We start from the raw sequence: 56506 nt of genomic DNA, 5'->3' as shown, positions 1-56506 counted from the left end.
GCTTCTCCTGGTACTCCACCGTGAGGGGGAGGAAGTCCACGTCCTTCTTCTCGCGCGCGCTCACCGCGGTGACGAGCAGCATGGTGTCGCCGTAGCGAACCACCACGGCGCCATCCGCCTGCTTGGCCATGTGGCCGGTCTCGATGGACAGCTCGGTCTCGCCAATCTTGACGCTCTTCTTCAGATGCATATCGGTCTTGCCTCGTACTTCCTGGTGGCCCCGCGGACGCGTGCCCTGCCTTTGGACAAAAGAAAGGTGAGGGCCCACGCGCCTCGGTGCGAGGCCTGTGGGGTGGATGCGGTCGCCTGGCCTGGAACAGGCGGATACGGGCAACCGCGGCTGGACTGCGTGGGGGCGCCTCGGAAGCGCCAGAGGGATCGCCGGAGCTTTGATCCCTGATCGCGCGGGCCGACCCGTCTGCTGCACGGGTCGGCCCGTCCGAACGGAAACCAAAACCTCCGTCCAACCACTCCGTTGCTTCTTGCTTCGCCCCGCTCTCTTCCTCGAACTGCGACTCTGAACCGCGACTCCGTAACGACTCGGGGCGCTGACGGATGCCAGCGCCCCGATTCACTGCCGTGGGCCTACTTGCGGATGCCGAGGCCCTCGATGAGCTTCTTGTAGCGGTTGGCGTCCTTGCTCTTCAGGTAGTCGAGCAGGCGGCGACGCTGACCCACCAGCTTCAGCAGACCGCGGCGGGAGTGGTGGTCCTTCTTGTGCGTCTTGAAGTGCTCCGTGAGCATGGTGATGCGCTCGGAGAGCAGGGCCACCTGCACCTCGGGAGAGCCCGTGTCGCTCTCGTGGGTGCGGTACTTCGCGACAACCTCTGCCTTGCGATCCTGATGCAGTGCCGACATGTGCTTCCTTCTTCTTCCCGCTCCGGGGGGTGGGTACTGCGGTCGCCGCGGTCCGCGGAGGGGTACAGACCGGGCTTCCTTCTACTGACGAACCGGGGGCTTATAAGCACCGCCCGTGCGGGCGGTCAACCTGAAGCGCCCGGGCAACTGACTGGAAACGGGCCAGTGGACAGTCCAATGCCCCCGGGACGAGGGGCTCCAGGACGCTCTCCAGGGCTGCAGGGGGTCAGACGAGCACCCGCAGGTACCGCAGCCGGCCGCGCACCACCTCGGCCACGGCGAGCAGCGCGTCCGAGGGGTCCACCACCCGCACCCGGCCGGGATGGGCGGGCGCCTCCACGGGCACGCCATGGGCCACCCGGGCCGCGTCCGCCGCGCTCACCCGCACCGCGGGCAGGTCCGTGAGGGCCTCGGAGATGGGCAGCAGCCGCTTCGCCAGGGCCTCGGGCTCCCGGGCCAGCTCGGCCAGGTCCGCCAGCGGCAGGGCATGCGCCAGGGCGAAGGGACCGCTGTGGGTGCGCCGCAGCGCCTCCAGGTGGGCCCCGCAGCCCAGCGCCCGGCCGATGTCATAGGCCAGCGTGCGCACGAAGAAGCCCTTGGAGCAGCGCACCGACAGGCGGAGCTGGTTGGCGCTGAAGTCGCGCAGCACCAGCTCGTACACCGTCACGTGGCGGCTGGCGCGCTCCACCTCCTCGCCGGCGCGGGCGAGCTCGTACAGCCGCTTCCCACCCACCTTCACCGCCGAGTACATGGGCGGCACCTGCTCGAAGGAGCCGCGGAAGCGGCCCAGCACGTCCTCCAGCAGCGCGGACGTCAGGGCGGGCACCGGAGCCTCGGCCACCACCTTGCCCTCGGCGTCCTGGGTGTCCGTCTCCGCGCCCAGACGCACCACGGCGTCGTAGGCCTTGTCGCCCTCGGTGATGAAGCCGGCCACCTTGGTCGCCTCGCCCAGGCACAGGGGCAGCACCCCCGTGGCCATCGGGTCCAGCGTGCCGGTGTGGCCCACCTTCTTCACCTTGAGCAGACCCCGGACCTGCCGCACCACGTCGAACGAGGTGGGCCCCTTGGGCTTATCGATGACCAGGACGCCGTCCATGCTTCCAATCCTCACCGGCAACCGCACCGTGCGCGGCTACCAGCCTTCCTTGTCCTTCACCTCGCGCAGCAACCGCTCGATGCGGTCACCCCGCTCCAGCGACTCGTCGAAGGTGAAGAACACCTCGGGCGAGACGCGCAGGTTCACCGCCTCGGTGATTTCCCGGCGGATGTAACCCTTGGCCGCCTCGAGACCTTTCTGGGTCTCCTTGCGCTCCTGCTCGCTCCCCATCATCGAGTAGTAGACGCGCGCCGTCTTCAGGTCCGGCGACACCTTCACGCCGGTGATGGTGATGAAGCCGATGCGGGGATCCTTCAGCTCACCCCGGGTGAGCATCCTCCCGAGCGCCGCCTGGATCTCCTGCCCCACCCGCTCCGGCCGATTGCTGGTACTCATTTCTTCTCCCAATCCCTCGGGTTGCGCAGGCTCCGGGCGCGCGCCCGGGCATCATCCAGGGACAGCGGCCCCTGCTGCCGCTCCGTGCCCCGGGCCGGCCGCCCGCTCTCCTGCCCCTGGTGCCGGCGCTCCCAGTCCGCCATCCCCTCGGCCTCGGCCATGGAGCGATCTCCACGGCCCATGCCGGCGATGAGCTCCTCCAGGTCCGCTTCCGGACCCGCCTCATCGTCCGACGCCTCCTCCTCGTCCGATTCCTCGTCGTCCCCGGCCTCGGCCCGTCCAGCGGACCGCGGCGGTCCGGGGGTGTACAGCGTGTCCCCGAAGGCCATGATCTCCGTCTGCCGGGTCAGCAGGGGCGCGACGTACATCTCCTCCACGAAGTGGATGATCTTCTCCATCTGCTCGTCGACGTGGCGGCGCTCGTTGCCCACCACCGCCAGCGCGAGCGTGGCCTTCTGCCAGAGATCCTGGTCATCCACCTCGGCCACCGCCACGTTGAACCGGGCCTTCACCCGTTCCGTTACCCGGCGGAGCACCTGCCGCTTGGCCTTGAGGGAACCGCTCTCCGGAATCTGCAGGGTCAGACGTGCGACGCAGACGAACATGACACTCAGGACCTCGGCCCGGTGACCTCGCCTGGACGGCGGGCCACCGGGTGCATTCCGGTGGTGACGGACAGCGGCCAGAGCGAACTAGCTCAGGCTCGGCCGCGTCTCCTCGATCTCATAGGCCTCGATGATGTCGCCGGGCTTGAGATCGCTGTAGTTCTCGATGCCGATACCGCACTCGAAGCCCTGGGCGACTTCCTTCACGTCGTCCTTGAAGCGGCGGAGCGAGGCCATCTTGCCGGAGAACAACTGCTTGCTGTCGCGCAGCAGGCGGACGAAGGCACCACGCTTCATCACACCGTCGAGCACCGCCGCACCGGCGATGGTGCCCAGCTTCGGCACGTTGAAGGTGTTGCGCACCTCGGCACGGCCCAGCTTGCGCTCGGTGCGGATGGGCTCCAGGAGGTCTTCCATGGCCTTGCGCACACCGTCGATGAGCTCGTAGATGATGCTGTAGGTCTGCAGCGTCACCTCCTGAGCCTTGGCGGCGGCCTCGGTGCCGGACTCGGGCTTGACGTTGAAGCCCACCACGAGGCCCTTGGAAGCGGCCGCGCGCATCACGTCGCCCTCGGTCATCGCGCCCACACCCGAGTGGACGATCTCCACGCGGACCTTGTGGGTGGACAGCTTCTGGACGGCCTCCTTGACGGCCTCGGCCGAGCCCTGCACGTCCGCCTTGATGACGAGGCGCAGCTCCTTGGCACCACCGCCCGCCTTGGTCTTGGCGAACAGCTGCTCGAGCGTCTCGCGGGTGCTGGGCTTGCCCAGCTCCGCCTCACGGCCCTTCATGGCGCGGTGGGAGGCGATCTCCTTGGCCGCCTTCTCGTCGGCCACCGCGTTGAGGGTGTCACCCGCGGTGGGCACACCCGACAGACCGATGAGCTCGGCGGAGTAGCCCGGGAGCACTTCCTTCACGGACTCGCCCCGGCTGTTGTTCATGGCGCGCACGCGGCCGAAGTGCGTACCGGTGACGACGGCATCGCCCACCTTGAGCGTGCCCTCCTGCACCAGCACCGTGGCCACGGGACCGCGGCCCTTCTCCAGCTTGGCCTCGATGATGGCGCCCACCGCCGGACGGCCCGGGTTGCTCGTGAGCTCGAGCACCTCGGCCTGCAGCGCGATGTTCTCCAGCAGCAGGTCGATGCCCATCTTCTGCTTGGCGGACACCGGCACCATGATGGTCTCACCGCCCCACTCCTCGGGGGTGAGCTCGTAGTTGGCCAGGTCCTTCTTCACGCGGTCCGGATTGGCGCCCGGCACGTCCATCTTGTTGATGGCGACGACGATGGGCACCTCGGCGGCCTTGGCCTGCTTGATGGACTCGATCGTCTGCGGCATCACGCCGTCGTCGGCGGCCACCACCAGCACCACGATATCCGTCACGTTGGCGCCGCGGGCGCGCATGGACGTGAAGGCCTCATGGCCCGGGGTATCCAGGAAGGTGATGTCACCGCGCGACGTCTTCACCGAGTAGGCGCCGATGTGCTGGGTGATGCCACCGGCCTCGCCGGCCGCCACGTTGGCGGCGCGGATGGCGTCGAGCAGGCTCGTCTTGCCGTGGTCGACGTGACCCATGACCGTGACCACCGGCGGACGGGTGCGCTCGTCCTCGGGACGCGCCTCCACCTCGGGCAGGAAGTCCTCGACCTCGAAGCCCGCCTTCTCCACGCGCCAGCCGTAGTCGGTGGCGAGCAGCTCGGTGGTCTCCGGATCGATGATCTGGTTGGCCGTGGCCATCTTGCCCAGGCCCATCAGCTTCTTGATGAGCTCGTTGGTGCGCACACCCATGCGCTGGCCCAGGTCGGACACGGAGATGCCCTCCTGGATCTTGATGACCTTCTTCTCCTCGGCCATCTGGGTGATCTGCGTCTTGGCGCCCTTCTTCGTGGGCTTCTTCTTCTTGCCGCGGATGGGGATGGTGACGCGTCCCCACACGAGATCGGAGATCTCCTGCTTGGACGGACCGCCCTCGCCCGCCGGACCGCGCTTGGTGCGGCCCGCCTTCTCCTTGTCCTTGCCCTTGGAGACGTCGACGAGCTCGCGGCCCCGGCCGGCGTGGTCGGGGATGACCCGGAACTCACGCTTCTCGGTGCCGATGGCGCTCTTGCCCGGCGCCATGGGGTACTGCTTGCCCGCGCCACCCGTGGGCGTCACCCGGCGAACCTGGATGAGCGGACGGGAGATGACGACGGCCTGCGTGGCCGTGGGACGCAGCGAGCGCGGATCCTGCGTGACCTGCTGGTGGGGCACACCGCCCACCATCACCTGCTGGCCCGTCTGACCCGGAGCGCCGGGCTGACCACCCGCCGGAGTCCCCGGAGAGGAAGGACGCACCGGACCGGTCGACTGGATACCGCCACTGCGCTGGTACTGGCTGGGCGCGCCACGCTGGTACTGGCCGGAGCCACCGGGACGGCCTCCCTGACCACCAGGGCTACCGGGACGGCCTCCCTGACCACCGGGACCGCCAGGACGGCCTCCCTGACCACCGGGGCCACCGGGACGGCCTCCCTGACCACCGGGACCGCCGGGACGGCCTCCCTGGCCACCGGGACCGCCGGGACGGCCTCCCATGCCCCCGGGACCACCCGGGGAAGAGGTCCGATGCGGACCGGAAGAAGGATGGGCCGAGGGGGTCCGGACAGTGGGTGGAACCGCCGAAGGCGGGCGGGTAGACAAGCTGGGTGACTCCTTGACAGAGGATGGCGGCTGCGCGGCGGCAGCCGGGGGCGGGGTGGCCGCACGGGGCGGCTCCGCGGCCCGTGGCGCCTCAATGGCGGCCGCGGGGGACGACGGCTGCGTGGCGGGGCTGGACGGCTCCGCGGCGGCAGGCTGGGCCTCGGCACGGGGTGCCTCGGCGGGAGGAGCCGGCGCCACGGGGGCGGCCGGAGCCTCGGAAACGGGAGCCGGAGCAGCGGCCCGCGGCGCCTCGACGGCGGAAGCGGGCGGAGCGACGGGAGCGGCCGACACTTCCGGAGCGGCGGCGGGGGGCGGCTGCGACGCAGCGGCCCGTGGGGCCTCGGCGGCGGGAGCCTCGACGGCCCGCGGAGCCTCGGCGACAGGTGCCTCGGCGGCCGGCGCCTCGGCGGCACGCGGGGCCTCGGAGGCCGGAGCCTCGTCATAACCGGCGTCGGAGGACGAGGGAGAGCTCGTCGGCGCCCTGCGGCGCACCACGAATCCCTTGGCCGTCACCGGCGCCGCCGCCTGCTTGGGCTTCCGCTTGTCCAGGATCTTCTGTACGGCAGCGGTGGCCTGATCGTCCTCGAGCGAGGACGAGTGGCTCTTGACGTCGTAGCCGAGCGCGACGAGCTCAGTCACGACCTCTTTGTTGTCGAGCTCGACCCCTTGGTCCTTGAGCTCTTTTGCAATCTCGTGAACGCGCTTCTTCGACATACGTTGCTTGGCCTTTTGCTCCGCCGACTACCGGGCGCAGCACCCTAATCCAAAAATGTGTGCGAGTGGTGCTAACACCCACTCCCCCCGGCCGCTCCACCTCGAGCCGGGCCCGACTCCAACGCCTGTCCCAGGGCCGACGGGTCGACCGCCCCCGCCTTCCCCCGGAAGGCCCTGCCAAAGGCCTTCCGCTTCACCGCCGCCGCCAGGCACCCGGCTCCGCAGAGCCATGCCCCCCTCCCAGGGAGCCGCCTCGCCCGGTCCACCACCACCGCGCCCTCGGGGCTCACCGCCAACCGGGTGAGCTCCGACTGGATCCGCCGGGCGCCGCAGCCGATGCAGCTTCGCACCGGTCCGGCGTTCGCCGGGAGTTCTTCTTTTCTTCTATTACCGGAACGAGCCTTCAGGCGCATCCCCCCTGCCCACCGAGCGAGCTTACGATCTTACCCCGACCTTAGACCAGGGCGCCCGCCGGAGGGGCGGCCGAAGAAGAGGCCCCGCGCTCGGCGTTGAGCTCCGCCCGGAGCTTGGCCTCCTCCACCAGGTAGTTCTCCGCCGCGCTCTTGAGCTGGCGGGCCTTCTTGATACCAACGCCCGGCACGTCGCCCAGTTTCGCCAGGTCCTTCTCGTTGGCGAGGTCCTCGACCGTCTTGTAACCGGCCAGGCCCAGCTGTTCGATCGTCTTTTCGCCCATGCCCCTGACGCGGGCCAGACGCTCCGTCTGACTGAGCTCGTCCGGATGACGGCGCGCCTCGGCCTGGCGGGCCTGCTCGCGCTCGCGCTCCATGCGCGACAGCTCGGCCGCGTCCAGCGACATCTGCTTCCGGGCCTCCTCCTGCATGGCGGGAATCCGCGACGGGTCCATCCCCGGAATCTGGCCCAGCATCTCCGGATTGGCTTCGGCGATGTCCTTCGCCTGACGGAAACCGTGCGCGTAGAGCGTCTCGACCAGCATCTCGTTGACACCCGGAAGGGCGCCCAGCGAACGGTTGGCGAACTCGCGCATCTCGCGCACCCGGCTCTCGCTGTTGATGTCCAGCTTCCAACCGGTCAGCTGTGCCGCCAGACGGACATTCTGCCCGCGCCGGCCGATGGCCAGCGACAGCTGGTCATCCGGGACGATGAGCTCCATGGCGTGGTTGGCCTCGTCGATGATGACGCGGCTCACCTCGGCCGGGGCCAGGGCGGCGCACACGAAGCGCGCCGGGTCCTCGTCGTAGGGGACGATGTCGATCTTCTCGCCGCGCAGCTCCTGCACCACCGCCTGCACGCGGCTGCCCTTCATGCCCACGCACGCGCCCACCGGATCCACGTCCGAGTCGCGGCTGGACACGGCGATCTTCGCGCGCCCACCCGGCTCACGCGCCGCGGCCTCGATGACGACGATGCCCTCGGCGATCTCCGGCACTTCCATCTCGAACAGCTTGGTCAGCAGGTTCACGGAGGCGCGGCTGAGGACGATCTGCGGGCCCTTGGACTCGCGCAGCACGTCCAGCACGTAGGCCTGGACACGGTCACCGGCGCGGTACGTCTCGCGCGGCACCTGCTCGCGCACCGGGAGCACCGCCTCGGCGCGGCCCAGGTCCACGATGATGTTGCCGCGCTCGAAACGCCGGGCGATGCCGGTGACGATCTCGTTGCGCCGGTCCTTGTACTCGTTGAAGACGTTCTCGCGCTCGGCGTCGCGGGTGCGCTGGAGGATGACCTGCTTGGCCGTCTGGGCCGCGATGCGTCCGAAGCCGCGGCGGAACGTCTTCAGCCGGAGGATGTCCCCGTACTGATCGTCCTGCGCCTTGGCCTCCGCCGCGTCCTCGTCACGGTAGAAGATCTGGAACACGAGCTCGTCGCCCGGCTCCACCTCCATGCCCTTCTTGTGCGCCTCGTCGAGGGAGATCTGATTCACCGCCTGGATGGGGTCGGTGATGGTCTCCACCACGGTGATGGCCTGGAAGAGCTCCACCACGCCCTTCTCCGGATCGTACTTCGCCTCGAGGTTGCGCTCCTGGCCAAAGTGCTTCTTGGCCGCGGTCGTCATCGCGTCCTCGAGCGTGGCGATGAGCACGCTGCGGTCGATGCCCTTGTCCTTGGCCACCTGGTCCAGGACGAGGTTGAGGTTGATGTTGGGGTTGGCTGGCGTGGGCATCATCTTCTCCAAAGGTTCCACGGGCGCGCCCGCGCGAGGGCGCACCCTGTATGTGGACTGCTAGAACTCGAACTCCAGATTGGCCTTGGCGATGTCCTTGAAGGAGATGCGGAAGCTGCCCGCCCCTTCCACGTCCACGGCGATGGCGTCGGCCGCCACCTCGGTGAGCGTTCCGGTGAAGTTCTTGCGCGGCGGCTCCCCGATGGGACCAAAGGTCTTCACCTTGACCTTCTGGCCCTTCACCCGCTCGAAATGCGCGGGCTTCTTCAGGGGCCTGTTCACACCGGGGCTGGAGACCTCCAGGCTGTACTCGTGGGGGACGATGTCCTCCACGTCCAGCACCGTGTCCACCGCCCGCGAGACCTGCGAGCACTCGTCCAGACCCACCCGTCCACCCGGCTTGTCGATGAACAGGCGCAGGATCCAGCCCTCGCGCTCGCGGAGGAACTCCACCTCGAGGAGCTCCAGCCCCTCGCCCGCAACGATGGGCTCGAGCAGCTCCTGCGCCCTTGCCTCCACCGTTTGCTTGATGTTCTCCGCCATAGGCCGCTTCGAAAACTCCGGACTCCAAAAACACGAAAAGCGGGCGCGACGGCCCACTTTTCGAGGAACTGCGTCGAAAAATGTCGGCGGCGTCCGTAGCACACGCCACCTCGGGGTGTAAAGGATGACGCACCCCTTGTCCTGACATCCAACAGTCCCCCCAGGGGTAGGGATTCCCGGGGTTTCCGTGGACGGGGACCGGTTATAACGCCCCCATGCACCTCATTGCCGCAGCCCAGATGGTGTCCACCGCGGACAAGGCCCACAACCTCGAATCGGCCACCCGGCTCGTCCGGCGTGCGGCCGACCTGGGAGCCCGGCTGGTGGGCCTGCCCGAGAACTTCAGCTGGATGGGTCCAGAAGCCGAGCGCACGGGTGCCGCCGAGACGCTCGAGGGGCCCACGCTCTCGCGCATGGCCGAGCTGGCACGGGAGCGGAAGGTGACACTGCTGGCCGGTTCCATCCTGGAGACGGGCGCCCCGGGCGGCCGCCTCTACAACACCACCGTCCTCTTCGGGCCGGACGGCGCGCGGCGGGCCGTGTACCGGAAGATCCACCTCTTCGACGTGGACGTGGGTGACGGGACGCCCTACCGCGAGTCGGAGGCGGTGGCCCCCGGCAGCCAGGTGGTGACGGCGGACACGGAGCTGGGCCGGCTGGGCCTGTCCATCTGCTACGACCTGCGCTTCCCCGAGCTGTACCGGCGCCTGGCCCAGGAGGGCGCGACGCTGCTGGCGGTGCCGGCGGCCTTCACCCTCATGACGGGCAAGGATCACTGGGAGGTGCTGCTGCGCGCGCGCGCCATCGAGAACCAGTGCTACCTCTTCGCCCCGGCCCAGGGCGGACGGCACTCGCCCCAGCGCGTCACCTGGGGCCACGCCATGGTGGTGGACCCGTGGGGGCTGGTAACGGCCCGGGCGTCCGAGGGCGAGGGGCTCGCCGTGGCACCGGTGGATCCGGAGCTGCTCGCCCGTATCCGCAAGAATCTGCCCTGCCTGCAACATCGACGGCTGGACTGAACCGACCGAGCACTTGTGACCAGCCCCCTGGGTCCCGGGTCCATTCCCCGTTACACTGGAGGACCGGAACCTCTCTCGTGAAAAGACGCTGGTCCTCTATGGTGTTCGTCCTCCTCGGGACTTTGTCGGTGGGCTGTCCCGCCGATGAGAAGCCCGTGGCCCCGGTGCAGGCACCGGCCGCGCCGCCTCCGGTGCGCCGTGCCCAGCTCAAGGGCCTTCAAGGAGATGTGAAGGTCAAACGCGCGGCGGGAGACGAATGGCTCCCCGCCCAGGAGGGCATGCCCCTCTTCGAGAACGACAAGGTACGGACCGTGGCTGGTGCGGGAGCGCAGATCGTCTTCGCCAATGGAAGCATCGTGAACCTGGGCGACGACGCGCTGATCGGCATCGCGGAGACGCGGCCCAGGCCCGGGCAGGAGCGCACGGACCTGACCGTTCTCCGCGGACGGGTGGACGCCGAGATGGAAGATCCGGCACGCCAGTCCCTGTCCGTCACCACGCCAGCGGCCACCGTCCGGGCCGGAAGGGAGATCGTGTTCCAATGAAGGCGTCCCTCCTGCTCGCATTCCTGATGCTGGCGCCCACCGAGGTGGTGGTGCGCGATGGAGAGTCCCTCGCCGAGGTGGCCCAGCGCACGCTGGGAGACCGCGGGGGTGCCAGTGAGCTCAAGGCGCTCAATGGATTGAAGGACAACGCGGTGGCGCCGGGCACGAAGCTGAAGCTGCCCGGGCCCAACCGCGAGCTCGCCCAGCGCTCGCTGACGACGGCGCGCAACGCGCTGGCCCAGGCGGACACGCAGGCGGCCAGGCGCGAGGAGGCCGCGGCCAAGCTGAAGGAGGCCGAGGCCTACTTCCAGGGTGCGCGCTACGACGACGCCGCCCAGGCCGCCGATGGTGCCTGGAAGCTGGTGGCGGCGACACAGCCCACCGCCTTCACCGTGAACGTGAACGACAAGGGCATCACCACCGTGGAGTCCCGCTCCGGCCAGCCGGTGCGCGTGGAGGCCGAAGGCGTCACCCGTCCCGTCTACCCCGGCGAGAGCGTGCGCGTGGAGAAGGGCCAGCCGCCGCCGATGCCCCGGGCGCCGCTGGCCGTGCCCCAGCCCACCTCCCCCGCCGACAAGCTGAAGCTGACCGTGCAGCCCGCCAAGAGCGGCCCGAGCCCCGTCACCCTCGCGTGGAAGCCGGTGGAGGGCGCGGAGGGCTACGAGGTGGAGCTGATCCCCGCCCGCGGGGAGAAGCGCACGCTGCAGGCCAGCGCCCACCAGCTCCGCGTGTCGCTGAGCGCGGGCGCCTACCGCTGGAGCGTGCGCGCGGTGGCCCGCGACGCCCGCTCCGAGGCCTCGGCCGAGCAGGGCTTCGAGGTGGCGGAAGCGCCGGCCAGGCCCATCAATCTCCAGGTGCAGCCCTCGAAGTGGAAGTAGCGCGGGAGGCGCGTCCCCATGCGGCTCTTCAAGACCATCCTCTTGTTGATGCTGGTGGCCAGCCTGGTGCCCACCGTGATGGTGGGCCTGCTGTCCGTGTCCGACACGCGCGAGCTGCTGGTGCGCGACGCCCAGGAGCTCACCCAGGAGCGCGTCAAACAGCTGAAGCTGAAGGTGGAGGGCTTCCTCGCCGAGCCCACGCGCGCCGTCATGGGCATGGCGCGCGTGCCCAACTTCTTCGCCCTGCCGCTGGAGCAGCAGCAGACGTACCTGCGCGCGGTGCTCAACCAGAGCCGCGAGGTGCAGGCCATCACCCTCTTCGGGCCCGAGGGCAAGCGCCTCCCCGGACTGCAGGCCTTCGCCGTCAGTGACGTGCCCCCCACCGCGCTCGCCGAGCACGAGTCGCGCGCCGTGGCCCTGCTGGAAGGGCTCGCCGGCCTGCACTTCGCGGACGTGGTGTGGCGCCCCAGCGGCGAGGCCGTGGTGACGTTCGCCTTCCCCGTGGGCGAGCCCGTCAAGGGCTACATCGCCGCGGACGTGTCCCTGGTGGAGCTGCAGACCATGCTCGTCCAGGAGCGCGTGGGCAGCACCGGCTTCGTCTACCTCGCCGATGCCAAGGGCCATGTGCTCGCCGGCGGCGGCGGACTGGTGGCCGGCCAGGACGTCTCCCACCGGCCCGTGGTGTCGCACCTGCTCAAGGGCGTGGCGCGCTCCCCGGACACCGACATCCTCCACGTGGGCAACTTCGCCGAGGGCGACGAGGCCGTCGTCGCCGCCTACGCCACCCTCGCGGACCCCCACTGGGCCATCGTCTCCGAGCAGCCCGTGGCGCTCGCCTACAAGCAGGTGGAGACCATGGAGCGGCGCCTGCTGCTCACCGTGCTCGCCGCCACCGTGGTGGCCCTCGCGCTCGCCGCCTTCTTCTCGCGCAGCGTCACCCGCCCCCTCAAGGGCTTCATCCAGGGCGCCCTGCAACTGGCCCAGGGCAAGTTCGGCCTCGAGGTCAACGTCCCCCAGAAGAACGAGCTCGGCGATCTGGCCCGCACGTTCAACTACATGAGCAAGCAGCTGCTCGCGTACGACCACGAGAACCGCGGCCTCTACGAGAGCCTCGAGCAGGGCTACCTGGAGACCATCGTCGCCCTGGCCAACTCCATCGACTCCAAGGACTCCTACACCCGCGGCCACAGCCAGCGCGTGGGCGACGTGGCCGTGGAGATCGGCCGCGAGATGGCCCTGTCCGAGCGCGAGCTCAAGCAGCTGCAGTTCGGCGGCATCCTCCACGACATCGGGAAGATCGGCATCGTCGAGTCCATCCTCTGCAAGCAGTCGCGGCTGACGGACGAGGAGATGACCATCATGCGCGAGCACCCGGCCATCGGCGACACCATCATCAAGCCCATCAGCTTCCTGCAGGCCATGCGCTCCTGCGTGCGCAGCCACCACGAGCGCTGGGATGGCACCGGCTACCCGGACAAGCTCGCCGGCGAGGACATCCCCCTGCTGGCCCGCATCGTCGCGTGCGCGGACACCTTCGACGCCTGCACCTCCACCCGCCCCTACCAGAAGGCCATGCCCCTGGAGAAGGCCATGGAGATTCTGGAGAACCTCAGCGGCAAGCAGCTGGACCCGGCCGTGGTCTCCGCCCTGCGCCGGGTGCTGGAGAAGAAGGGCGTGCGCGTCGAGGGCCACCGGCTCCCCGTGAAGCTCGCCTCGTGAGCGCCTCTTCAGCGCCTCGACGGGCTTCCCCTCCCCCACCGGTGCGCTGGATGGTAAGCAGGGCGCAGCGATGTTCTGGCCCTGAAAGGGGAACCCCTTGAGTTTCTGGGATCGAATCAAGCCCACCGAGCGCCCCGTGTCCGCCACGGAAGTGACGCTCTCTCCGGACAACACCCGGCTGAGCCTCGTCTGGGAGGACGGGGTGAAGACGGGCGCCACCGCCCAGGTGCTGCGCCAGCAGTGCCCGTGCGCCGGGTGCGTGGACGAGTGGACCAACAAGCGCACGCTGGACCCGGCCCGGGTGCCCGCGGACGTGCGCATCACCCAGCTGCAGCCCGTGGGCAACTACGCCCTCACCTTCGTCTTCAGCGACGGCCACGGCACCGGCATCTACCCCTGGAAGCTGCTGCGCGAGATCACCCTGCCGTGAGGCCGGGCGCGTGGAGGAACGCATGAACGAGTCCCGCTACCGTCTGCTGCGCCCACTGGCCATGGGGGGCATGGCGGAGCTGTTCCTCGGCGTGGCGCGCGGCGCGCAGGGCTTCGAGAAGTCCGTGGCCATCAAGCGCATGCTGCCGCACCTGGCCAGCGAGCCCACCCTCGCGCAGATGTTCCTCGCCGAGGCCCGGCTGGCCACCCACCTCCAGCACCAGAACATCGCCAGCGTCTACGACGTGGGCACCAGCCCCGAGGGGCTCTTCATGGTGATGGAGCTGGTGGACGGCTGGGACCTGGGCGTGCTGCTGCGCCACGCCCAACGCCGCGGCCAGCGCTTCCCTCCCCACCTGGTGGCCTTCATCGGCTCCCAGACGCTCGCGGGGCTCATCCACGCCTACCGCCGCCTCCACAACGGCCGCCCCGTGCTCACCGCCCACCGCGACATCTCGCCCTCCAACATCCTCGTCTCCCGCGAGGGCGAGGTGAAGGTGACGGACTTCGGCATCGCCCGCCTCGAGGGCGTGTCCATGGGCACCCAGCCCGGCACCTTCAAGGGCAAGCTCCCCTACGCCGCCCCCGAGACGCTGCGCGGCGAGCCGGCCAACGCCTCGAGCGATCTGTTCGGGCTCGGCATCGTCCTCTACGAGCTGCTCGCCGGACGCCACCCCTTCGGAGATGGCGCTGGGGATCCCATGGCCTTCGCCCTCGCCATCACCCAGCAGGAGCCCGCGCCCCTCACGGACATCCCCGCGCCGCTCGCCGCGGTGGTGGCGCGCGCCATGGACAAGACGCCCGAGGCCCGCTTCCCCCGGCCCGAGGACATGGCCGAGGCCCTCGCCCGCTACCTGTCCCAGGCCGGTGAGCCCGCCACCTCCCAGTCGCTCGCCACGTTCATCGCCAGCCTCTCGCCGCCCCTCACCCTCGTCGAGCGCGCACAGGCCGCGGAGTCTCCGGGAGCCAGCGGCTCACAGCCGGGCGTCCTCGAGCCCACCGTCCGCCGCCCCTCGCTGTCCACCCGGTCCGTGAATCCCCCCTCCTTCGAGCTGCAGCACGAGGAGAACGAGGCCGTGCCCGGTGGACCCGCGCTCAGCATGAGCGGCCGGCTCGTCCTCCCCACCGCCGAGGCCCCCGCCGCCGCGCCCGTCTCCGCTCCCGCGCCCACTCCGGCCCGGGGCCGGGAGTTCCGCTGCGCCCGCTGCAACGCGCCCCTCGCCTCGGCCCATGCCCCGTGCGACCGCTGCGCCCGCGAGCTCTCCCCGGGGCTCTCCTCCCTCGCCGAGGACCTCTCCTCCGTGCCGACCACCCTGCCCACCTCGCGGCGCTCGGTGCTGGACATGAGGGAAGACGAGCTGGAGCTGGAGGAGCGTGCCCCGAAGCAGGAGACGGCATACGAGGAGCCCAAGGCCCGCATGCAGTGGGGACGTCCGGTGGCCATCCTGGCCACGCTCCTGCTGCTGGGCGGCGCCGCCGTGGTGGGCTACCCCTCCCTCCGGCCCCTGCTCACCCGGCTCTTCTACTCGGTGACCCCCAAGCAGACCCTGCCCATCCTCGCCTTCCAGAGCCAGCCCGAGGGCGCCACCGTCTCCGTGAACGGCCAGGTCATCGGCACCACGCCCCTCGTCATCGACAACACCTACGCCACCGGCCAGAAGGTCCCCTTCCAGGTGACCCTCAAGGGCTACAAGTCCCGCAAGGGCACCTTCACCGGCGGCGAGCCCGTGTCGATCGACCTCCAGTTCGAGCGCTGAGGCGCGGGAGGGCCCGCGCTCACTTCACCAGGCGCAGGTGGCCCCGCCTCGGTCCGGGTGGCGGCTCGTCCCGGGGCCCCTCGGCCTCGACGGGGCTCGGCGCGGGAACCGGGGTGGGTGCCGACACGGGGACGGGGGCCGGCGTGGAAGCCGGAGCAGGAGCAGGAGCCGGAACCGGAACCGCCGCCACGGGCTCGGGCGACTCGTCCTCCGGCCGCCCCACCTCGCGCAACACCGTCCGGGGACGCGCCTCCGCCGCCGGGGCCGACTGCTCCGTCACGCTCTCCGGCACCTTCGTCGTCACCATCGTCTGCTGGATGAGCTCGGCCGGCATGTCGTCCGGGTACATCCAGAATTCCTTCGTCAGGTGGCTGGTGATGGCGAACAGCGCCGACCACGGCACCGCCACCTTGAAGCGGCTCCCCGAGAAGCTCAGCGTGCAGCGCACGCCCCACTCGCCCACCGTCAGGTCCGGTGGATCGAACCGGTAGGACAGGTTGAGGCGCAGGTGGGACTCAGTGCGCAGCGATGGCGGGACGAGCACCCCCGGACGGCGCGCGTCCAGGTGGATCATCACCATGCCCTTCTCGAGTGCGGCCAACAGCCGCGCCTTCTTCTCAGGACCTTTCTTGTCCATCGACGTGCGCTAGCGGACGAGGGGGGCGTTTCAGCGACGGCGCATCGCCCGGTCCATCTCCCGCTTGGTCTCCCGTTCCTTGATGTCCTGCCGTCGGTCCTCGTGCGTCTTGCCCCGGCACAACCCCAGCTCCACCTTCGCCCGGCCGTTCTTGAAATACAGCAGGAGCGGGATGATGGAATAGCCTCGCTCCCGAACCTTCGTGATCCACCGGTCGATTTCCTCGCGGTGCATCAACAGCTTGCGGCCGCGAAGAGGCTCGTGGCTGAAAAAACTGGAGGGGTTGTAGACGCCGATGTGAGCGTTGAGCAGGTACAGCTCGCTGCCCTTGGGCAGGGCGTAGGCGTCCGAGAGGTTGGCCGTCCCCGCCCTCAACGCCTTCACCTCGCTGCCCGAGAGCGACAGGCCGGCCTCGACCTTCTCGTCCACGGTGTAGGCGGCTCGCGCCTTGCGGTTCTCGGCGATGATCTTGATGCCGTCACCCGTCCCGCCCTTGCCCTTGCCTGCCGCCATACGCTCGTGTCCCCTAGCCTCCGATGGGCTGGTTGTCGATCAGCCGTGTGGAACCAACGAAGGCCGCCACCAACAACCGCGCCGTCTGGCCCGGACTCACGGCCGGCAGCGGGGTCAGCGAGGTAGCGTCCACCAACTCGACATAATCCTCTCGGAGGCCCGCTGCCTCCAATTCGCGACGCACCGCGGCGACCAGGGCCGGCGTCTCGCGCGTCCCGCTCCGGCACAGCGCCTGGGCCGCCGCCAGGCCCCGCGACAGGGCGAGCGCCCGCTGGCGCTCCTCGGGGGACAGGTAGGCATTGCGCGAGCTCATCGCCAGCCCGTCCGCCTCCCGCACGGTGGGCATGCCGATGATTTCAACTCCAAGGTTCAGGTCGCGCTCGAGGGCGCGGATGACCTGGAGCTGCTGGTAGTCCTTCTCGCCGAAGAGGGCGAGCTGGGGCTTGAAGAGGCACAGCAGCTTCGTCACCACCGTGGCCACGCCGCGGAAGTGGCCGGGCCGGCGCGCACCGCACAGGCCCTGGCTCACCTGCTCCACGTCCACGTACGTCTGGTAACCCGGCGGGTACACCTCCGCCGGAACGGGGGCGAACACGGCCTCCACCCCGGCGCTGGCGCATCTGGCCAGGTCCCCCTCCAGATCCCTCGGATAGCGCGACAGGTCTTCCTTGGGACCGAACTGGGTGGGGTTGACGAAGATGGAGGCCGCGACGACGCCGGCGCGCGTGCGTCCCTCGCGCATCAACGAGACGTGCCCCTCATGCAGGAAGCCCATGGTGGGCACCAGCGCCAACCGGCGCCCCGAGCGGCGGACGGACTCCGCCCACGCGGCGGTCTCGGCAACGGTACGAAGGACGAGCGGGGCCATGGGCTAGACCGGTGCTCCGTAGACGGGGCCCATCTTCTCCGGCTCGGCGGACGCGTCCGTGGGCTCCGGCGTGGAGGCCACGAGGCGGATGGGCTTGGACTTGAAGGAGTGCTCCTCGTCCGGGAAGGTGCCCGCGCGGACCTCGGAGAAGTAGGCGCCCGCGGCCTCCGTGATGGAGCCGTGGAGGTTGGCGTAGCGCTTCACGAACTTGGGCTTGAAGTCCGGGTTCATTCCCAGCAGGTCGTAGCAGACCAGCACCTGGCCGTCGCAGTATTTGCCCGCGCCAATGCCGATGGTGGGGATGGACAGCCGCTGCGTCACCTGACGCGCCAGCTCCAGCGGCACGCCCTCGAGCACCAGCGCGAAGCAGCCCGCGCGCTCCAGCGCGATGGCGTCCTCGAGAATCTTGCGCGCCGCGTCCTCGTCGCGGCCCTGCACCACGTAGCCGCCCATCTTGTGCACCGACTGCGGCGTGAGGCCCAGGTGGCCCATGACGGGGATGCTCGCGCGGGTGATGGCGGAGATGACGTCGGCGAACTCGGCACCGCCCTCGAGCTTCACCGCGCCCACCCGGCCCTCCGCCACCATGCGGCCGGCATTGCGCACCGCCTCCTCCACCGACACCTGGTAGCTCATGAAGGGCAGGTCGCCCACCACGAGCGCCCGCTTCGTCCCCCGGGCCACGGCGGCCGAGTGGTACACCATCTGGTCCATCGTGACGGGGAGCGTGGAGTCGTGGCCCTGCACGACCATGCCCAGGGAATCTCCCACGAGCAGCACGTCCGCTCCGGCTTCATCGAAAACACGGGCGAAGGTGGCGTCGTAGGCCGTGACCATGCAGATCTTCTGGCCGCTCTGCTTCAGGCGCTTCAGCGTGTGGATGGTGACCTTGTCCTTCACGGTTCACCTCCTCTGGGGATAGGGGTTCAACGTCCTGCCGGTGCATGCATGGACGCCTCTCGCCGTCCCCGAGGGGATCGCCGGAAGCGGCCACCGAGTCACACTCTAACGCCCTTGGGAGCGCCGCGGGGGGCTTCTTGAGGGCAGGCAGGCAGCCGAGCCCCGCTCAGAGGCGCCTGGCGCTCTGGGGGTGGTAGTGGTGGGTCCCCTGACGCGCCCGGTCGATGGCGCCCATCAGCCCCTTCAGGTCGTCCTCGTTGTGCACGAAGTCGATGTCCGAGGTGTCCACCACCAGCAGCGGCGTCTCCGTGTAGCGCGAGAAGAAGTCGTTGTAGGCGTGGACCAGCTCCTCCAGGTAGCCGGCGTCGAACTGGCGCTCGAACTCGCGGCCCCGCTTCTTGATGCGGTGGAGCAGCACGTCCAGGCGCGCCTGCAGGTAGATGACCAGGTCCGGCCGTGTCACCCGGGGGGTGAGGGCCTCGAAGACCCGCTCATAGAGCGACAGCTCGTGCGAGCCCAGCGTCAGGCACGCGAAGATGCGGTCCTTGGCGAACAGGTAGTCGCTCACCGTCACCGAGTTGAACAGATCCGGCTGGAACAGCTCCTGCTGCTGCTGGAAGCGCGAGAGCAGGAAGAAGATCTGCGTCTGGAAGGCGTACTTCTGCCGGTCCTCGTAGAAGTGGGCGAGGAAGGGATTCTCCTCGTATTTCTCGAAGACACGCCGGGCGCCAAAACGCTCGGCCACGAAGTTGGAGAGACTCGTCTTACCGACGCCGATGGGCCCCTCGACCACGATGTAGCGGTTGTCCATCCGCTTCGAGACCTCCGACTGCACGAGAGCCGCGCTCCGGTGGGGGGAACTCCGGCCGGAACGGGGCGCGGAATAGAGCACGGGAGTGACGGCCGGGCAATGATCGCGCTCCCTTCCGGCTCGCCACGCTTGACGGCCCGATGAGCGTCCACTACCAGGGACGCACGCGCGGTGCGGAAAACGCCAACGCGCGGGGACCGAGGGAGATGAATCGACGGCAGCGGGCGAAGACGGTCATCGAGCTGGAGCCACGCCGGGCCACGTCCACCGAGACGTCCCCAACACGGGCCGTGGAGCCGGATCCACTCTACGGTGTGGCCCTCCTGAAGACGGCCCTGGAGCTCAAGCGGCGCAAGGACGGCACCCCGGAGGAGATCCTCCGCGGCGTGCTGGCCCGCATGCGGCTGTCCGAGGACGAGTTCCGCGCGTGGCTGTCGCAACAGGGCGAGCTGGCCAAGGTGCTCGGCGGCGGCGGCGAGTAGTCCTGAGCCCTTCCCGCGCCCTTCCCGAGCCCTCTCAACGCGAGGCCACCCAGGGCTGGAGCGCCGCGTCCACCGCGCTCCCCAGTGACTTGCAGAAGGCGTACTCGGTGCGCAGCCGCTCCACGGGCGTGGCCGCCTCGAAGCGCCGCGTCTCGAAGAAGAGCGCGTACACCACCTTGTCCGCCACCTTCGAGCGGATGCCGAGGTACTCGCCCTGCACGTCCATCTGCGGCAGGAGCATGCGATCCAGGGAGCGGTAGACCCGGGCCATGTCCTGGGTCGCTCCCACGAAGGTCTTCTCGTCGAGCAGCGGGATGGGGCTCGGATCGCCCCAACGCAGCAACACCACCCCGTCCGGGCGGGCGAACACCGCGTACACCACGCCGAAGCGGTTGAGCACCGGCTCCAGCTCATTGATGGGCAGGGGCGTCATCCATCCTCTCCGAGCCGCTCTAGCGTTAACACCAGAGCGGGCCGGACGCCAAATTGCCGCTACCTCGTCACGGGACCGAGCGCCCGCTCGATGGCGGCGAACTCCTCGGACGAGAGCGTCTCCGCTCGCCGCGTCGGATCGATGCCCGCCGTCTGCAGCGCCTGGTGGAGCTGCTCGCTCGTCCCCAGCGACTTGTCCGACTTGAGCGAGTTGATGAGCGTCTTGCGGCGCTGGGCGAACCCCGCCTTCACCAGGCGGATGAAGCGCGCCCCGTCCACCACCGGCGCCAGCGGCGCGGGACGGCGGATCAGCCGCAGCACCGCCGAGTCCACCTTGGGCGGCGGATGGAAGCGGTGGGCGTCGATGTCGAAGAGGTTCTCCGAGGTGAAGTAGAGCCCCAGGATGGCGGTGAGCAGGCCGTAGTCGCGCCCACCCGGCTCCGCCGCGAGCCGGTCCACCACCTCCTTCTGCAGGGTGAAGACGGCGCGCGTCACGTGCTCGCGCTGCTCCAGCACCTGGAAGAGGATGGAGCTCGTCAGGTGGTACGGGAGGTTGCCCGCCACCTTCACCTCGGGCACGCCCGCCACCTTGGCGAAGTCCACCGTGGCCGCGTTGCCGTCCACCACGCGCACCCCGGGGATGGCCTCCTTCTCCAGGACGGCGATCATGTCCCGGTCCTTCTCCACCGCGGTGACGCGCGCCTTCGTGGCGGCGAGAAAACGCGTGAGGTGCCCCAGGCCCGGACCCAGCTCCACCACCGGCTCGCCCTCGCGCAGCTCCAGCGAGTCGGCGATGGCCTCCAGGATGTCCGGGTCCCCCAGGAAGTTCTGCCCCCAGCTGTGCTTGGCCCTCAGGCCGTGGCGCTGGAGGATGTCACGTGGCGTATCCACTCTCTCGGCTCCCTTCACCTTCACATGCGCCAGGCCGGGTCCGCGGACAGATTGAAGTCCCCGCGAAGTCCCCGGCGCCAGGCCTCGTAACCGGCCACGGCGATCATCGCGCCGTTGTCCGTGCACAGCCGCACCGGCGGCAGGTACAGATTCAAGTGGCGCTCCTTCGCGCGCTCCAGGCTCAGCGAGCGCAACCGCGAGTTGGCCGCCACGCCCCCGCACACCACCAGGTTCTTCAATCCCAGCCGGCGCGCCGCGGCGACGAACTTCTTCGACAGCGCGTCCGCCACGGCCTCCTGGAACGAGGCGCACAGGTCCGCCAGCGCCTGCCCCTCGGGCACGCCGTGCTTGCGCACGTGCTGCGCCACCGCCGTCTTCAGCCCCGAGAAGGACCAGTCGAAGTTCTCCGCCCCGGGCAGCGCGCGGGGGAAACGGATGGCCTCGGGGTCGCCCTTCTGCGCGAGCTGATCAATGGGCAGCCCGCCCGGGTACGGCAGGCCGAGGATGCGCGCCGTCTTGTCGTAGGCCTCGCCCGCGGCGTCGTCGCGGGTGCTGCCCACCAGCCGGTAGCGGCCGTAGTCCTGCACCTCGTAGAGGCTGGTGTGGCCACCGGACACGACGAGCCCGAGGAACGGAGGCTCCGGCGCGTCCTCCAGCAGGCGGATGGCGAGCAGGTGCCCCTCGAGGTGGTTGGCCCCGACGAAGGGGATGCCCGTGGCGAGGCTCAGCGACTTGGCCACCTGCACGCCCACCAGGAGCGCGCCGATCAGGCCGGGCCCGGAGGTGACGCCAATGAGGTCCACGTCGTCGAGCGTCTTGCCGGCCCGGGTGAGGGCCTCGTGCACGACGGGCATGACCTGCACCACGTGGTTGCGGCTGGCCAGCTCCGGCACCACCCCACCCCAGCGCCGGTGGATGTCCACCTGGGTGGAGACGACATCGGAGAGCACACGCCGGCCGTCCTCCACGAGGGCGGCGGCGGTCTCATCACAGGAGGTTTCGATTCCGAGTACGAGCAAAGGGCTTCCTCTCTACCAGGAGCCCGCCGCCACGCCTACTGTCCGAGCGACTTGAGCGCGGCGCGCACGTCGTTGGCGTACTGGCCGTTGGGCTCCAACGAGAGATAGCGCTTGTAGGCGTCGATTGCCTTCTTGTCCTGCTGGACCATCTGCCGGCCCATGCCCAGGCACAGCCAGGCGTGGGCGTTGTTCGGCTGGTCCTTCAGGGCGTCCTCCAGCAGCTTGACGGCCTCGCGGTAGCTCGAGTCGCTGCGCACCAGGGAGATGCCCAGGCCCGCCTTGGCCTCGGCCGAGTCCGGCTTGAGGTTGAGCGCCTTGCGGTACGAGAAGGCCGCCGTCTTGTAGCGCCCCGACGACATGAGCTTCTTCGCCTGGCGCGTCAGGTTGGCGTACTGGGCCTCGGGGCTCAGTTGCTGCGCCGCGGGCTGCTCCGGCTCGTCGTCCTTGCCGTCATCCTCGGTGGGCGCGGTGCCATTCGCGGCCACGGCCGGCTGCTCGGGGGTCTTGGCGGGCGTCCCCGCGTCGGTCACGGCCGTCTGGGCCGTTGCGGCCGGCGTCTCGACGGGCTTCGTCTCGGGCGTCGCCGTCTCGACCGGCTTCGTCTCCGGGGCCTTCGCCTCGGGGGCCTTGTTCTCGGGCTCGGGCGCCTTCACCTGCTCGGTGGGCGCGGGCTTCGGCGCGGGCGGCGGAGGCGTGGGCTTGTCCGAGCCACCCGACTGGGTGAACACCACCACCGCGGCCACCATGGCGATCGCCACGATGCCGCCGATGATGAGGCCCGTCCGGTTCGGCTTCGGCTGCTGCGCGTTCTGCACGCCGGCCGCTGGCGTCTTGGGCTGCGTCGTGGGCCGGGGCGACACCGGACGCGGCTTGGGATCATCCGCCACGGGCTTGCTGGCCTGCGGCGTGGGCCTGGGCTCCGGCTTGGGCGTCTCGACGGGCCGGGGCTGCTCCACGGGCTTGGACGCGGCGGCGGGATCGGGCGCACCATGGCCCGGGTACGGCGGCAGCGCGAGCTGCTGGGGCTTCTCGGCCGGAGGCTCCGCGGGCTTCTCGACCACGGCGGGCAAGGACACGGGCGTGACGGGGACAGCGGGCTTCGAGCCCGACACCAACGTCACCTCCTCGGCCGGAGTCGCGGGCTCCGGAGGAGGCACAGGCGGAAACGGATTGGGGGCCACGGCGGCCCCGCCGAAGATGGGGCCACGCGAGGACGCATCCACCGGGGCCGCGGGAGCGGACGGAGACGGAGGCGTGGAGGGCGTAGAGGGCGTGGAGGCCGGTGCACTGGAAGACGTCGAGGCACGAGGCGCCGGAGACCAACCCGGACCCCACCCTCCCGCCGAGCCGAGGCCATCCACGTCCACCCGGCTCCAGTCGAGCAGCAGGCTGCGCCGCTCCAGCTCCTTGGCGCGGTGGGCCGGCGCCGGCTCCACGAGGAACGACGAGCCCTCGGCCGAGCGCGGCGGCGCGATGATGTCCGTCTCGGGAACGTTCGACGCGCGCTTCCGGGACTCGAAGACGACGACGTTGGCGAGCTGCCGCGGCCGATCCTCGTCGGACCCGGCGGCGGCCTGCGCGGGAGCCACCTGCTCCGGCTCGGCCATGGGCTCCACCGGCGGCACTACCGGCACCTCCACGGGCACCGGCGCGGGCTGCTCCACCACCGGCGCGGCCACGGCCACCGGCGCCACCTCGGGCACCGGCGCGGGCGTCACCGCGGGGGCCACCGGCTCCGGCGCGGGCTCGGCCGGGGCGCTCGGCGCCGGCGCGTTGTGCAGCCACTCCTCGATGCCGGGCTTGCCGCTCTGCACCGGCTCCTGCGAGACGCTGCCCAGCTCGCGGATCAGCCCCTCGAAGTACAGCTTGCTGATGATGCCCAGCGCCGCCAGGTCATCGAAGTCCGAGTCCTCCACCACCCGGCTCAGGCTCCGCTTGCCGTCGAAGAGCCGCAGCAGCCCGTTCACCTCGTCCGGAATCTCCGAGAGCCGGTCCGCCAGCTGGTGGTAGTCGATCTCGAACACCGTCTCCAGCGGAGGCAGCTGCTCGAGCATGCGGCCCCACTCGTCCAGCCGGCGCATGCCCTCCATCAGCAGGCCCTGGGTGGAGACCTCGATGCGCTCGGGCCGGTCCAACGCGGTGAACTGGACGTCGAACTCGCCCTCGGTGGCGTTGAGCAGCCGGTAGAAGGCGTTCTCGCCCTTGAGCCGCCCCATCTCCGCGTCGATGACGCGGCCTTCCTTGAAGTAGATGGTGGCGACCCGGTCTCCCTTGATGGAGATGGTGCCCGTCTTGCGGCCGATCTCGAACGTCTGGACCAGGTCCACCACGCCCATGTCGGCCAGGTTGCCCGCGAACCCGCCCTTGGTCGTCTCGCGCCGCTCGATCCTCTCCTTGTCCGCCTTCTGGAGGATCATCGTCACGCGCGTGACGATCTCTTTGATGTAGATGGGCTTGGTCAGGTAGTCGTCGCCACCGAGCTCCAGGCCCTTCACCTTCGCCTCGACCGCCTTCTGGTTGGTGAGGAAGACGTAGGGAATGTGCTTGTAGCGCTCGTCCGACTTGAGCGTCTTGCACAGCTCGAAGCCGTCCATCTCCGGCATCTTCGTGTCGGCGAGCACGAGGTCCGGCGGGCTGATCTGCACCTTCTCGAGCGCGTCCTTGCCGTGGATAGCCGTCGTCACGGAGAAGCCGGCCTTCTTCAGGCTGACCTCCATCACACGGAGACTCTTCGGGTCACCATCGACCAGGAGCAGGTGCTGCTTGGCCACGTTTAAATGCCTTTCGCTGCGGGCGCCTCACAGGGCGAACCCGGCGCGGAGAAGAGAGCGGATGATCATGCCCGCTCTCCAGGCATGTCAATGGCGGAGGGAGGCGGGTCCTCGTCTGGCGCCCGGGGAGACGGGCACCCTCCCCGCCCGCACGGGCACCCCGGACGGCCCCCAACCAGGCGGGCGGGATTCCGGGGAAAGCACGGCTCCGGACCCGGGGATGCGTGGGGGTCCAACCGAGCCGGGGGCGATCAGCCGAAAAGGCCACCCTTCTTGTTGGGGGGAGGCGGATTCTTCTTGCGCATCTCGATCAGGCGCAGCTCCTGGTTGGCCTCGAGGTGCTTGGGGTTGGCGCGCACCGCCTCGCGGAAGTGGCGCTCGGCACGGGCCATGTCGCCCTCGACGCGGGAGATGACGCCGAGCTGGTAGTGCGCTCGATCACAGTTGGCGTCCAGCCTGAGCGCCTCGGCCATCATCTGCTTCGTCTTGGGGATCTCGGCCTTGCGCTGAGGGTCCATGTAGATGGCCCACGCCCGGGCGGCGAGGTACACCGCCTTGGGCTCGGCGTTGTAGGCGCGCTCGAAGTGCTCGGCCGCGGCCACGAAGTCCCGCTTGCGGAAGAAGACCTCGCCCATCTTGAAGAGATCGTTCGGATCGACTCCTGGGGGCCGGGTGCTCGCCTGCGGCGCGCTCTGGGTGCGCAGCTCCTGGAGGTACGCCGCGCGCTGCTTGTCGTCGTAGAGGACCTCGTAGGAGTCGCGGATGGCCTCGAAGACGGCGGTCATCTTGGGCGAGAGCGCGGAGAGCGCCGGGGGCAGCCGGTCCGGGTGGAAGCGCTTGGCGAGCCCGAGGAACGCGGTCTTCACCTGCTCCTTCTTCACCTCCGGGTCGATGGGGAGACCCAGCGTGGTGAAGTGCTCACGCTTGGCCTGCAGTTCCTCGTAGCGCTTCTCGATGGTCTGCGCGAGCTGGGCCAGCTGCTGCTCCTCGGAGAGGAGCTGAGGGGGGCCAGCGGGAGACGACGCGGGCGCGGCGGGCGCACCGGGTGGCGGAGCGGGACGGGAACCGAGCTGCGCGGCCCGCTGGAGCAGGGCCTGGCGGCGGGCCTTCGCGGCCTCGTCGGAGGGCTCATCCGCCAGGTCATCCTCGCCGAGGGACAGGTCGTCCCACGCATCGGCCGCGCTGGCGTCGCGGGCCTGGGCCGGAGCGGCCGGGGCCGGAGCTGGCGCGGGAGACGGAGGCGCGGCCACGGGGGCGGGCGCGACGGCGGAGGCGACCGGCGCGGACGAGGCCTGGGGTGCATCCGGGCGGGCGAGAGACTCCAGGTGGGCATCGACCTGCTGGAACGCGGCCTCGAAGGAGGCGTTGATGTCGCCAGCGGCCTCGACGGTGGGAGCGTTGTCGAAGGCCATTCCCCAGAGATCATCGTCCGCCGTGGGACGCGCGGCGTCGGGCCCCAGCTTGAGCGGCTGCATGGGAGCAGGCGCGGCAGCGGGGGCGGGAGCAGCAGCGGGGGCAGGAGCGGCAGCCGGGGCAGGAGCGGCAGCGGCAGCGGGGGCAGCGGGAGGACCGGAGCGGGACGACAGGTTCGGAGGAACGAACGCCGTCGGAGCAGCCGGAGCCGGTGCGCTGGGGGCGGGAGCCGGCCCACGGGCCGCGGGAGCCTGCGTGCTGGCCACGGGCGAACGAAGGCCCGGGGGAACGGGAGCCGGCGCACTGGCCGCGGGCGAACGGAGACCCGGAGGAACAGCGGCCCGAGGCGGCGCGGCAGAGGGAGGCGCGGCGGACGGCGGGCGCGCGGCCGGAGGAGACGCGGCGGGTGGCGGGCGCGCGGCCATGGGCGGCGCGGCGGGCGTTGGAGCCACGGGAACGGGCGCGGCGGAGGCGGGCGGCTCGGGAGCCACGAGGTCGCCCCAGTCCAGATCGGCACTCAGCTCATCCACCGCCACCTGGGACACCGGAGCGGCGGACGCGGTGGCCACGGGCGCGGGAGCGGGCTCCTCGATGAGCCAGGACTCGGGAGCAGCGGGCCCGGCCCGCCGCATCGCCTCCTCCATGTCGTGCATCTGCGCGGCATCCGCCTGCTCGCGCGCGAGGCGCAGCCCCTCCGTGTCCTCCTGCGCGGGTAGCTCGGCGGTGCTCTCGGCGGGGACCGCGTCGAACCAGACCTCGGAGGCGGGCGCGACCTCGGAGAGAGAGGCCTCGGAGCGGGCGTCGGTCCGCGGACCCGCCGCCACGGGAGCGGCTGCGGCTCCCGAGAGATAGCTGACTCCGGACGGACGCGCGGGCACCAGCGGCTCGCTCGGCGAACCGGTGAGGATCAACTCGCCATCCTGCAACTCGGCCGCCTCGGCGATGAAGGCCACATCCGAGAGTTGGGAGACCTCGTTGACGCGACGCTGCTCGGCGAAACGCTGCTGCTCGGCGAGGCGTGCGGCCTCGGCGAGGCGAGCCTCTTCGGCCAGACGCGCCTCCTCGGCACGCCGGGCTTCTTCTTCCGCCAGAAGCCGCGCCTGCTCGGCGAGACGAGCCTCTTCCGCCAGCCGGGCCTCCTCGGCGAGCCGGGCTTCCTCCTCCGCTCGGCGCCGGGCTTCCTCGGCGAGCATTGCCTCCTCGGCGGCACGACGCGCCTCTTCGGCCAGCCGCGCTTCCTCCGCGAGCCGAGCCTCTTCGGCCAGTCGAGCTTCCTCCGCTCGGCGCGCCTCTTCTTCCGCGAGCCGACGAGCCTCCTGGGCCAGCCGAGCCTCTTCGGCGAGACGCGCTTCCTCCGCGAGACGTGCCTCTTCCGCGAGCCGCCGCTCCTCGGCGAGACGTGCCTCTTCGGCCAGCCGCGCCTCTTCCGCCAGGCGAGCCTCTTCTTCCGCGCGGCGGCGGGCTTCCTCGGCGAGTCTGGCCTCTTCAGCCAGCCGAGCCTCTTCCGCGAGGCGTGCCTCTTCCGCGAGCCGTCGCTCCTCGGCGAGACGTGCCACCTCGGCCAGCCGTGCCTCTTCCTCCGCCCGCCGGGCCTCTTCGGCCAGTCGAGCTTCCTCCGCGCGGCGCGCCTCTTCTTCCGCGAGCCGACGAGCCTCCTCGGCCAGCCGTGCCTCTTCGGCCAGGCGCGCTTCCTCCGCGAGACGTGCCTCTTCGGCCAGCCGCGCCTCTTCCGCCAGTCGAGCCTCTTCTTCCGCTCGGCGGCGGGCTTCCTCGGCGAGTCTGGCCTCTTCGGCCAGGCGAGCCTCTTCGGCCAGCCGAACCTCTTCCGCGAGTCTGGCTTCTTCGGCCAGCCGTGCCTCTTCTTCCGCGCGGCGACGGGCCTCTTCGGCCAGCCGAGCCTCCTCCGCGAGCCGAGCCTGTTCGGCCAATCGCGCCTCTTCGGCGAGACGTGCCTCCTCCGCGAGCCGTTGCTCCTCAGCGAGACGTGCCTCTTCAGCCTGGCGAGCCTCTTCCTCCGCTCGGCGGCGGGCTTCCGCGGCCAACCGAGCCTCTTCGGCGAGACGTGCCTCTTCGGCGAGACGTGCCTCTTCGGCCAACCGAGCCTCTTCCTCCGCTCGGCGACGGGCTTCCTCGGCGAGTCTGGCCTCCTCGACGAGACGTGCCTCTTCTTCCGCGCGGCGACGGGCCTCTTCCGCAAGCCTGGCCTCTTCAGCCAGACGTGCTTCTTCGGCCAATCGTGCCTCTTCCGCGAGCCGTGCCTCTTCCTCCGCCCGGCGACGTGCCTCTTCAGCGAGTCTGGCCTCTTCCGCAAGGCGAGCCTCTTCGGCCAGCCGTCGCTCCTCGGCCAATCGCGCCTCTTCGGCCAGTCTGGCCTCTTCCGCGCGACGCGCCTCTTCGGCGAGACGCGCCTCTTCAGCCAATCGCGCCTCTTCCGCGAGCCGAGCTTCTTCCGCCAGGCGGCGAGCCTCTTCGGCCAGCCGTGCCTCTTCGGCAAGGCGAGCTTCTTCCGCGAGGCGCGCCTCTTCTTCCGCCCGACGACGGGCTTCCTCGGCGAGTCTGGCCTCTTCCGCCAGCCGTCGCTCCTCGGCAAGACGAGCTTCTTCCGCGAGACGAGCCTCTTCAGCCAGCCGTGCCTCTTCAGCCAGCCGCGCCTCTTCCGCGCGACGCGCCGCCTCCGCCAGCCTGGCCTCTTCTTCCGCCCGGAGCCGAGCCTCCTCGGCGAGTCTGGCCTCTTCCGCCAGCCGCGCCTCTTCCGCCAGCCGCCGCTCCTCGGCCAGCCGGGCCTCTTCCTCCGCCCGGAGCCGAGCCTCTTCCGCCAGCCGGGCCTCCTCGGCGAGCCGCGCCTCCTCGGCCAATCGCCGGGCTTCCTCTTCCGCGCGCCGCCGGGCCTCCTCCTCGCGCCGGGCCCGCTCCCGGGCCTCCCAGGCCTCGAGGGACAGCGACTCGACGAGGCCCTCGCGCTCGAGGACGTGCAGCAGCACCTCCTGCGCGGGTGTCAGCGCCTCCAGCCGCTGGAACTCCGCCAGCTTCAGCAGGAGCGCCATCTCCTCGGCGCTCGCCACCCACGGCGCACACAGGCCCGGATCCTCGCAGCGGTACATGCGGGGCTCGGGGGCCTCGGCGCCCGCGGGCTCGAGGGCGGCACGCACCACGCGCGTCCCCGGAATGGGGCGGAACATCGCCTCCACCCCACCCTCCTCGAACGCGGCGCGCTCGGCCAGCTGACTCAACCGCCGCACATCGGCGAGCACCTTCTGCTCCGCCACCGCGTCCGGCGCCAGCCCGAGCTCCTCCAGCAGCTCCTCGTCCGGCGAGCCCGCGCTCTCCCGGGCCCACAGCGCATCCAGCAGCTCGGCGCGGATGCGCCCGGCCTGCATCAGCGCCTGCACCGGCGTCTGGAAGCCGAAGCCGAGCCGCGTCCCCACCAGGTCACCTCCCTGGAGGAACAGCAGCGCTTCGCGGCCACCGGCGTGCAGCGTGAGCCGGCCGGTGGAGCGGGACTTGTGGGCGGAGTACAGCGTCTCGGCGACCTGCGAGGGGGGCATGCGGCCCCCAGTGTAGTCCTTCCGCCCCTCCCCTCAACTCGGCGTGCCGCCCGTCCGCCCGCCCGCCGCGCCGAACCGCACCTGTCTCAGGGCCTCATAGGCGGCGATTCCCACCGCGGTGGACAGGTTGAGGCTGCGGCGCTCGGGCAGCATGGGGATGGTGACGGCCGTGCCCGAGCCCCCTCCCATGATGTCCTGCGGCAGCCCCTGGGTCTCCGAGCCGAAGACGAGGTGGTCCCCCTCCTCGAAGCGGGCCTCATACAGGGATGTAGCGGCGCGGGCGGAGAACAGGAAGCGCCTGGCCGAGGGCCACTCGGCCAGGTAGGCGTCGTAGTCCGGGTAGAGCTTCAGGAAGACCTTGTCCCAGTAGTCGAGCCCGGCCCGCTTGAGGTGCCGGTCATCGATGGAGAAGCCGAGGGGCTCCACGAGGATGAGGCGGCAGCCGGTGACGGCGCACAGCCGGGCGATGTTGCCCGTATTGGGGGGAATCTGGGGGGAGACGAGGACGAGGTGGAAGGGACGCGCCAGGGGCTGGAGCATGGGGTAGAAGGCGCTGCATGCGCCTGAAGGTGAACAATGTGACACGGCAGCGGCTGTTGGCGGACCGCGCCGAGCGGGCCGAGTCCTTCGCGGACCGGTTCGTGGGGTTGATGGGCCGCAAGTCGCTGGCCTTCGGGGAGGGGCTGCACATCGTGCCCTGCAACTCCATCCATACGTTCTTCATGCGCATCCCCATCGACGTGGCCTTCCTCGACCGGGACGGGGTCATCGTCAAGCAGTTCGTGGCCCTGCCCCCCTGGCGAGCGACCTCGGTGTACTTCCAGGCGAAGTCGGTGCTGGAGCTGCCGGCGGGAGCCCTGCAGGCGAGCGGCACCCGGGATGGGGACCGGCTCGTCTTCGAGCCGGTGGTTTGAACCCCGAAGGGGAGTGAACAGACCAGCCATCCGGGCTTCTGGGGTTTTGACCCCCTTCGTCACGCTTTGTTAACCTGCCCCCCCGTCCACGGCCCCCCCTGGACACGTCGGAGACTCCGCGAGCATGCGCATCGAGGTTGCTGGCCACACCCACGTCGGGATGAAGCGGAACCACAATGAGGACAACTACCTCATTCTGACCGACGAGAACCTGTGCTGTGTCGCCGACGGGATGGGCGGACACTCCTCCGGGGAGATCGCCTCGAAGATCGCCGTGGAGGAGCTGGCCGAGTTCTTCCGGATGACGTCGCGCGACGAGGACGCCACGTGGCCCTTCAAGATGGAGAAGGGCCGCAACTACGACGAGAACCGGCTGGCCACGGGCATCAAGCTGGCGAACAAGAGCATCTTCGACAAGGCCAGCACGGACCAGAAGTACAAGGGCATGGGGACGACGATCGTCTCGGTGCACTTCACGGACGCGGCGGCGTACGTGGGGCACGTGGGCGACAGCCGCGTGTACTTCTTCCGCCAGGGCGTGCTGCGGCAGGTGACGGAGGACCACTCGCTGCTCAACGACTACCTCAAGGCGAAGAAGCTCACGCCGGAGGAGATCGAGAACTTCCCGCACAAGAACGTCATCGTCCGCGCGCTGGGGATGAAGGAGACGGTGCAGGTGGACGTGGCGAAGGTGGAGCCGCAGCAGGGCGACGTCTTCCTGCTGTGCTCGGACGGGCTGTCCGGCATGGTGACGGATCCGCAGATGCAGGAGATCCTGTCGCGGACGAACGAGCTGGAGAAGGCGTGCTCGCAGCTCATCGACATGGCGAACGCGGCGGGCGGCAACGACAACGTCACCTGCGTGCTGGCGCGCTTCCACGCCAACTGAGCGTCACGGGGTGAGCGGCGGCTGCTCGGAATGCGACTAGACCGCTCCGAGCTGCCGGTCCCAGGCATACACCTGGCCCAGCAGTTCCGACGTGCACGCGCCGGACACCCGTTCGAAAGCGTGTGGGTCGAGCAGGGAGAAGCGCTGGCGCTGGAATGACGGGTCGGCCACCACCTCCTGGTGCTTCAAGCCACGCGCGAAGGTGAGAACACGGGGCATCTGCCGGAGGATGGCCTCGAGACTGTCCTCCCGGCTCGCACGTCCCATGCGCTCCGCCGCCGCGTCCAGGCACGCCCTGACCGAGGAATCTCCCTCCGGGCACCAGGCATCCATCGCCCAGTCGCAGGAGGCCCGCATCACTTCCTCCAAGGTGAGCGCGGCCGTCGGGGAGCTGAAGAGGTAGCGCACGGACTGGAGCGGCTCCCAGAAACGCAGCACGGCCTGAAGGCGGAGGGCCACACGCTCGGCACTCATCGGAGCTGTTCGCCCCATCGCGAAGTACAGCGCTCCCCAGGCCGTCTCGCGACAGGTGGCCTCGTAGAGGTCGTCCACTTCGTACGTCCCCGGCCAGTCCAGGGCCTCCCACAAACCTTGCTTGAGGTTGGACAGCAGGTACAGCCGCCAGGCCGGGCGCTCACGCTGGAAGTCCACCCCCTCGTGCGCCACCACCACCTCTCCGGAGGGGACCTCCAACATCTGCCGGGGAACGGGGAAGGAGCCGTCCTCTCGATACTGCTCGCCACACCGCAGCCCCTCCTTCCTCGTCTTCCGCTGGACCGAGGAGTAGGCCCCATGAAGGAAGGACGGCATCCACAGAGAAGAAGACGGCCCGGGCGACATGAAGCGCGTCCTATCAAAGCGGCTCATCCGCGAGGAAGGGGCATGCCCGAGGCGGCGGCGGGCACTCGCACCGGGGGGGCGATGGGTGACGAAGGTGATGGAAAGGGGATGACCTGCCCTCCTCCCTGGCTGGGGGGCTGCTTCGCCCCAGGACCCGAGCCCATCCGGCCCAGAATCGCACCCGAGAAGAAGCCCGTCGCGGCGTTGCCCAGAACCTCGATGACGATGCCAACGGCCCCGCTGAAGGTGGCGAGCCGCTCGCGCCGCTCCACCATCTCCTCCACGGCCTGCCCCACCCAACCTCCGTACTGAGCCATTTCCTCTTGGATGAGCGTCACCCATTGCCCGTCCTCATACGCCGCCACCTCGGACTCGAAGCGCCTCTGGCTACGCGTCCACCGGTACTGGACCACTCCCGGCTCGGCGACCCACCACGTCAGGCGCCAGATGTATTGCCCTCGCGCGAAACGGATCAGGACTTCTCCTCGGAAGTCCGTTCCTGCCGAGAAGCTCATGTCCGGCGCAACAACCCGATTCAGCGCGGCAAGGTAGGTCCGCACTTCCTGTCGGCCTTCCTCGAGGGCCTGCTCATGCCAGAGCTTGATCTCGAAGAGATGCCGGGCGGTCACGTCCGTGATGTCCGGGCGTAGCGGGCGCTCATTCGGAAGCAGGCGGGAAGAGTCACCCAGCCGCGTGTCCCTGATGATCGAGTAGAGGGTACTGCTGTTGTAGTAGGTCTGATGGCCTGGGTGATTCACGCCGTACATGTACGCAATCAACCGGTGTGCGGCGTTGCCGAAGAAGAACTGCCAGGGCGTCTGCGAACCCGGATTCCGGCCGGGGACATCGTAGCCCTGGATGGCCGCGCCAGAGGGCGTTCCACCCGCTGCCGGGCTGTCACTCATCGCCAACAGGCAATGAGACGGCACCGCTTGGAGGGAGGATGACGGGCCGGACCGTGGCCCCTCCGCATTCAATGTGGGAGGCACCTGCCTGCCGGCTCCGTGACACATCCCGTGACCACCCAGACGAGGATCAGGGCCGCCCGATGCCGCGCGACCCGAGACATGGATAGACCGGCACTCACGAGCACCTCCCACTCCGCGGGGCCAGACAAGAGCAGAGCCGGGAAGCAGTAGATGCCGAGAGCCGCGGGAAGACCACGCCTCCCCCGGTCAGGTCATGCGAGAACTCGCAACCAGCGTGATGGGCAGCGAGTTACGGGGTGAGCGGCGCGGGCACCCGGTGTGCCCCCCAGGCCATCACCTCGACCAGTTCCTCGCCGGGAGCCACCTCGGTCCCCTCCAGGATGGCGCAGCGCTCGAGCCGGGCCCCCGCGCCCACGCGCGCCTGCGCGCCCACGGACACCGAGGCCCCCACGCGCACCCCCTCCGCCAGCGAGCACCCCGCGTCCAGGTGCGCCGGCCCCGTCACCTGGGCCCCACCCACGCGGGCGGACGGATGCGCCCAGTAATTCCCCTGTGCACGCGGCGCCGAAACAAACGGTGAGTCCGCGCCCAGCCCCTCCAGCGCCACCTGCCCGGAGAGCACATCGCGCACCGTGGACAGGTAGCGCGAGGGTGTGCCCAGATCGGACCAGTACGAGCGCACCACCTCGCCGCGCACGATGAGCCCCGCCTCGATCATCCGCACGTAGACGTCGCGGTTGATGTCCTCGGGGCCCTCGGGCGTCATGAAGTCGAAGACACGCGGGGACATCACGTGCACCCCCGTGAAGTGCCAGGGCGACAGCCCCTCGCCCCCGGGCCCGAACCTCGCGATGCGGCGCACGCGCTGCTGCGCGTCCATCTCCACCGCGGCGTACTTCTCGTTCTCCGGCATGGGCAGCAGCACCATCGTGGCCGCCGCGCCCGAGGCCCGGTGCGCCGCCACCACGGGCCTCAAGTCCACCGGGAACAGGATGTCCCCGTTGAACACGATGAAGTCATCCCCCGCGAGGAAGTCGCGCAGGCCCCGGATGCCGCCACCCGTGCCCTGGATGACGGGCTCGTGCACCACGTGCAGCGGCAGGCCCACGCGCGCGCACTCGGCGCGAGCGGTGGCCGCCATGACGTCCGGCAGGTGGTGGGTGTTGATGCCCACCCCCTGCACTCCGGCCGCCCGCAGCACCGCCAGGTGGTAGCGGAACAGGGGCTGCCCGAGGAACGGCATCGCCGGCTTGGGCCAACGCTCGGTGAACGGACGCAGGCGCGTACCCAGCCCCGCGCAGAGGACCATTGCCTTCATGTGCCGCCCCTCCCCTTCCTGTCAGCCCACCTCGGGCACGTACCTGGCAATCAGCTTCTGCAGTCCGCTCAGCTCCGGCCGCAGCTTGAAGGCATCGCGCACGTAGCGCAGCGACGCGGGGATGGACACCAGGAAGCCCGGGTTGCCCTTCACCCGGTTGATGAACTCGAAGCGGCCCGCGTCCTTCAGCTTGCGCTGGATGGTCAGCAGATCGAAGAAGGCCTTGAAGGACTTCGGGTCGATCCGCTCGCCCGTCACCTCGGCGAACGTGGCGATGTACCGGTCCAGCATCGTGTCCACGAAGCCCCGGTCCAGCTCCACGTAGCTGTCGCGCAGCAGCGCCACCAGATCGTACTGGCGCGGGCCCTGGAGCGCGTCCTGGAAGTCGATGACCACCAGCTCGCCGTCCTTCATCATGATGTTGCGGCTCTGGTAGTCGCGGTGCGTGAAGCCCCGGGGCGCGGCGGCCAGCTGCTTCGCGATGTCGCGGAACGTCCGGTCCAGCTCGGCGCGCTCGGTGTCGGTGGGCTTCTTGCCGCTCCACACCTCGAGGCCCCACTCGCGGAAGTGGTGGAGCTCCCAGTCGTACAGGTCCTCGTCGAAGGCGCGGGTGAAGGCGAGGCAGTCCGGGTCCGGCAGCCGCTCGGCCTGGGCGCGCATGCGGGCCAGCAGGTCCACCGCCCGGGTGTAGAGGGCCTGGTTGTTCCTGCCGCCCTCGAGCGCCGCCTCGAAGGTGATGTCGCTCAGGTCCTCCAGCACCATCATCCCGGCGGGCTCGTCGAAGCGGAGAATCCGCGGCACGCGGATGCCGAGCTTCTCCAGGTAGCGGTGGACGTTGACGAAGGGCAGCTCCTTGGGCGGCTCGCCCTTGGAGGCCTCCTCGCTCTTCTTCGAGGCATCCAGGGGCATCACCATGACCACCCAGCTCTCGGGGGCCGTCCCCACGCGGTAGTACGAGCGGTTGCTCGCATCACCCTTGAGCTTCTTGATGGGGGCCTGGGGAACGGGGCGGCCGATGGCCTTCCCTACCTGGTCGCGAAGCGCGGCCTCGATTTCCATAAGTAGACGATTCTCCTGGGAGGTTCGTGAGAGGAGGCGCGGCAGTATGGGAGTGCCGGGCACCCGGGTCAAAGCTCCTGTGCGAGGACACTTCACGAGCGGTCGTATGCCCGACAGGAGGAACCCGGGGCCCGGGTGGCCGCCTGCTGTCCGGGCCCGGACTTCGCCGCACCGTGTCGGAAAGCGGGAGAACCTCGAAGGTGTTCTCTCGAAGAGGGGGGCGGGCAGCCGGCCGAGGTCGACCGGCATCACCGGGGCAGTTATAAGGGCGCCGGTTTCTCCCTTCCCCAAGAGAGCTTCAGATGGAAATCCACGACAACATTCTCTCCGCGATCGGCCACACGCCCCTGGTGAAGCTCAACCGGTTGGTGGGCCCCAATGACGCGACCGTGCTGGTCAAGTGCGAGTTCATGAACCCCGGCGCGTCCATCAAGGACCGCATGGCCCTCTACATCATCGAGAAGGCCGAGAAGGAGGGGAAGCTCAAGCCCGGCGGCACCATCGTGGAGAACACGAGCGGCAACACGGGCATGGGCGTGGCGCTGGCGGCGGCGGTGAAGGGCTACAAGTGCATCTTCACGATGCCGGACAAGATGTCGCTGGAGAAGATCAACCGCCTCAAGGCGATGGGCGCGCAGGTGGTGGTGACGCCGACGAACGTGCCGGCCGAGGATCCGCGCAGCTACTACGAGACGGCCAAGCGGCTGCACCGCGAGACGCCGGGCGCGTTCATGCTCAACCAGTACCACAACCCGGACAACATCGAGGCCCACTACAAGATCACCGGTCCGGAGATCTACGAGCAGACGGACGGGAAGATCGACTACTTCGTGTCGGGCCTGGGCACGGGCGGCACGATGAGCGGCGCGGGCAAGTTCCTGAAGGAGAAGATTCCGGGCCTGAAGAACGTGGGCGTGGACCCGGAGGGCTCGGTGTACGAGGGCTACTTCAAGACGGGGAAGCTGACCGAGCCGCACGTGTACAAGGTCGAGGGCATCGGCGAGGACATGCTGTGCGGTGCCATGGACTTCAAGGTGGTGGACGACATCCGGCAGGTGGATGACCGTCAGAGCTTCGTGGCGGCGCGGCGGCTGGCGCGCGAGGAGGGCATCTTCGCGGGAGGCTCGGCGGGCGCGGCGGTGCACGTGGCGGTGCAGTTGGCCAAGGAAGTGGGCAAGGGCAAGACGATCGTCGTCGTCCTGCCGGACACGGGCATGAGCTACGTCAGCAAGTTCCACTCGGACGAGTGGATGCGCGACAACGGCTTCCTGGAGGAGAAGGGCGCGGGCACGGTGCGGGATCTGCTGAGCGGCAAGCGGGCGGTGATCACCGCGCGCAAGGGCCAGCGGGTGGACCAGGTGGTGGAGGCCATGCGCCAGCACGGCATCAGCCAGATGCCGGTGATGAGCGAGGACGGCCGGGCGGTGGGGATGATCCACGAGTACGACCTGCTCAACGCGCTGGTGGCGAACAAGGCGAAGTTCGCGGACACCATCGACAGCATCGTGGCGCCGCTGCAGGGCGTGGTGTCGCCGGAGACGAGCCTCAACCGGCTGCGCGAGGTCTTCAACCAGGACAAGGTCGCGGTGGTGAAGGAAGGCGAGAAGATCCTCGCCATCGTGACGAAGATCGACCTGATCGAGTACATGCACCGCACGGCGGCGTAGCCTCCCCGCACAGAACACCCCACCGAGCACAGCTCCCCTCTCCCTCCGGGAGAGGATCCCCCCGTCGTTCAAAGGGGGGGCAAGCCCCCCGGGGTGAGGGTATCGAGGGCCTCGGGTTCACCAGAACCCGGGGCCTTCGTGCATCCGGGGGTGCCGCGGGACCGCACGCCCGAGCGAGTCTCGCCTCGGCCCGAGGGGCATTGGCGGGGATGGAGGAGATGGCAAGGCTTACGGAGTCATGAGAGACAATGCGTCACGCGCTGCCAGGACATCCGTGGGACGCCGGCGACTGGCCTCCCTCCCGGGGCGTTATGCGGTGGCCCTCCTGAGCTGCCTTCTCGCGGCCCTGGCCGAGCAGGCGCTCTGGCCCCTGCTGCACATCGCGCCCTTCATGCTCTTCTTCCTCGCCATCATGGTGGCGGGGTGGTGGGGAGGATGGGGGCCGGCCATCGCCAACATCTCGCTCTCCGTCCTGCTCGTCGGTCGCTTGTTCCTGGCCCCCGGAGCGCCGTCCGGGCCGCGCGCGGGAAACCTGCTGACACTGGGACTCTTCGCGCTCATCGCGACGCTGATCACCTGGCTGAACGTCACCCTGCGCAGGAGCAACGCCGAGCGGGTGGAGTTGCTCGAGCGCGAGCACGCCGCCCGGAGGCAGGCCGAGGCGGAGCGCATCCGCCTGCATACGCTCCTGAAGGATGCGCCAGCGTACATCGCCCTGTTCCGGGGGCCCGAGCATGTCTGCGTGCTGTCCAACGCCCTGAACGGCGAGCTGATGACGGGCCGCGAGGTGGTGGGCAGGCCCTTGCGCGAGGTGATGCCCGAGGCCGGGCACCACGAGCTGCTGAGGATGCTGGATCAGGTCTACACCACGGGGAGGAGCGTCTCGGCCAGGGAGGTCGCCGTGCGGTTGCTCCAACCACGGGGGTCCACGCGGGAGGCCTTCCTCAACCTCGTCTGCCAACCCACGTACGATGCCGAGAACCGCGTGGAGGGAGTCGCCACCTTCGCGTTCGACGTGACGGAGCTGGTGCTCGCCCGGAAGCGGGCGGAGGACGCGGAGAATGGGCTCCAACGGCTGGCCGACTCCATCCCGGCCATCGTGTGGAGCGCCGGAACCGATGGGCGCAACGATTTCTACAACCGGCAATGGTACGAGTACACCGGCCTCCCCCGGGGCAGCCTGGACTTCGACCAGGTGGTCCACGCCACCCACCCGGAGGATCTCGCCACCCATGCCGAGCAGTGGCGGCAGTGCCTGGAGCGGGGCGAGCCCTTCCAGGGCGAGTTCCGGCTCCTGCGGGGCTCGGATCAGAGCTACCGCTGGCACCTGACCCGGACGATCCCCTGGAAGGATGAGCACGGCCGCGTGGCCAAGTGGTTCGGGACGTCGATCGACATCGACGAGAGCAAGCGGGTGGAGGCCGCGCTGCGCGAGAGCGAGGCCCGCTTCCGGAACATGGCCGACCACGCGCCCGTCATGCTGGGGATGACGGACGAGGCCCTGCGCTGCACGTACTTCAACCGCCCCTGGTACGCCTTCACCGGACGCGGCGAGGCCGAGAGCCTGGGGCACCGCTGGCTGGAGGCCGTGCACCCCGAGGACGTGACGGCGCTGAAGGAGCACGTCCTGGCGGCGCTCTCCCGGCGGGAGCCCCTCCGGCTGGACCACCGCCTCCAGCGAGAGGATGGAGAGTACCGCTGGGTGAGCGTGTCGGCCCTGCCCCGCTTCGACGGCTCGGGCGCGTTGCTCGGCTACATCGGCTCCGTCATCGACATGACCGACCGCAAGCGCAGCGAGGAGTTGCTGGCGCTGCTGGCGCGCGCGGGAGCCGAGCTGGGCACCTCGTTGGACGAAACGGAGACACTCACCGCCGCCGCCGGGCTCGCCGTGCCCGTGTTCGCCGACTGGTGCTTCGTCGATCTGCGCCAGGCGGACGGCTCCTTTCAACGGGTACGGGCCGTGCACGCCGCGTCCGAGGACACGACGCTGGCCCCGCCCGGCCCCCGCTTCAGCCTGATGCCGGAAGGCACCTCGACGCTGCTCATCGAGCACTTCACGCCCGGCTGCCTCCCGCGGGACGAGCGGACCGGGGAGCTCCCGTGCCGGCGGGAGCAGTCGCGGCCGCGCTCCTGCATCGCGGTACCGCTGGTGGCCCGGGAGAGCATGCTCGGAGTGATGAGCTTCTTCACCTCCCGCTCGGGGCGCCACTACACGGCGGCGGACAAGTCCGTCGCGGAGGAGCTGGCGCGGCGCGTGGCGCTCTCGGTGGACAACGCGCGGCTCTACAAGAGCGCCCAGGAGGCCGTGCGGCTGCGGGACGAGTTCCTGTCCGTCGCGAGCCATGAGCTGAAGACCCCCCTCACCCCCTTGACCCTCAAGCTGCAGATGCTGGCCCGGCGCGCCGCCCAACAGCCCGGCTCTCCCTTCGCGCGCGAGGTCCAGGCCCACGTGGCGGTGGGGCTCGGCCAGGTCAAGCGGCTCGCGGAGCTGATCGGCGATCTGCTGGACGTGTCACGCATCTCCGCGGGCCGGATGGTGTTGAACCCCCGCGCCATGGACTTCGCGGCCCTGCTCCGGGAGGTGGCATCACGGCACGAGGAGCAGGCGGCCCGGGCGGGCACACCGCTGCACGTCGAGGCGCCCCCGTCGCTCCCGGGCAGCTGGGACGCACCGCGCCTGGAGCAGGTGGTGGTGAACCTCGTGGACAATGCCCTCAAGTACGGAGCGGGCAAGCCGGTGTCCCTGCGGCTGGTGGCGGACCCGGACAACGTGGAGCTGACCGTCGAGGACAAGGGAATCGGCATCGCCCCGGAGGATCAGACGCGCATCTTCGAGCGCTTCGCGCGGGCCGTCTCCGAGCGCCACTACGGGGGATTGGGCCTGGGGCTCTACATCACGAAGTCCCTCGTGGAGGCGATGGGCGGTGCGATCCGCGTCCAGAGCGAGCCCGGCAAGGGCGCGGCATTCACGATGGTGCTGCCCAGGAACGCGCCGCCCTCCCAGGGCCCGGCACCTTGACGGCGGCCCCTCACGCCCTGTCTCCTCCTCGGGTGAAAGGGCCCTCCCGGATGTTCCGACTCCTGCGCGTGTCTGCCTTCTTCGTGTCTGTCCTTGCCGCGCCCACCGCGCGCGCCGAGGGCCTCAGTGTCCTGAGTGACCTGAACGCCGCCCTCACCGTGACCCACCTGGACAACGCCCCGGGCCTCGGCCTCGAACCCGGCCCGCGGCTCGGCGGGCGGCTGCGCTATGACTGCGTCGCCTTCGAGGGCTTTCCCCTGGCCTTCTCCAGCGACCTCGCCCTGTACGGCCCCACCGACCTGTGGGAGCACAGCCTCGGCCTCGGCCTCGGGTACTGGCTGGGCCCCGTGGGATTCGGCCTCCTGGGCGGTGCCGGCATCCAGGGCGGAGGGCAGAAGCCGCTCGCCTCCCCCGCCTTCTTCACCCTGAATCTCCAGGCCACCGCCGCCATGAACCTGGGCGACATGCTGCGCCTGCGCGTCTGGGCCCGGCCCATCTGGCTCGCCGCCGTCCTCCAGGGCGAGGAGGGCAGCCTCCCCGCTGAACACTTCAGCGGCTTCCAGCCGCTCCTCTCCCTCGCCGGCCACACCAGTGACGAGCTCGCCCTCGGCGTGGCGCTCGCCCTCACCCTCCCCCGCCACGGCCCCGCCAACCACCTCTACAACGGCAGCGCCACCTTCTGGGTGGGCGCCGAGTCCCGCTCCATGCTGCGCAACCACATGGTGAGCGTCTTCATCGGCTATGGCGCGGCCACGGGCGCCTACAACGGCTCCCCCTTGTGAGCGGCGAAAGCATCGTCATGGTGCTTTCGCGCGACGCGGGGATGGGGCAAAAGGGCCGCATGTCGCTGTTGACACTGCTGTTGCTCGCGTTGGGACTGGCCATGGACGCCACGGCCGTGTCCGTCGCGAGCGCCATGTCGGCGCCGCGCGTCCGCGCACGAGACGCCCTGCTGCTCGCCTTCCTGTTCGGCCTCTTCCAGGCCGTCATGCCGGTCATCGGCTGGGCGCTGGGGTCCCAGTTCGAGAAGGTCATCTCCGCCTGGGACCACTGGGTCGCCTTCGTGCTGCTCGTGGGTATCGGGGGGAAGATGATCCACGAGGCCATCACCCACGAGCACCCGGGGGTTCCCGACGCGAAGGAGCCGGGCGAGGCCCCCGAGCGCAACCCGTTCCAGTTCGGGACGCTCGCGCTCATGGCGGTGGCCACCAGCATCGACGCGCTCGCGGCGGGAATCACGCTGCCGCTGCTCGACGTGCGGCTGGTGACGGCGGCGGCCATCATCGGCGGAGTCACCTTCGCCCTGTGCCTGCTGGGCGTGAGCGTGGGACGCCGGTTCGGACAGTCCCTGGAGGGCAAGCTCGACATCATCGGCGGCATCGTGCTGATCGGCATCGGCACCAAGACGCTCATCGAGCACCTCTCCGCCTGAAGCGTCCCGCACGAAACACAGGGGCCGGAAGCCACTGGCGCGCAGCGGCTTCCGGCCCCGGAGACAACAGCCCGGCTCAGCTCACTTCGCCGGCTTCTTCCGCGCCGCGCCCGGGACCGGGAAGCCGCGCTTGCGCATCAGCGCGTCGATGCCGGCGTCCTTGCCGCGGAAGCTCCGGTAGGCCTCGGCCGGGTCCACCGTGTTGCCCACGGAGAAGACGTTCTCGCGCAGGCGCTCGGCCACCGTCCGGTCGTAGGGGCCCTTGCCCTCGGTGAAGGCCTCGAAGGCATCCGCCGTGAGCGTGTCCGACCACAGGTAGCTGTAGTAGCCCGCCGAGTACCCGTCCCCCGCGAACACGTGGCCGAACTGCGGCGTGCGGTGCCGCATGACGATCTCCTTGGGCATGCCGAGCGCTCCCAGCGTGTCGCGCTCGAACGCGTCCGGATCGATCTTCTGGCTGCCCGCGAGGTGCAGCTTCATGTCGATCAGCGCGCTCGACAGGTACTCCACCGTGGCGAAGCCCTCGTTGAAGGTGGAGGCCTTCTCGATCTTCGCCACCAGCGCCGCGGGGATGGGCTTGCCCGTCTGGGAGTGCAGCGCGTACGTGTTCAGCACCTCGGGCGTGGAGAGCCAGTGCTCCAGCAACTGCGAGGGGAACTCCACGTAGTCCCGCGCCACCGCCGTGCCCGAGAGCGTCGGGTACGTCACGTTGGAGTTCAGGCCGTGCAGGGCGTGGCCGAACTCGTGGAACAGCGTCTCCGCGTCGCTCCAGCTGATGAGCACGGGCTCGCCCGGCGCGCCCTTCACGAAGTTGGAGTTGTTGGAGACGATGGTGCTGACCTCACCCTTGAACCGCTCCTGGTTGCGGTAGGCGTTCATCCACGCGCCGGAGCGCTTCCCCGGCCGCGCGTACGGGTCGAAGTACCACAGGCCCACGTGCTTGCCGCTCGCCTTGTCCTTCACCTCCCAGACGCGCACGTCCGGGTGGTACACGGGCACGTCGTTCACCGGCGTGAACGAGAAGCCGAACAGCTCGCCCGCAACCCAGAACATGCCCTCGCGCAGCTTCTCCAGCTGCAGGTACGGCTTCACCTCGTTCTGGTCCAGGTCGTACTTCGCCTTGCGGACCTTCTCCGCGTAGTAGCGGTAGTCCCAGGGCTCGATCTTCAGCTTCGCGCCTTCCTTGTTGGCGATCGCCTGCATGTCGGCGACCTCCTCGCGGGCGCGGGCGACGGCGGGCGTCCACACCGCCTCCATCAGCTGCATGGCGCGCTCGGGCGTCTTCGCCATGGCGTTCTCGAGCCGCCAGTGGGCGTGCGTCGGGTAGCCCAGCAGCTTCGCGCGCTCGGCGCGCAGCTGGAGCACCTCGGTGATGATCTGGTTGTTGTCGCGGGCGTCGCCGTTGTCCCCGCGGTTGACGTAGTTGCGCCAGACCTTCTCGCGCAGCTCCCTCCGGGCCGAGTACGTCAGGAACGGCTCCATGGAGGAGCGCGTGTTGGTGACGGCCCACTTGCCCTTCATGCCACGCGACTCGGCCGCGGCGGCCGCACCGGCGCGCACGGAGTCGGGCAGGCCCGCGAGATCCGCTTCCGACTCGAGGACGACGACGTAGTTCTCCTCGTCCGCCAGCACGTTCTGGCTGAAGCTGGTGTAGAGCGAGGCGAGGCGCTGGTTGATGCCGGCCAGGCGCTTCTTCGCCTCGGCGTCGAGCTTCGCGCCCGCGCGGACGAAGTGGGTGTAGCGCAGCCACGTCAGGCGCTGCTGCTCGGGCGTCAGCTTCGCCTTCTCGGGCGACTGGTAGACGGCCTCGATGCGCCGGAAGAGCTTCTCGTTCTGGGTGATCTCATCCGAGAAGGCGGCCAGCTTCGGCGCCATCTCGCGCTGGATGGCCTGGAGCTCCGGCCCGCTCAGCGTCGAGCCCCAGATGCCATAGAGCGTCTCCACGTCGTCGAGCGTCTTCCCGGCGGACTCCATCGCGGCGATGGTGTTCTCGAAGGTGGGCGCGGCCGGCTCGTTGGCGATGGCGGCGATCTCCTGGCGGAACTCCTCCATGGCGGCCTCGAGCGCGGGCTTGAAGTGCTCGACGCGGACCTTGTCGAACGGGGGGACCCCGCCGTACGGACCGGTCCATGGGACCAGCAGCGGGTTCCGCACCGGGGCGGCCTCGGCCGGGGCGCTCGGGGCGGCGGGGGCGCCCTGGGCGGCCGGAGCGGAGGGAGCCGCCTCGCGGACCTCCTGGCTGGTCGTCGCGCACCCGGCGGACACGAGCGCGGCCACGCCCGCGCTGGCGAAGAGAAACTGACGCATGAAGGAGATGCCTCCAGACTGGGGTGAATACGGAAAATCCCTGCTCCAACGAGCATGCCTGCCCGCTTCTTCCCGTCGATTTTTTCCAACTCGCCCCGGAAGGGAGAAGGTAAGGCTGTCAGCGGTGAGCCAGATGCTGCGAACACCTCAAGCAGAGTGGCCCGCCCCTGCGGCGAGGGCTGCTTCGCCTGCTGATAATCACGGGAGGACGCGAAAGTGCGCCCCTGGAGTTACTCGGTCGTCCCCGCTCGGTGGATTGAACATGAGCGCCACACCCATTACCTGAGCATCTGCGAGAGGGGCTGCCGCACCATTGGGATGGAGGGAGCGGCACGAAGCCGCCCCATTTCAACCCGTTGGCGGCGGGTGAACGCCCTTGTCTGGACACGACACGTGCCCCTGCTGCGAATGGCCAATTCAAGCGCCAGCACGTGGCGACGTCGCATGGGTCCGCGCTCGATCGCATTCAACAGCAGCTCCACGTCGAACGGCTGCCCATGGAGATATCGCTCGCTTCGCGCGAAGCCCTTACGAGCTTGCTGCCACCAGGTGGAGACAGCGTCGATCGCTGGAACGGCCAGGGAGGCTTCGGGTTTCAGTGAAAGATCCGCATCGAGATCCTCCTCAATCGGAGGAAGCGCGGACTCAGTGTCATCCGAGCTGGGCGCCGCATAGGGGCCTTGAATGGCCAGACCTGTGATGGAGGAGAAGGCTTCCGCTGCCAGTGCCGCAACTGGCGCCTCGAACATCAACCCGAGGCAGGCCTCCGCGGCATCGACACGCCCACTGAACCCCAATGCCCAGAGGACACCAGGACGTTGCGACGGTATCTCGAGAGCACTCAGCAACATTTGAAGCTCTCCGTCGCCACCTCCGAGAGCCAGGAGCACCCACGCCTCCGCACGGCCCATCTCCTGAGCGGAGGCCATCTCCTTGCAGGCCTCCCATGCGGCACGCGAGCCCTGAAGGAGCCCGGTTCTAATCGCGGCCATTCTGACGGCCGGATGAACGGAATTGAGCGAGGCAGACAGCACCGCTGGCCGGACTCCGCCCTCTTGGAGACGAGCACATCGCCAAGCGGCCACGCGCACGGCCGCCTCCTCGTGCACGAGCATCCTGTCCAGCACCTCGGAGGGGGGCACCACATCATGGAAAGCCAGCACCTCCAGCGCCAACGCCTGGAGGACGGGCTCGGGAGACGCCAGGAGGATATCCATGCGCTCGGCACACGCCTGCCACGTCCATACCTCCAGTGCTCTCTGGATGGGTGCACGCGAACCGGGCTCGCCCTTTTTCAGCACCTGGAGCAGGTCCTCCATGGCGCTGGCCTCGTGACTGGCGAGCAGGGCCAGAGCGGCTGAGGAGAGCCGCTCCGGCTCGTCGGACTCGAGCGCGGGCCGCAACAGGCGCTCCGCGACGGGAGCACCCGCTTCCGCGAGCCCCTCGACATGAGCCAGCAGTCGCGCCTCAGGGCCAGAGGTTTCCTCCACATTGAAGTCAGGAGCGACCAGGGCCCGTTCCCATTGCCCCCACAAGAAAGCAGCCTCGTCCAGGTGCTCCTCGTAGACATCCCATCTCGGCAGCAAATCTTGTCTCACGCTTTTCCGCCAGGTTCGCCTGAAGCCCGTGCTCAGCCTTCGTAGTCCTCTTCACACACGAGGCACTCCGGCTTCTCCTTCTCCTTTCCCGGGGCGATCACCGGTGGCTGCATCACGGGAAAGGGCGGAGTGTTCTTGTCGTTGTGGAGCATCAAATCGAAGGCGCGGGCGACGTTCTTGCCCTCCACCTTCACATCGAAGGAGTAGTTGACGAACTCCGCTTTGCCCTGGGTCTTGCTCGAGGCCACACCACCACCCGCCGTGCCCGCCTCGTCGCCGGTGCTGGTGCTGAAATTCGAGTCCTTGACGCACACCGGGTTTCCCTCGACCGTCACCGTCTTGCTGCCCTTGGCGGTATCCGACGAGCGCGCGACGTTGGGATAGGGAATGGGCACCGGCCCGCCTGGGGTGGGCGTCTTGCAGACATCCGGGAAGGCCACCGTGGTGCCGTTGCTGTCCTTCGTCACCACGGACATCTTGTTCACACCGACTGTATTGGCCATGGAGCCACCTCCGGCACCGGTTGGGTTTCCGCCATTCTACCCCCAGAGCATCACGCGGGCATGGGGCCGTGGCCGCCCAGCCAGGACGACGGGAGGAATCAAGGGGTACTGAGACCGGGTGGGCATTCCCCTGCCACTGGCCAGCCTCACGAGAGCGAGGCCCTCAATGAAGACGTTGGCCTCGGTGAGCAGGAAGACATGATCTCCCAACCCCGACTGCCGCTGCAGACGGACCTGGGACTGCCACTCCTCACACAAAGCCAACAGCGCGGCCTCGAAGCGCTCCGGATCCCTGTGCACCAGGGCTGCCACAGCCTCATAGCGGGGGTACGCCACCCCTTCGAGCGCCCGCTCCATACGCTCCAGGCATTTCAACGCGCGCTCCTCGCTGCCCGTGGACGAGGCCAGGAGCGGGAGGAGCTCGAAGAAGCAGAAGTCCTCCTCGTACTCCATGCCTTCTGCCCACCGGGGCTCCATCCGCTCGCCAATGCGCCCGGCCAGAGTCATGTCGCCGAGGGCGAGCGCGTCGAGCAGGGGTTGGGCCCGGCTCCGAGCCAGGTAGTACGGATCGAGCCCAGGACTCACGGACTTGCGCTCCAGCAGTTGGAGGTATGCATCCGCCGCGAGGAAGAGGTGGCCACAGAATCCTTCGACATCGTAGGAGGATAGCAACAATCCGCACCCCAGCCGCCGGTAGTCGCTCGCGAGTTGGAGGATCTTGTTGGCATCCACCGCCCCGCTCTTGCGCAGCGCTTCGAGCCGCAGCGCGAGGATCTGGCTCAGGTTGCTGACGGTGAATTCGAGCTCCCGGATGCTCATCATTCCTCCCGCGAGGACACTGACGTCCGCGGCTTCAATAGATGTCCTCTCCCTGCTCGCGCACCACGAGCCCGGTGAGATTCTCGGCCTGGATGTGCTGCAACAGATCGGAGCGGATGATGATGACCTCGGGGCACTCCCCCAGACGGAAGAGACGCGTCTCGGGCGGGATGAGCTCCTCCTGGAGCTTGAGCCGCTCGACTACCAGGATCTCTTCATCGCTGCCCGGAACGAACTCGGATTTTTCGCGGTCCATGCAGGCAACCTTGCGCAAGACGTTGGCCAGATAATACCGGCTCTTGGTGGGCCGTCCGCGCCTGTCCAGCACGGTGATGGGCAGGTACTCCATTTCCTGGCGAAGGCCCTGCGCCTCGAGCACCTCCCTCGCCCGTGAGGAGATGACGAGCACCGAGCTGATGTTGGGGATGAAGTCACACAGAATATCCCCGCTATCCTGCGAGAGGGAGAACGTCGTGGACTCGGGGAGGGAGTCCTTCAGGACAGTGCCCTCGGTGAGCTCCCAGCTCTTGGCGACCCGCTCGCCGATGTCCTTGATGATCGCGTTGCGCCGATCAGTGTTGAGGTAGATCGACAGGTACCCGTGGGCCATTTTTCCCTCTCGGAGAGGAGTGTCTCCTCACGATTCAATCACAAAGAAGCCATCGTCCAGAAGGTTCTGTCGTGCCTTGCGCGACATGGCCTCCAGCATGCTTTTGATGTCGTTCGCGGCCTTGGTGACTGCTTCGTGCCGCTCCCGCTTGTTCTCGATGGCGAGGGCCCGATCGATTCGGGCCCGCACCTGGTCCAACCGCTTCTCAAATGTGAGCGAGTAGCCCTTGTGGTCGGCACCGGATTGCCAGGGGATGTGCGCTGGGAGATCCAGGATGCGCGCCACGAATACCTCTCGAGGCAGCATCATCATGTTCTCCTGGTGGTGGATATTCCAGGTGGACTTCATGACGACCGCAGCCCGCTTCATGTAGTCGATGCCGTTGTTCGTCTGCTTGTTCAGCACATACTGCTGGAAGGCGCTCACCGGCAGCAGGTGATGATGATCGTGCTCATAGGGGTACCACTGCCCGAGGCCCGGCTCGGCCACGCTCTTCCTGATGGCGAAATTCTTGGGCCGCCGTCCAAACCGGGCCACGAGTTCACTGAAGTAGTTGGCGAAGCTCCTCTTCCGATTCTTCTTGTTCCCGCCATAGACATTTCGGAACTTCTCGCTACTCACACCGGCCCTGTATCCCACGTCCCAGCCCTGGGGATCCAACACGAGCCAGTGCAGGGACTTGCCGTACCTACCCCGGTATGCGTTCAGGAAATTCAATTTCTTGCGCAAGGCATCTACCATGCTCTTGCCCTGAGCAAGGGTGGACTGAAGTTTCTGCTCACCCACCTGTGCGGCACCGGAGGTGTACTCCTCCGTGTCGTTGTTCACCTGGCCACCACGGATGTAGCCCAGTTCCTCGGCCTTCTGCCGGTTTCCCTTGCCCTTGCGCGTGTTATAGACCTCAGGGTGGGCCTCTGCCTTGTCGACGCTGTTCTCCTGGTAGTGGCAGGAATGGGTGTCGGTCTCGGACTGGCTGATGCGGATACACGTGTCGCTGCTCTGGCCGTAGTTGTGTTTCCAGAAGCAGGGCCGGTTTGGACCCGGGTTCCGCTCATGGCGGTTCACCAGCGCCCTCTGGTCCGCATGGCTCCGGTTGTTGGGATTGTTCTCGCTCATTGATTCGCCTCCCCTAATGCTTCGGAAGTGAAGACGACATCCTGGAAGGCTCGTGGCGGCGAAGCAGTGCCGAGGCAACCTCGCCCGAGTCCGCACTGGACCAGACAAGCACCTCCCCTGGTGCCGTATGACCGCGGGAGAGCGAGCGTGCCGCCGCCACTACGGAGAGGGCCCCGCTCGCGGCCCCCGTGTCCCCCAGAGACGTGGCGGGCCAGAGTTCCACGGCCCCGGACAGGTCATGCCTGCTCTGGAGCCGTACGCGGGCCCCGCCCCACTCACTCGCTCGGGAATCCTCGCCATTCAAATCACCGTAGAGGGTCCCCACTCGCGAGGACGAGCGCAGACTCCGATCGATAACCTTGGACAGTTCGAGGCCCATGGGGAGTCCTCCTTCCGCTCGGGGCCTGGGCTCCTGTCCCACCTCGATGGCCCCCACCAGGCACTGCAGCGGCGCCTGTCTCCGCAATGCCAGCGACAGCGGCTCCACCAGGAAGGCCGCGGATGCCTCACCCGCCATCAGACCGCGTGACCGGGCTGGTGTCTTGAGCCGCTCCTGCTCGTAGAGCACCTGCAACTCATCAGGACCCACCAGGCTGTCGACGCCACAGATGATGGCGCGTTCAAGATGACCCTGTTGGATGGCCGACGCGGCCTGGTGAAGGGCCACCAGCGCGGAGGCATGCCCCTGAAAGAAGGTGACGCGGTCCTTCGCAGCGATGGGGAGCCCCACGTGCCGGGCAGCTTCTTCCACCAGTTGCTCCTCCAGAAGGTCATCGTAGAAATCAATGGACTCATCCCGAGTGGGAGAGAGGCCCATGTAGAGAGCTGTATTGCGCCAGAAGCCCTGCTCGGCCTGCTGGAGACCGGAATACCAGAGCAGATCGGCGAGAGCGTGCGTGGAGAGGCGCAGATACAAGCCGAGACCACGAAATCCCTCCGTGATGCCTCGAAGCGGATGACCGGTCAGCCGCATGTTTTTGTACGGGACCCACCCGCAGAGACAACAACAGTTCTCGCGTGTCCTTGTCTGGGGCATGAACGTGGCCCACCAGCACCACATCCGTCGTCAGCTTGATGAAGGCACACTCCGGTTCGTACCGATAACTGGACTTCTCCGGTTCACCCCAATGCTGGCCAGCCAGGCACAAAGGCGCCTGCTCCGCAGCCAGCTGCAAACCTCGGGGACCGATGGCGTAGGTCCCCTTGATCACCAGCACCAACAAGGGACGCATCTGCTCATCGGCGAGAGCCAGCGGCTCGAAGACGAACGGCGTCCTGTTCTCTATGGCCGGATGACTCATGTGCCCCCCCGTGCGCGGGAACAAAACCGGAACACCATGCCACACCACGCAGCAACAGGAAGAAGCATGCGCTCACCCCTGCTGGATGGAACGGTGCGGCCTCCCCCCTCACCGTACCATCACGGACCCAGCCAGAACGGCGCGAATATCACCGCCACTCCCCCCTGCGGAAAGCCACCGGATTGGGCTATGCTCCGCGCCCACACTCGCGGTGTATTTCCTCGCCATGCCTCAGTCGCGCTTTCGTCCGTTCCCCGCGCTCCTCGCGTCGCTGGCCCTCGTGTCCTGCGCCGGCCCGCGCATCGAGTCGCAGACCCTGCAGCCGCCTCCGCCCGCCGCCAACGGTGGGCGCCCGGTGTCGGATCCTCCGCCCTCGCGCATCGTCATCCACACCACCATCTTCCGCGAGGGGCTCCTCAAGAAGCTGGCCGAGAGCCTGCCGCGCTCGGGCGAGGGCGATGCCCAGCTCTTCGCCGGCCAGACGCTGCACTACACCTGGCAGCGCGAGCCGCTGACGATCAAGTTCGACCGCGGCCGCGTGGTGGTGGGCGTCCCCGTCCATGGCCGCTTCAACATGCTCGGCGAGCGGGAGATGCCCATCACCGTCACCATCGCCGGCGAGCCCGTCATGACGGCGGACTTCAAGGCACTGCTGCAATCCACCGAGGTGCAGGTGGTGGCCGCCGGCCCGGTGGACGCCGTCAACCGTGCCCTCGAGGCCAAGCTCAAGGAGCTCATCGGCAAGACGCTCGAGGAGTTCCGCTTCGACGTGCGCCCGCTGCTCTCCAGTGCCTTCGCCCGGCTCGCCCGCCCCATCGAGATTCCCGTGGGCGGGGACCAGTACGCCTGCGCCGAGCTGAAGGTGACGAGCCTGGAGGCCGCCCCCACCGTGCTCGCGGATGGCTTCGAGAAGGACCTCGGCATCGTGGTGATGCCCTCGGTGACGCTGCCATGCACCCCGGTGGCGAGCCTCACCCGCCCCGCGAGCACCGACGGCGGCACTCCGGCCACCGACGCGGGCCTCCAGACGGCCAGCCCCACGGCGGCTCCCGGGAGCACCCCGCAGTTCGCCAGCTACACCCCGGGCGCCACGGGCACGGATGGTGGGACGCCGGTCCCGGACGCGGGCATGCAGACACAGACGGCCGTGTCCACCGCCACCGCGCCTGGCGACGGAGGCACCAGCACGGACGCCGGCACGCCTCCGCCTCCGGCCACGCAGGTGGCCATGCCCCTGCTGCAGAACGTCTCCACCCTGCCCTCCGGCCCCTTCAAGGTCGTCATCCCCGTGGCCGCCCGCTACGAGGAGCTGTCCAAGGCGCTCGAGGCCTCCATGAAGGGCCGGCTCCACTTCTCCGAGTCGCACCCGGAGCTGTACATGGAGAACCCCCAGGTCTACCCCTCGGATGACACGGTGGTCATCAAGATGAACCTCGGGGGCAACGCCAAGGTGGGCAGCTACTCCGTGCCCATGAAGGGCGAGCTCTTCTTCGCCGGCCATCCGCACGTCATCGACAACCAGATCTCCGTGCCCGACCTGGAGATCACCCCGGGCACGGCCAGCGAGCTGCTCAAGCTCAAGTTCGCCCTGGACTACCAGTCCATCCGCGACCAGGCCCGGCAGGCGCTGCGCGTGGACATCTCCGAGCGGCTCGCCGCGGTGAAGGACAAGATGTCCACCGAGATGAGCTTCTCGGAGGACATGGGCTGCGTGCGCGGCCAGGTGCTCCGCTCCGAGGTGACGGGCATCTACCCCCACCCCAGCTTCCTGCGCATCTACGTGCAGGTGGACGCCCAGCTCGGCCTGTACCTGCCCTGCAAGCGCTGAACCGGGATTCCAGCGAAAATCGGTTTTCGTTTCAATCCGGCCTCATACGGTGATATAGGAATTACCCAGTGAGGCCGGAAATCCCGCGAAGCTCGTAGGACACGTCCACCCCAGGGTGGAACTCCGGCACGACAGGACGGGAGCCCACTCCCGTCTCCGGAGGAAGACCCCGATGATGCGTGAAGCGATTCGTCCGCTCGTGTGCGCCGTGCTCTGCGGGCTGCTGGTGGCGTGCGGTGGAACCGAGGCCGACCCGGTCCTGTCCGAGCAGGAGACGCTGGGCACCCAGAGCTCGGAGCTGTGCTCGGGCCTGTACGTCACCTCGCTCGTCGTCTCGGGGGCGAGCACGTACAACGGCGAGATGGCCGCGAGCGGCACCTGGACGACGGCCCCGGGCGCCAACGCGGTGCGGCTGGAGTACTACGTCGGTGACACGCTCTACACCACCGAGGAGCGCGTGGGCACCACGGGCACCTGGTACTTCAGCACCACGGGCATCGCCTGCGGCCCGCGCAACCTGGTGGTGAAGGCCTGGCCCATGGTCGTCGACAGCGCCGGCAACCGCACCACCTGCTCGGCCGCGCTCACCTCCACCACCGTCACGGTGACCGAGGACTGCCATTGGACAACCTACGCGCCCTTCCCTTGCGGCACCTTCGGCTTCCCGTCGTGCTACGCCTTCGCCCCGTGCCCGAGCAGCCCGAGTGGGCAGGTCTGCTCCCCTTATGGGTCGGTCTGCATCGTGAGGGCGGGCATCGGCAGCATGCTGTACTACTGCATCTAGGACAGGGACGGGGCCCGCCGTGAGGTGACCTGCCAGATGAGGTGCGGCCTCCCGTTTCGCGAGGTGATAGAAGGGTGGGCGGAAGGAGGCCGCACATGGCCGACGAATCACCCTTCAAGGGCGGAAGACTGGGGCCGTTCCACCTCGGCAGGCGCTTCAAGCACAAGGAGCTCGGAACGGGCCTGGGCCGTGTCTACGAGGCGCACAACGTGAATACCGGGGCCTCGGCCCTGGTGCTCATGCCCGACCGGGGTGCGGACTGGGAGCCCACGGAGGACTGGCGGATCTCCGCCTCCTCGCACGAGTCGCCTCCCTACGTCGCGCTGGAGGTGGGGCACGCCCCGGCCTCGGGCCGGCTGCCGGCCCTGGCGGAGCTGCTCGATCTGCTGGCCTCCGCGGTCGAGCGGTTGGAGCAGAACGCCGAGGCCCGCGCCCACCTGACCCGCGAGCCCATCGGCCGGCTGCGCAGGTGGCTCGGACGCTCGCGCCGGTGGATGCGCTCACGGCGGGGGCTCGCCATCGCGGGCCTCGCTACGGTGGCACTCGGCATGGGCCTCTGGCTGGGCATCACCGGCCTCGGCGGTGGCCCTGAGCACGAGCCCCGCACGGCCCATGGCGTGGCCGCGGAGGCCGCGGCCCGGCTCGATGCGCCCGCCTCGCTCAGTCCTGATGACGAGAGCATGGCTGCCATCGCGTATCCCATGCCCGGAGGTCCCTTCCGCGACCAGGCCAAGGCCCCCTGCCGGCCCAAGCGAGGCGAGGTGGAGATCAACGGCGGGTGCTGGGTGGCGCTGGAGAAGCGCCCGCCCTGCTTCGAGACCCAGGCCGAGTACCAGGGCAAGTGCTACCTGCCGGTCTCCGCGGCGTCCCGGAAGGCCCAGTCCATCCTCCCGTGAGCCCAGGCACTTGCAGGGGTGACCATGAGGGAAGATTTCCGCATGACCCTCGCTCTGCGCAATGCCAGGAGCGTTGAGTGCCCTCCCCCAATACCTCCCTCGCGTACCGCGGCAGCAGTTGCCCCTGGTCCGGCAGCCACTCCCGGAACGGTCGCGGTGAGCTGAAGCGCGCGGAGCTCTTTGCCTCCTCCTGCTGGTGGGGTTCTCCGACAAGCTCCCAGGGAACGCCCTGGGCACCGGCCTCGGCCGGGGGCCCCGCCCTGAACCAGGAAAAACGAAAAACATGTTTACTCCGCGTGAGAACTGATTCACTGTGATTCCAGCTTTTCGTGAACTCCGGTTTTCACACGTGTGGGCCAGGAGGCCCCCACTGCTCGCGAGGTCTGAACATGAAGCCCTGGCTCTCGATGCGCGCCCTCCTCGAGGTCACCGTGCTGGGCGTGGCCCTGCACGTCGGGGCGGTGGGTTGCGGCATGTCACCCGGAGGGGAGACCCCGGCTGACAACGGGACGGACCCGCTGGAGCAGCTCCAGAGCACGTTGTGGACGGCCTACACGTCGGAGGAGTACCCGCCGGTGAACTGTCTGGACAGCCGCCTGGTGGCGGGCGTCGCCTGTAGCGGGCGCTTCTGTGACAACGTCGCCATCGACTGCGTGGCGGTGAGTGGCCTCACGTTTGGCGCCAGCTCCTCCACGCCTTTCTTCTCGGAGGAGGGCTCTCACGAGGGCGTCTGCTCCGGCAACGAGTGGATGACCGGCATCCAGTGCCATGGGGACTTCTGCGACAACCTCAGCATCCGGTGCACGGAGACCAACCGGGCCCCCACCCAGTGCGCGTGGACGAGCGGCACCTATTCCGAGGAGAACAGCCCGTTCCAGGTGGCCAGCATCGGCCGTACTGGCTTCTTCATCCGCGGCATCCGGTGCTTCGGCTCCAACTGTGACAACAAGCAGTATCTCACCTGCCGCCCCCTGTGAGGGGGAAGCACCGGCCCTCTCATGAGGGCCACTCACCGTGAATTGAACGAAAGGCCATACCGAAATGCTCTCATCCCGCAGAGGTGCTTTGCTGGCAACCGTGTCGGCCGTGGTTTCGTGTTTCGCATTCACGCCGCCCGCTCGAGCTGACTACACATTCTACCGAACGGATCCTCACACCGGGGCTTGCTGGAACAAGGTGAACGCGTACGGAGGCGTCTACCAGATCACCAACAATCTGCTGAATGGGACGGGCTCTACTCACACCGCCACGGTGCAAAGCTACCGCCCAGGGGTTGGACTGCAATCCAGTGAGAGCTACACCGCCAGGCCCGGAGAGTGGAAGGTGGGCGGGATCGCCCACGTGGCCATCGTGCCCAATGATGAGTTCAGGTACTACCTCAACGGGGTGCTCGTCGCGGGCATCCCGGCCAATGGCATCCCGTTCTACATGCAGCACTGCAAGGTGTCGACGTCGCCTTCCGTCAAGGTCAGGATGGCGCTCTCCTACGGCCTCGCGGCACTCGACTCCGTCTACACGGGAGCCTGTGCGGGAACCTACCGGTTCGGCGCCGCCCCCAGCACTGCGATGTGGCATTACGGTGCGAGCTGCAACAGTGGTCAAGGCAACTACTACCAGCCCGCTGGCGTCAGAGGTTTCGACTGCTCGGGATTGGTGTACAAGATGTTCCAGTATGCAGGAGTGCCTTTCGGCTGGACCTCCTCCACGGACATGAAGAATGGCATTCCGCAAATCTCCAAGTCCTACATCCAGGTGGGCGATCTCCTCGTGAAGTACGGGCACGTGGCCGTCTACCTGGGTGACGGTGATGGGGATGGCATTGCGTCAGTCCTGGAGGCGACGCCGGAATGGACGAACCCCGACGGCAGCAAGACCGGCGTCATCATCTCCAACGCGACCTCGTACCTTCAGGACTCTGCTTACACCGCTCACCGGGTACCAGGCATCTGACGCGGCGCTCGTGCACTCCAGCCGGTATCGCGCTGCCGGGCATCTTCCTTTTCTACGCGGCGGCGTGGGCTTCGGCTTCGGGAAGCTCTCGCCGCCCAGGCCGCCGAGGCTGGACTGCAGCTGGGCCCTCGGATCGTGGTTGATGTCCGCCAGGCGGGGGCTCGTTTCAAGGCGGACGTCCGCTGGGATTGTCGGAGCGGGGCTCCGGGCAGTTGCCTCTCGGAGCTTTGACGCCCCCGGTCAGGGCCAGCACCATCGCCCAGCGCTGCACGACGAGGCGCTGGAAGAACGGAAGCTCGAACGCCGCCAGGTCCTCCTCATCCTCCTGGCTGGGGCGTGCAGGGGCCACGCAGGCCATGCCTCCGCGCTCGAGCGGATGGAGCAGAACGCCGAGGCCTCGCCCACCTGACCCGCGAGCCCATCAGGCCGAGGACCAGGGCAAGGGGTAGCTGCCGGTTGTCTTTGAAGACGCTTCGAGCACGCTTCCCCTGAGTCATTTACAGGAGAGCCGTCAGCGCTTCGTCAGCGCCGCGTCAGCGTTTCGTCAGTGATTGGAAATTCTCGCAGTGGGCAATCCCAGACGCACAGGGTGGGAATAAATTCACGTTTTGCCACATTTACTATTTTCACTGATTGAACTATTGCCCCCCTGCCTCGGACGGTCCATTCCCGGCCGTCCGCACGAAAGGAAATCCTATGAAGAAGAGCCATCTGCTGTCGGCCCTGGCCGCCGTGGGCGTGATGCTCGGCGGGGGCATTCCCTCTGACGCGCACGCGGCCGTGCCCTTCGACTGCCGCACGCTGGACTTCGGTATCTACTGGTACGGGCTGAGCAACGCGTCCCAGAAGGCGGTCCCCGGCGTCTACAATCCCTACTTCAACGCCGCCAAGCCCACCGTCATCTACGTGCACGGCTGGCAGAAGGACGGCGTCGTCAATGGCAAGCGCGAGACGTTCAACTACGCGGAGAACGATCCCACGTACGGCGTCAACGTGAACATGGCCGACGCGTGGATCAACGCGGGCTGGAACATCGGCATCTTCTACTGGAACCAGTTCGC

General features: G+C 68.8%; 52 protein-coding genes (1 of these 52 cut by a window edge). 19 read left to right on the top strand and 33 right to left on the bottom strand.

Annotated elements, in window-relative coordinates:
* From pnp to AC16DP_RS26920, 9 genes are all read right to left on the bottom strand, one after another.
* On the bottom strand, window positions 1–190 hold the start of the coding sequence (gene pnp, locus AC16DP_RS26960; RefSeq protein ID WP_329732540.1) for a polyribonucleotide nucleotidyltransferase. It extends 1982 nt beyond the left edge of the window; the window shows 190 of its 2172 coding nt (coding positions 1–190); it begins with the start codon at window positions 188–190; its stop codon lies off the left edge, out of view.
* Window positions 191–585: 395 nt separating this feature from the next.
* The gene (gene rpsO, locus AC16DP_RS26955; protein WP_043390443.1) at window positions 586–858 is read right to left on the bottom strand and encodes a 30S ribosomal protein S15; all 273 of its coding nucleotides are present in this window, start codon (window positions 856–858) and stop codon (window positions 586–588) included.
* 226 nt (window positions 859–1084) lie between these two features.
* Window positions 1085–1954 (bottom strand): tRNA pseudouridine(55) synthase TruB, encoded by an 870-nt coding sequence (gene truB / locus AC16DP_RS26950; RefSeq protein ID WP_329732539.1) that lies wholly within the window; start codon window positions 1952–1954, stop codon window positions 1085–1087.
* A gap of 36 nt (window positions 1955–1990) precedes the next feature.
* On the bottom strand, window positions 1991–2350 hold the full coding sequence (gene rbfA, locus AC16DP_RS26945; RefSeq protein ID WP_329732538.1) for a 30S ribosome-binding factor RbfA: 360 nt from the start codon (window positions 2348–2350) through the stop codon (window positions 1991–1993).
* Window positions 2347–2955, bottom strand: a complete 609-nt coding sequence (locus AC16DP_RS26940) for a DUF503 domain-containing protein (RefSeq protein ID WP_329732537.1) — start codon at window positions 2953–2955, stop codon at window positions 2347–2349. Before AC16DP_RS26940 ends, rbfA begins: the two co-directional genes overlap by 4 nt.
* 87 nt (window positions 2956–3042) lie before the next feature.
* Window positions 3043–6351, bottom strand: coding sequence for a translation initiation factor IF-2 (gene infB / locus AC16DP_RS26935; RefSeq protein ID WP_329732536.1), 3309 nt, complete (start codon window positions 6349–6351; stop codon window positions 3043–3045).
* A gap of 71 nt (window positions 6352–6422) precedes the next feature.
* Window positions 6423–6764 carry a YlxR family protein gene (locus AC16DP_RS26930; protein WP_329732535.1) on the bottom strand — a complete coding sequence of 114 codons (342 nt, stop codon included), beginning with the start codon at window positions 6762–6764 and terminating at the stop codon, window positions 6423–6425.
* Window positions 6765–6805: 41 nt separating this feature from the next.
* Window positions 6806–8494 (bottom strand): transcription termination factor NusA, encoded by a 1689-nt coding sequence (nusA, locus tag AC16DP_RS26925; RefSeq protein WP_329732571.1) that lies wholly within the window; start codon window positions 8492–8494, stop codon window positions 6806–6808.
* 60 nt (window positions 8495–8554) lie between these two features.
* Window positions 8555–9037 carry a ribosome maturation factor RimP gene (locus AC16DP_RS26920; protein ID WP_329732534.1) on the bottom strand — a complete coding sequence of 161 codons (483 nt, stop codon included), beginning with the start codon at window positions 9035–9037 and terminating at the stop codon, window positions 8555–8557.
* A gap of 215 nt (window positions 9038–9252) precedes the next feature.
* On the opposite strand from AC16DP_RS26920, the gene AC16DP_RS26915 reads away from it, so the two are divergent.
* The 6 genes from AC16DP_RS26915 to AC16DP_RS26890 all read left to right on the top strand — a co-directional run bounded on the left by AC16DP_RS26915 (window position 9253) and on the right by AC16DP_RS26890 (window position 15384).
* Window positions 9253–10056, top strand: a complete 804-nt coding sequence (locus AC16DP_RS26915) for a carbon-nitrogen hydrolase family protein (RefSeq protein WP_329732533.1) — start codon at window positions 9253–9255, stop codon at window positions 10054–10056.
* A gap of 98 nt (window positions 10057–10154) precedes the next feature.
* On the top strand, window positions 10155–10601 hold the full coding sequence (locus AC16DP_RS26910) for a FecR domain-containing protein (RefSeq protein WP_329732532.1): 447 nt from the start codon (window positions 10155–10157) through the stop codon (window positions 10599–10601).
* On the top strand, window positions 10598–11479 hold the full coding sequence (locus AC16DP_RS26905; protein ID WP_329732531.1) for a LysM peptidoglycan-binding domain-containing protein: 882 nt from the start codon (window positions 10598–10600) through the stop codon (window positions 11477–11479). Before AC16DP_RS26910 ends, AC16DP_RS26905 begins: the two co-directional genes overlap by 4 nt.
* Window positions 11480–11497: 18 nt before the next feature.
* Window positions 11498–13198, top strand: coding sequence for an HD domain-containing phosphohydrolase (locus AC16DP_RS26900; RefSeq protein WP_329732530.1), 1701 nt, complete (start codon window positions 11498–11500; stop codon window positions 13196–13198).
* 97 nt (window positions 13199–13295) lie between these two features.
* The gene (locus tag AC16DP_RS26895) at window positions 13296–13628 is read left to right on the top strand and encodes a DUF971 domain-containing protein (protein WP_329732529.1); all 333 of its coding nucleotides are present in this window, start codon (window positions 13296–13298) and stop codon (window positions 13626–13628) included.
* 22 nt (window positions 13629–13650) lie between these two features.
* A complete protein-coding gene (locus tag AC16DP_RS26890; protein ID WP_329732528.1) occupies window positions 13651–15384 on the top strand; it encodes a serine/threonine-protein kinase in 1734 nt (577 codons plus the stop codon).
* Between the two features lie 19 nt (window positions 15385–15403).
* Here the strand turns inward: AC16DP_RS26890 and AC16DP_RS26885 are convergent, their stop codons facing one another.
* The 5 genes from AC16DP_RS26885 to AC16DP_RS26865 form a co-directional block, all read right to left on the bottom strand.
* A complete protein-coding gene (locus tag AC16DP_RS26885; RefSeq protein WP_329732527.1) occupies window positions 15404–16021 on the bottom strand; it encodes a ClpXP protease specificity-enhancing factor SspB in 618 nt (205 codons plus the stop codon).
* A 30-nt stretch (window positions 16022–16051) separates the two neighbouring features.
* Window positions 16052–16534, bottom strand: coding sequence for an SsrA-binding protein SmpB (gene smpB / locus AC16DP_RS26880; RefSeq protein ID WP_329732526.1), 483 nt, complete (start codon window positions 16532–16534; stop codon window positions 16052–16054).
* Between the two features lie 13 nt (window positions 16535–16547).
* The gene (gene panC, locus AC16DP_RS26875; RefSeq protein ID WP_329732525.1) at window positions 16548–17402 is read right to left on the bottom strand and encodes a pantoate--beta-alanine ligase; all 855 of its coding nucleotides are present in this window, start codon (window positions 17400–17402) and stop codon (window positions 16548–16550) included.
* Window positions 17403–17405: 3 nt separating this feature from the next.
* Window positions 17406–18302 (bottom strand): 3-methyl-2-oxobutanoate hydroxymethyltransferase, encoded by an 897-nt coding sequence (gene panB, locus AC16DP_RS26870; protein ID WP_329732524.1) that lies wholly within the window; start codon window positions 18300–18302, stop codon window positions 17406–17408.
* A 166-nt stretch (window positions 18303–18468) separates the two neighbouring features.
* Window positions 18469–19113: a deoxynucleoside kinase gene (locus AC16DP_RS26865; RefSeq protein ID WP_329732570.1), complete on the bottom strand. Its 645-nt coding sequence runs from the start codon at window positions 19111–19113 to the stop codon at window positions 18469–18471.
* 206 nt (window positions 19114–19319) lie between these two features.
* Between AC16DP_RS26865 and AC16DP_RS26860 the strand changes: the two genes are divergently transcribed.
* Complete coding sequence (locus tag AC16DP_RS26860; protein ID WP_329732523.1) at window positions 19320–19595, top strand: hypothetical protein; 276 nt, start codon at window positions 19320–19322, stop codon at window positions 19593–19595.
* Window positions 19596–19629: 34 nt separating this feature from the next.
* Here AC16DP_RS26860 and AC16DP_RS26855 read toward each other — a convergent pair whose 3' ends face one another.
* The 6 genes from AC16DP_RS26855 to AC16DP_RS26830 all read right to left on the bottom strand — a co-directional run bounded on the left by AC16DP_RS26855 (window position 19630) and on the right by AC16DP_RS26830 (window position 30206).
* Complete coding sequence (locus AC16DP_RS26855) at window positions 19630–20028, bottom strand: hypothetical protein (protein WP_329732522.1); 399 nt, start codon at window positions 20026–20028, stop codon at window positions 19630–19632.
* 59 nt (window positions 20029–20087) lie between these two features.
* Window positions 20088–20918 carry a 16S rRNA (adenine(1518)-N(6)/adenine(1519)-N(6))-dimethyltransferase RsmA gene (rsmA, locus tag AC16DP_RS26850; RefSeq protein WP_329732521.1) on the bottom strand — a complete coding sequence of 277 codons (831 nt, stop codon included), beginning with the start codon at window positions 20916–20918 and terminating at the stop codon, window positions 20088–20090.
* Between the two features lie 20 nt (window positions 20919–20938).
* The gene (gene tsaD / locus AC16DP_RS26845; RefSeq protein WP_329732520.1) at window positions 20939–21937 is read right to left on the bottom strand and encodes a tRNA (adenosine(37)-N6)-threonylcarbamoyltransferase complex transferase subunit TsaD; all 999 of its coding nucleotides are present in this window, start codon (window positions 21935–21937) and stop codon (window positions 20939–20941) included.
* A gap of 35 nt (window positions 21938–21972) precedes the next feature.
* Window positions 21973–24708, bottom strand: a complete 2736-nt coding sequence (locus tag AC16DP_RS26840) for a response regulator (RefSeq protein WP_329732519.1) — start codon at window positions 24706–24708, stop codon at window positions 21973–21975.
* A 251-nt stretch (window positions 24709–24959) separates the two neighbouring features.
* Window positions 24960–29666 carry a J domain-containing protein gene (locus AC16DP_RS26835; protein ID WP_329732518.1) on the bottom strand — a complete coding sequence of 1569 codons (4707 nt, stop codon included), beginning with the start codon at window positions 29664–29666 and terminating at the stop codon, window positions 24960–24962.
* Between the two features lie 33 nt (window positions 29667–29699).
* Entirely contained in the window at window positions 29700–30206 is a 507-nt protein-coding gene (locus AC16DP_RS26830) for a tRNA (cytidine(34)-2'-O)-methyltransferase (RefSeq protein ID WP_329732517.1), read from the bottom strand.
* 17 nt (window positions 30207–30223) lie between these two features.
* Between AC16DP_RS26830 and AC16DP_RS26825 the strand changes: the two genes are divergently transcribed.
* Together AC16DP_RS26825 and AC16DP_RS26820 are read left to right on the top strand one after the other, a co-directional pair.
* On the top strand, window positions 30224–30580 hold the full coding sequence (locus AC16DP_RS26825) for a DUF192 domain-containing protein (protein ID WP_329732516.1): 357 nt from the start codon (window positions 30224–30226) through the stop codon (window positions 30578–30580).
* Window positions 30581–30704: 124 nt separating this feature from the next.
* Window positions 30705–31469, top strand: a complete 765-nt coding sequence (locus AC16DP_RS26820) for a Stp1/IreP family PP2C-type Ser/Thr phosphatase (RefSeq protein WP_329732515.1) — start codon at window positions 30705–30707, stop codon at window positions 31467–31469.
* A 36-nt stretch (window positions 31470–31505) separates the two neighbouring features.
* Here the strand turns inward: AC16DP_RS26820 and AC16DP_RS26815 are convergent, their stop codons facing one another.
* From AC16DP_RS26815 to AC16DP_RS26800, 4 genes are all read right to left on the bottom strand, one after another.
* Window positions 31506–32309 carry a hypothetical protein gene (locus AC16DP_RS26815; RefSeq protein ID WP_329732514.1) on the bottom strand — a complete coding sequence of 268 codons (804 nt, stop codon included), beginning with the start codon at window positions 32307–32309 and terminating at the stop codon, window positions 31506–31508.
* 23 nt (window positions 32310–32332) lie between these two features.
* Window positions 32333–33214, bottom strand: coding sequence for a hypothetical protein (locus tag AC16DP_RS26810; RefSeq protein WP_329732513.1), 882 nt, complete (start codon window positions 33212–33214; stop codon window positions 32333–32335).
* Between the two features lie 313 nt (window positions 33215–33527).
* Window positions 33528–34556 (bottom strand): sugar phosphate nucleotidyltransferase, encoded by a 1029-nt coding sequence (locus AC16DP_RS26805; protein WP_329732512.1) that lies wholly within the window; start codon window positions 34554–34556, stop codon window positions 33528–33530.
* A 21-nt stretch (window positions 34557–34577) separates the two neighbouring features.
* Window positions 34578–35615 (bottom strand): aminoglycoside phosphotransferase family protein, encoded by a 1038-nt coding sequence (locus AC16DP_RS26800; RefSeq protein ID WP_329732511.1) that lies wholly within the window; start codon window positions 35613–35615, stop codon window positions 34578–34580.
* A 302-nt stretch (window positions 35616–35917) separates the two neighbouring features.
* Here AC16DP_RS26800 and AC16DP_RS26795 point away from each other — a divergent pair, with 302 nt between their 5' ends.
* The 4 genes from AC16DP_RS26795 (at window position 35918) to AC16DP_RS26780 (ending at window position 41733) form a co-directional block, all read left to right on the top strand.
* The gene (locus tag AC16DP_RS26795) at window positions 35918–37282 is read left to right on the top strand and encodes a pyridoxal-phosphate dependent enzyme (RefSeq protein ID WP_329732510.1); all 1365 of its coding nucleotides are present in this window, start codon (window positions 35918–35920) and stop codon (window positions 37280–37282) included.
* A 274-nt stretch (window positions 37283–37556) separates the two neighbouring features.
* Window positions 37557–40301: a PAS domain S-box protein gene (locus tag AC16DP_RS26790; RefSeq protein WP_329732509.1), complete on the top strand. Its 2745-nt coding sequence runs from the start codon at window positions 37557–37559 to the stop codon at window positions 40299–40301.
* Window positions 40302–40351: 50 nt separating this feature from the next.
* A complete protein-coding gene (locus tag AC16DP_RS26785) occupies window positions 40352–41083 on the top strand; it encodes a hypothetical protein (RefSeq protein WP_329732508.1) in 732 nt (243 codons plus the stop codon).
* Window positions 41084–41100: 17 nt separating this feature from the next.
* Complete coding sequence (locus AC16DP_RS26780; RefSeq protein ID WP_329732507.1) at window positions 41101–41733, top strand: manganese efflux pump MntP; 633 nt, start codon at window positions 41101–41103, stop codon at window positions 41731–41733.
* Between the two features lie 81 nt (window positions 41734–41814).
* On the opposite strand, the gene AC16DP_RS26775 is transcribed toward AC16DP_RS26780, so the two are convergent.
* The 8 genes from AC16DP_RS26775 to AC16DP_RS26740 all read right to left on the bottom strand — a co-directional run bounded on the left by AC16DP_RS26775 (window position 41815) and on the right by AC16DP_RS26740 (window position 49918).
* Entirely contained in the window at window positions 41815–44040 is a 2226-nt protein-coding gene (locus AC16DP_RS26775) for a M3 family metallopeptidase (protein ID WP_329732506.1), read from the bottom strand.
* Between the two features lie 278 nt (window positions 44041–44318).
* The gene (locus AC16DP_RS26770; protein WP_329732505.1) at window positions 44319–45638 is read right to left on the bottom strand and encodes a TIGR02270 family protein; all 1320 of its coding nucleotides are present in this window, start codon (window positions 45636–45638) and stop codon (window positions 44319–44321) included.
* 32 nt (window positions 45639–45670) lie between these two features.
* Window positions 45671–46141: a DUF4150 domain-containing protein gene (locus AC16DP_RS26765; protein ID WP_329732504.1), complete on the bottom strand. Its 471-nt coding sequence runs from the start codon at window positions 46139–46141 to the stop codon at window positions 45671–45673.
* 36 nt (window positions 46142–46177) lie between these two features.
* On the bottom strand, window positions 46178–46963 hold the full coding sequence (locus AC16DP_RS26760) for an Imm49 family immunity protein (protein WP_329732503.1): 786 nt from the start codon (window positions 46961–46963) through the stop codon (window positions 46178–46180).
* Window positions 46964–46994: 31 nt separating this feature from the next.
* Window positions 46995–47570 (bottom strand): imm11 family protein, encoded by a 576-nt coding sequence (locus AC16DP_RS26755; RefSeq protein ID WP_329732502.1) that lies wholly within the window; start codon window positions 47568–47570, stop codon window positions 46995–46997.
* Window positions 47571–47597: 27 nt separating this feature from the next.
* The gene (locus AC16DP_RS26750) at window positions 47598–48686 is read right to left on the bottom strand and encodes a hypothetical protein (RefSeq protein ID WP_329732501.1); all 1089 of its coding nucleotides are present in this window, start codon (window positions 48684–48686) and stop codon (window positions 47598–47600) included.
* Window positions 48687–48699: 13 nt separating this feature from the next.
* Window positions 48700–49596 (bottom strand): beta-ketoacyl synthase N-terminal-like domain-containing protein, encoded by an 897-nt coding sequence (locus tag AC16DP_RS26745; RefSeq protein WP_414640787.1) that lies wholly within the window; start codon window positions 49594–49596, stop codon window positions 48700–48702.
* Window positions 49478–49918: a DUF2169 domain-containing protein gene (locus tag AC16DP_RS26740; RefSeq protein WP_414640786.1), complete on the bottom strand. Its 441-nt coding sequence runs from the start codon at window positions 49916–49918 to the stop codon at window positions 49478–49480. The genes AC16DP_RS26745 and AC16DP_RS26740 overlap by 119 nt, the downstream gene beginning before the upstream one ends.
* A 295-nt stretch (window positions 49919–50213) precedes the next feature.
* Between AC16DP_RS26740 and AC16DP_RS26735 the strand changes: the two genes are divergently transcribed.
* From AC16DP_RS26735 to AC16DP_RS26715, 5 genes are all read left to right on the top strand, one after another.
* A complete protein-coding gene (locus AC16DP_RS26735) occupies window positions 50214–51815 on the top strand; it encodes a DUF4403 family protein (protein WP_329732499.1) in 1602 nt (533 codons plus the stop codon).
* A gap of 172 nt (window positions 51816–51987) precedes the next feature.
* Complete coding sequence (locus tag AC16DP_RS26730; RefSeq protein ID WP_329732498.1) at window positions 51988–52599, top strand: hypothetical protein; 612 nt, start codon at window positions 51988–51990, stop codon at window positions 52597–52599.
* Window positions 52600–52694: 95 nt separating this feature from the next.
* Window positions 52695–53495 carry a hypothetical protein gene (locus AC16DP_RS26725; RefSeq protein ID WP_329732497.1) on the top strand — a complete coding sequence of 267 codons (801 nt, stop codon included), beginning with the start codon at window positions 52695–52697 and terminating at the stop codon, window positions 53493–53495.
* A 389-nt stretch (window positions 53496–53884) separates the two neighbouring features.
* Complete coding sequence (locus AC16DP_RS26720) at window positions 53885–54472, top strand: hypothetical protein (RefSeq protein WP_329732496.1); 588 nt, start codon at window positions 53885–53887, stop codon at window positions 54470–54472.
* A gap of 199 nt (window positions 54473–54671) precedes the next feature.
* Entirely contained in the window at window positions 54672–55445 is a 774-nt protein-coding gene (locus tag AC16DP_RS26715) for an NlpC/P60 family protein (RefSeq protein WP_329732495.1), read from the top strand.
* A gap of 166 nt (window positions 55446–55611) precedes the next feature.
* On the opposite strand, the gene AC16DP_RS26710 is transcribed toward AC16DP_RS26715, so the two are convergent.
* The gene (locus AC16DP_RS26710; RefSeq protein ID WP_329732494.1) at window positions 55612–55794 is read right to left on the bottom strand and encodes a hypothetical protein; all 183 of its coding nucleotides are present in this window, start codon (window positions 55792–55794) and stop codon (window positions 55612–55614) included.
* A 347-nt stretch (window positions 55795–56141) separates the two neighbouring features.
* Between AC16DP_RS26710 and AC16DP_RS26705 the strand changes: the two genes are divergently transcribed.
* Window positions 56142–56506: hypothetical protein (locus AC16DP_RS26705; RefSeq protein WP_483956884.1), on the top strand; the 365-nt coding region annotated here is incomplete at its 3' end.

This window comes from Archangium sp. (genome assembly GCF_057119385.1).
This window is presented reverse-complemented; position numbering and strand designations above follow the sequence as displayed.

What these genes read in the sequence shown, in the direction of transcription:
- rpsO (WP_043390443.1), bottom strand. Translation starts at nt 858, where the DNA reads ATGTCGGCACTGCATCAGGATCGCAAGGCAGAGGTTGTCGCGAAGTAC.
- truB (WP_329732539.1), bottom strand. Translation starts at nt 1,954, where the DNA reads ATGGACGGCGTCCTGGTCATCGATAAGCCCAAGGGGCCCACCTCGTTC.
- rbfA (WP_329732538.1), bottom strand. Translation starts at nt 2,350, where the DNA reads ATGAGTACCAGCAATCGGCCGGAGCGGGTGGGGCAGGAGATCCAGGCG.
- AC16DP_RS26940 (WP_329732537.1), bottom strand. Translation starts at nt 2,955, where the DNA reads ATGTTCGTCTGCGTCGCACGTCTGACCCTGCAGATTCCGGAGAGCGGT.
- infB (WP_329732536.1), bottom strand. Translation starts at nt 6,351, where the DNA reads ATGTCGAAGAAGCGCGTTCACGAGATTGCAAAAGAGCTCAAGGACCAA.
- AC16DP_RS26930 (WP_329732535.1), bottom strand. Translation starts at nt 6,764, where the DNA reads ATGCGCCTGAAGGCTCGTTCCGGTAATAGAAGAAAAGAAGAACTCCCG.
- nusA (WP_329732571.1), bottom strand. Translation starts at nt 8,494, where the DNA reads ATGCCCACGCCAGCCAACCCCAACATCAACCTCAACCTCGTCCTGGAC.
- AC16DP_RS26920 (WP_329732534.1), bottom strand. Translation starts at nt 9,037, where the DNA reads ATGGCGGAGAACATCAAGCAAACGGTGGAGGCAAGGGCGCAGGAGCTG.
- AC16DP_RS26915 (WP_329732533.1), top strand. Translation starts at nt 9,253, where the DNA reads ATGCACCTCATTGCCGCAGCCCAGATGGTGTCCACCGCGGACAAGGCC.
- AC16DP_RS26910 (WP_329732532.1), top strand. Translation starts at nt 10,155, where the DNA reads ATGGTGTTCGTCCTCCTCGGGACTTTGTCGGTGGGCTGTCCCGCCGAT.
- AC16DP_RS26905 (WP_329732531.1), top strand. Translation starts at nt 10,598, where the DNA reads ATGAAGGCGTCCCTCCTGCTCGCATTCCTGATGCTGGCGCCCACCGAG.
- AC16DP_RS26900 (WP_329732530.1), top strand. Translation starts at nt 11,498, where the DNA reads ATGCGGCTCTTCAAGACCATCCTCTTGTTGATGCTGGTGGCCAGCCTG.
- AC16DP_RS26890 (WP_329732528.1), top strand. Translation starts at nt 13,651, where the DNA reads ATGAACGAGTCCCGCTACCGTCTGCTGCGCCCACTGGCCATGGGGGGC.
- AC16DP_RS26885 (WP_329732527.1), bottom strand. Translation starts at nt 16,021, where the DNA reads ATGGACAAGAAAGGTCCTGAGAAGAAGGCGCGGCTGTTGGCCGCACTC.
- smpB (WP_329732526.1), bottom strand. Translation starts at nt 16,534, where the DNA reads ATGGCGGCAGGCAAGGGCAAGGGCGGGACGGGTGACGGCATCAAGATC.
- panC (WP_329732525.1), bottom strand. Translation starts at nt 17,402, where the DNA reads ATGGCCCCGCTCGTCCTTCGTACCGTTGCCGAGACCGCCGCGTGGGCG.
- AC16DP_RS26865 (WP_329732570.1), bottom strand. Translation starts at nt 19,113, where the DNA reads ATGGACAACCGCTACATCGTGGTCGAGGGGCCCATCGGCGTCGGTAAG.
- AC16DP_RS26860 (WP_329732523.1), top strand. Translation starts at nt 19,320, where the DNA reads ATGAATCGACGGCAGCGGGCGAAGACGGTCATCGAGCTGGAGCCACGC.
- AC16DP_RS26855 (WP_329732522.1), bottom strand. Translation starts at nt 20,028, where the DNA reads ATGACGCCCCTGCCCATCAATGAGCTGGAGCCGGTGCTCAACCGCTTC.
- AC16DP_RS26835 (WP_329732518.1), bottom strand. Translation starts at nt 29,666, where the DNA reads ATGCCCCCCTCGCAGGTCGCCGAGACGCTGTACTCCGCCCACAAGTCC.
- AC16DP_RS26830 (WP_329732517.1), bottom strand. Translation starts at nt 30,206, where the DNA reads ATGCTCCAGCCCCTGGCGCGTCCCTTCCACCTCGTCCTCGTCTCCCCC.
- AC16DP_RS26825 (WP_329732516.1), top strand. Translation starts at nt 30,224, where the DNA reads ATGCGCCTGAAGGTGAACAATGTGACACGGCAGCGGCTGTTGGCGGAC.
- AC16DP_RS26820 (WP_329732515.1), top strand. Translation starts at nt 30,705, where the DNA reads ATGCGCATCGAGGTTGCTGGCCACACCCACGTCGGGATGAAGCGGAAC.
- AC16DP_RS26815 (WP_329732514.1), bottom strand. Translation starts at nt 32,309, where the DNA reads ATGTCGCCCGGGCCGTCTTCTTCTCTGTGGATGCCGTCCTTCCTTCAT.
- AC16DP_RS26810 (WP_329732513.1), bottom strand. Translation starts at nt 33,214, where the DNA reads ATGAGTGACAGCCCGGCAGCGGGTGGAACGCCCTCTGGCGCGGCCATC.
- AC16DP_RS26805 (WP_329732512.1), bottom strand. Translation starts at nt 34,556, where the DNA reads ATGAAGGCAATGGTCCTCTGCGCGGGGCTGGGTACGCGCCTGCGTCCG.
- AC16DP_RS26800 (WP_329732511.1), bottom strand. Translation starts at nt 35,615, where the DNA reads ATGGAAATCGAGGCCGCGCTTCGCGACCAGGTAGGGAAGGCCATCGGC.
- AC16DP_RS26795 (WP_329732510.1), top strand. Translation starts at nt 35,918, where the DNA reads ATGGAAATCCACGACAACATTCTCTCCGCGATCGGCCACACGCCCCTG.
- AC16DP_RS26785 (WP_329732508.1), top strand. Translation starts at nt 40,352, where the DNA reads ATGTTCCGACTCCTGCGCGTGTCTGCCTTCTTCGTGTCTGTCCTTGCC.
- AC16DP_RS26780 (WP_329732507.1), top strand. Translation starts at nt 41,101, where the DNA reads ATGGTGCTTTCGCGCGACGCGGGGATGGGGCAAAAGGGCCGCATGTCG.
- AC16DP_RS26775 (WP_329732506.1), bottom strand. Translation starts at nt 44,040, where the DNA reads ATGCGTCAGTTTCTCTTCGCCAGCGCGGGCGTGGCCGCGCTCGTGTCC.
- AC16DP_RS26765 (WP_329732504.1), bottom strand. Translation starts at nt 46,141, where the DNA reads ATGGCCAATACAGTCGGTGTGAACAAGATGTCCGTGGTGACGAAGGAC.
- AC16DP_RS26760 (WP_329732503.1), bottom strand. Translation starts at nt 46,963, where the DNA reads ATGATGAGCATCCGGGAGCTCGAATTCACCGTCAGCAACCTGAGCCAG.
- AC16DP_RS26755 (WP_329732502.1), bottom strand. Translation starts at nt 47,570, where the DNA reads ATGGCCCACGGGTACCTGTCGATCTACCTCAACACTGATCGGCGCAAC.
- AC16DP_RS26750 (WP_329732501.1), bottom strand. Translation starts at nt 48,686, where the DNA reads ATGAGCGAGAACAATCCCAACAACCGGAGCCATGCGGACCAGAGGGCG.
- AC16DP_RS26740 (WP_414640786.1), bottom strand. Translation starts at nt 49,918, where the DNA reads ATGCGTCCCTTGTTGGTGCTGGTGATCAAGGGGACCTACGCCATCGGT.
- AC16DP_RS26735 (WP_329732499.1), top strand. Translation starts at nt 50,214, where the DNA reads ATGCCTCAGTCGCGCTTTCGTCCGTTCCCCGCGCTCCTCGCGTCGCTG.
- AC16DP_RS26730 (WP_329732498.1), top strand. Translation starts at nt 51,988, where the DNA reads ATGATGCGTGAAGCGATTCGTCCGCTCGTGTGCGCCGTGCTCTGCGGG.
- AC16DP_RS26725 (WP_329732497.1), top strand. Translation starts at nt 52,695, where the DNA reads ATGGCCGACGAATCACCCTTCAAGGGCGGAAGACTGGGGCCGTTCCAC.
- AC16DP_RS26720 (WP_329732496.1), top strand. Translation starts at nt 53,885, where the DNA reads ATGAAGCCCTGGCTCTCGATGCGCGCCCTCCTCGAGGTCACCGTGCTG.